Here is a 43,000-nt window from a genome sequence, read left to right as displayed (position 1 = left end):
GGCATGGCCCAGCCCTGCAGCTAGATGGGCCATGTACCCGTCAAACCGTGCTCCCATGTCCATACCCGAGCCTCCTGCGCGACTGGATAGGACAAATATAGATCAAATTATTGACACAGTAAGACTAAGGAATGCCCGTGAAGCGATTGTTCCCGGTCAACGAGGCGCTCACCGCCGAGCACGCCGCCACGCTGAAGATCATTGCGGCGGAGCTGGGTTGCTCGGTGGATGCCATTTATGTCGGCGACGGAGCGAGCGGCCCGGCCGTGTTCTACGAGCACCCGGCCGTCAACGCCGGCACCCGCTGCGCCTGCGATCTTGAAAGCTCGTACTGGCGGGAGTGCCAGGCACGCGCGGTCGTGGAGGCGCTGCTGGCGCGGCTGACGACTAACCCAGACCAAGGCCCTGGGTAAGCAGCAGACGGTTTTCCGCTCAGCACGCTCCCGGGCCAGACCTCATGCCGCGCTGCCAGCCCGAAATCGCCGAGGAGCGCACATGCTGGCGTCCGAGGGAAGGGCTGCCAAGTCTGCGACGGTTCAGCTACGGCAGAACAAGCGCGGCCGAAAACCGTCTTCACGCCCATCTACCCCGAACTGGCGCAGCCCACGGGAGAGCAGGTGCGCGAACTGCGGCTGCGCATGGGCTGGACGCTGGAGCTCACCGCCACCGTCGTCGGCCGGACGGATGCGCAGGCCGTGAGCGACATCGAGCGCAGCGGCACGCCGCACAAGCTCAGCTCCTGGCGCCGGGCGCTGATGCTGCTGGTCGCTGGTGGGCAACCGACGCTGCTGCTGGTGCCGCGCACGTCAAACGCAGGTGCAGCAGCCGTTCGTCTCAAGGCTGACTGTTGGTAGCCCCGTGTCTGGCAGACGAGTTCTCTCAAGGCGCCAGCCACGGCAGGCAGTCTTGTAATGGTTTCTCAGGTTTCTGCAGTTTCTGTGGTTAAATTTCCTTGAATTACAGGAGATCCCAGCCATGGCTGCTGCAACGCCAGGAACGAAGACCGGCCGGCGCATGCATGCGACCGCCTCTGCCGGGGCTGCCAAGCCGCAGCCCAAGCGCGCGCGGCAGGCAGCCGCCCCAGGCAAGGCCACCCCCGTTGAGCCAGTCGTGATCACGGAATTCTTCGAGACGCTGGACGTGCTGGAGCAGGCTGCAGCCAAGCTCCAGAAGATGCCGATGGGCACTGTCGTGCGACACCTGAAGACCCAGCCGGCCAAGCTGGCGCTGCAGCGCCAGCGCACCGCGCTGCGCCAAGCGCGCCGCATGGCTGCCGCGGCCAACGCCGTGCAGGCCCGGCTCGCCCAACCTGCCTCTGCCCTGGTCGAGGAGGCGTCCGCGCAGGAGGCCCAGGCGTTCGTGCAGGCAGCCGAGCAAGAAGCCGATGCCAGCCTGCGCCGCATGATCGACGGCGGCGAGCTCGTGAGCCGCGAGGAGCTCGCCAGGCGGCTGGGCTGCACCACGCAGGCCCTGAGCAAGGCACTGGGCGCCAAGCGCATGTTCTGCGTGGAGCACCAGCTCAAGCAGTACTTTCCGGCCTGGCTGGCAGATCCGCGCTTCGATCGCAGGCAGGTCGAGGCCGTTTCCAAGGCCCTGGGAGAGCTGCCGGGCGGAGCCAAGCTCGCCTTCTTCAGAACGCCGTTCATTTCGCTGGAAGGCAAGACCCCGCTGGAGGCCCTGGCTGGCGGGAGGCTGGAGATGGTGGTGCGCACGGCCAAGGGGTATGCCGAGGCATGACGCGGTCCGGTACCAGGCCTCCTGCGAGCGTTCTCCAAGCGCCATCGCCATCCTTCAGCGAGCTCGACATCAAGGCCCGGGAGGTGCGTCCCTCCGAGCTGCTGCGCAGCGGTCCCAAGGACTGCGGCGAGCCGCATTTCGGGAAGCTGGGCCTGCACCGCTTCGACGATCCGGGCTGCACCTACGGCACCTGCTACCTTGGCTTCGACCTCTCGACCGCGCTGGCCGAGACGCTGCTGCACGACCTCGCGGCGGTGAACGGCCAGTTCGTGGTGGAGCGCTCGCGGTTCAACGCGCGCTGGATCGTCCGCTTCGACGACGTGCCCGGCCAGGCGCTCAAGCTCGCCGACATGACGGGCGCGAGCCTGCTCAGGGCCGGCGGTGACGCCGCGCTTTCAGCCGTCTGGCCCTACGACGTCCCGCAACGCTGGAGCCAGCAGATCCACGCGCACCCGTACGGCTTCGACGGCATCTACTACATGTCCCGCAGGCTCAACACCCGGCGCGCGGTGGTGCTGTTCGACAAGCCCGCGACGCTCAAGAAGATCGGTCAGGCGCACTACACCCCGTTGCCCAAGGTGAAGGGAGCAGCCCAGGCGCGCAAGGCATTGGGTATCGTCCTGGCGCCTTGAAGCGGCGGCATCACCAGCAAAGGGGAGGGGACCATGGACTGGTTCGAGCGCGTCACCGAGTTTAGGGAAGACGACTACCAGCGCACGCAGCAGCGGCTGAAGGTCGAGGGCGACGCCTTGGTGAACGTTGCCACGGGACGGCGTTTCGCGATGGGCCGGCTGGAAGTCGTCTCGCTGGCAGAGCTGCGCCAGCGCGTTGCAGTGCAACCCAAAGGGCCGGCGCCCGTGCCCGGCGTGCTGCGCGGTGACATCCGCGCTCTGCATCGGGAACCCGAGCAACAGGGCGCCCTGATCCAAGTCGCTTCACAGTTCAACCTGCTGGAGATGGTAGCCCCCAACATCAGCCCCGAAGCCGGCGTGAGCCGCTATGCGGGCGATCCTACCCAGGGGCCGGCATGTGCAATGGCCGCCGGCGCCGGCACCATCTTCCGCAACTACTTGGTACCACTGGCTGACCGTCGGGGACAGGACGCCCGGCGCCAGATCGACACCCTGGCCGACCTGGGAGCCGCCCTTGGCCACGACGAGCAGCCGCTATGGGACTGGCGCAACGGATACGCGCTGTGCAGCGCCGAAGGGCTCGCGCGCGCCTCCAGGCAACTGGCGGCGGCCGACGCCGCGGAGCTCGACCGGCTGCGAGGCCTGCTGCGCATCGGAGTGCATTGGGACGTTGAGGTCACGGACACGCCGCACAGCCCGGGACCGCTCGTCACGCAGGTGTACTGCTCGGCGATGCCCGTGGCCTACGGCCGTCCCGCGGCGCAGGCGTGGGAGCCGCTGGCGCGGTTGGTGCTGGAAGCTGCTTACGAGGCCACGCTGCTCGCCGGCGTGCTCAACGCCCGCCGCGGTGCCTCGCGCCGCGTGCTACTCACGCGGCTGGGCGGCGGTGCCTTTGGCAACGACCCGGCCTGGATCGACGCGGCCATCGAGCGCGCGCTGGCGCGCGTGGCAGGGCAGGACCTCAACGTCCTGACGGTGCAGCGCTGAATACGCGAAACCACTATTTCAGGCAAGCCGCGTCGCTGGCGCTCAGGCCGCATGCGGCGTTATGTCTATTGGCGCTGAACGAATTTAAATCGGTACCGACACTGGAGTTCCTGTCGGACAACGGTGGGGCTTACATCGCGCACGACACGCGCAAGATTGCCCGCGTACTGGGGTTCACACCGACCCGTACACCGGTGTGCAGTCTTCAGAGCAGCGGCATCGCCAGAAACTTCGTCAGCACGTTTCGGCCTGACTACGTCAGCCGCATGGACCTCACCGACGCGGTGACCGCGGCGCGCGTCAACGTTGTTGTCACCTGACCTATGCAGCCAACGGCTGTTTATTTCGGGCCGGCACGTGCGCGGCGACGACGACATCGCGCTCGGGGTTGAGCGTCACGGCGCCGATCGGAGTCCAGTTGCGAGTGCCGCGTGACCAGCGACGTGGATGGCGGTCTCGGGCTTCGCAGTACAGCGCGTGACGGGCGGCCAGGATGCTCATGTCCTGACCCGCATGGCGCTGGGCCGGGCTGACATATCGGATCCCGCTGTGCCGATGCTCATGGTTGTACCAATGAACGAAGCGCGCGGCCCAGCTGCGGGCCTCGTCCAGGCCAGCGAAGCCTTCGCTGGGGAACTCCGGGCGGTACTTGGCGGTGCGGAACAGCGATTCAACGAAGGCGTTATCGTCGCTGACGCGCGGGCGCGAGTACGACGGTTTCACGCCCAGCCAATGCAGCATGGCCAGCACCGTGGTGGCCTTGAGCGTGGCGCCGTTGTCGCCATGCAGCACCGGTTTGTCTGCCATCGCGTGCAGCCCCTCGGCCAGCGCTGTGCGCTTGACCAGGTGCGCAGCGTGATCGGCGGCATCGGTGTCGTGGACCTCGAAGCCGACCACCTTGCGGCTGTACACGTCCAGGATGAGGTACAGGTAGAACCATCGCCCGGTGATGGTCGCGGGCAGGAAGGTCATATCCCAGCACCACAGCTGCCGCGTTGCCGTGGCCACGTGCGTGGTCGGCGGCCGGCTTGGCCGCGGCGCACTGGCTCGGCCCCGGTGACGGGTCTGTCCATGCGCGCGAAGCACACGATGGAAGCTGGACTCGCTGGCGATATAGACGCCCTCGTCGGCCAGCATCGGCACGATGCGCGCCGGAGGCATGTCAGCGAAGCGCGGCTCGTTGGCCACGCGAAGGATTTCGCCGCGCTCGGCCGGCGTGAGGGAATGAGCCGGGGTCGGGTGAATTGCAGCAGGCCGACCATCACCAGCCACAAGGCCGTGACCAGCCTTCCAGCGCTGCAACGTGCGCACGCTGATGCCTGCCGTCTCGCAGGCCTGCTCCAGCCGCGCGCCGGCCTCCTGCGCTTCGTTGATGTCCCGGGCCAGGGACTGGCGATCTTCGAGGCCGATCACTCATCCTCGCCCTTGTCCTTGTTGAAGATCGCCTGGACTTTTTTCGACAGGACCAGCAGAGTGCTGCTGCCTTGCGCCAGAGCCTTGTCCTTACGGCGCAACTCGCGCTCAAGCTCCTTGATACGCCGCTGATCCTGCTTGGTCTGCTGAGGCGTGGCGCGCTCCTCAGAAGGGCCCGCAAGAGCCTGCGTGGCGCTCTGACGCCAAGCGGTGAGCTCCTGTGGGTAGACGCCGTGCTTGCGGCACCAAGCGCTCTTGGATTCCTCATCCATTGCCGCGGTAGCCAGCACAGCCTCGAACCGGGCCGCGGCCGTCCACGTGCGCTGCTGCTGGGGCTGGGCCAAGGCCTCAGCGCGCCACCGCTCCAAAGTGCTTACGCTGATACCGATCTCGCGCGAGACCAGCTCAATTGCCGAACTCTCCGGCGGCAGCAATCTCGCCACCGCCTTGTCCTTGAACTCTTTGCCGTACCGGGCCACTTCCAACTCTTTCAACGCCCCCGGTTTTCATCGTTCTATCGGGGCGACAACTATTGTGGCGCGGGGGGACCGTGCTGGCTCAGCTGCCGGCGGCCTTCGAGCACTTCAACGAGGTGCTATCCCCACTACAGCCTGAAAATGCGTTCGCCGCGCGAGTTCAGGCGGCAACGAAGTCGGGCGTTAACCAACAAATAGGCCGCGTCCGGGGATACGGGGGCAAGGCCAGTCGGGCGATCTTGCTCATGGGTTCAAGCCCTGCCAAGAAGGGGTCAGCTGCAACGCTTGCAAAACTCTCATAAAACGAGCGCCAGAAGTGTGCGCTTCAGCGGTTCCCCTAAGGATCCAAGCCAAAAAATTTGATAATGGTGCGAACTTGAAGACCAATGCGGACCCGACCGCGATAGACCGGCACTTACTCTTGGATCCTCCAGCAAATGTTATGCCTCTTCCAAGTTCAACCCCTGGGGGTTGTGACTTAAGTCAGTCAGATTAACAGGCTATGCGCTTTAGGTATGGAGTTGCGTAACAGCTTGGCTTACAAGGGATTCCCTTTGCTTAGGAGTTGCCATGAAGTGTCGGCTAACCTTGGGCGTGGCTTTCTCTGTCGCGATCAATCTGGCGGGGTGTGCGATTGTCAGCAGTGAGCGCGTGCTTCCCGGTAGCCAGAGCATGGCCCAAGGCACGGTATATATGTTGCCGTTGGCACGCGTTCCTGTTGTGCTGTACGCCTACAAAGGGCAGATCTTCCTAGACATGTCAGAACCTTTTCTGAGCAGTGACCCTGACCATACTTATGTCGCCAGAAGGGTATCCAATCCTTTCAGTACGGACAATGTCAGCATCAATGTTGATCCCACTACAGGATTTCTCGTCTCAGTCAACGCGACAGCGAAGGACGAAACTTTACAGATATTGGAAAAACTACTGCTTCCCAAGGCGCCAGTACAAGAGAAAGCACTCGACTCTGAAGCGGTGGAAATTTTCAGTGCAGAACTGAATCCAGCCAATCCAGTGGAATTGCAGCGTGCCTCTCAGAGCATGACGAGCAACTTGCGGCAATTTTTGGAGTTTCAAAATTCAAGCTGTACGGAACCCGCTGCCGTTTGTGATGAGTACAAGTTGCTGGCGCGTGAGATGCCGACGGTTCAACTATCAGGTCATCCCGCAAGTGCCAGAAGTACGGAATTGGTCCCACCAATGAACGCATCTCCGGAGCCGATAGAAGTACCTCAGCCGAAATTTGATTGCAGCATTGGCCTGTGCTACCGCCAGCCTCAACCTTTCATGATGACCGCGATGCTTGCCGGCCGCAGCAAGTCTGTTGTGCTTGTCATTCCGAACGCCGCACCTGTGCTTGCATTGCCCATCGAACGCCACGCCTTTGTCACGACGGTTCATGACATCACGTTCGAGAACGGTGCATTGAAGACAGTGACTGTAGACAGGCCTAGCTCGGCATTGGCATTCGTAAGCAGTCCACTGGCCTTGGCAAGCGGTGTCATCAAAAGCGTTGTTGATCCGTTGACTGGACTTTTCAAAATTGACACCAGTGGTCAGTACGAGGCCGGTGCTAAGGAAAGGATTGCCAAGAATGCCAGCGCAACGGAGACCGCCAAGGAAGTCAACGAGGCTCGAAAGGAGGCAGGAACGGGCGAAGCAAAAATCTTGATTTCATTGAAGATTGGCACGCGCCGCGAGGAGGCGACTTCCGGCCTGTCGTCGCTTCAGGGCTCATCAAACACCACCGATACAAACCCAACAGGCAACTTGAATGACAGAAATGCCGCGGCTAGACGTTCCGGTGCCGGTGGCGCAAACAATCGCTTCAGTCCGGGCGCCAATACTGTTCGCCCGAGTTCGGATGGGTCACTCAATCGTTGAGACCGGAGGTTGCATGAACACCAAGAGATCTCTAGGCCTCAGAGGCAAGAAGGTTGACTCTCAGCGCGGTTCATCGACAACGACGATGCCAGCGCCGGAAGTTGAAAACGAAGTTCTAGAGTATTTCAGACCTTCCTTCATGGTTGAAACCAACAATGGTGGACGTATAGAAATGGTTGAAGGTTTCAATGCCAGCAGGGCCCTGGCGCAGGGATTCGAGGGCGGCCGGTTGCCGGAGCGACTGTCAAGCGAGCGCTTCGAGCGTGCCGCGAACCTAGAGTTCGCACTGCCTCAACTCGTATGCGGCGAGCATGACGATCGTGCCCCAGTTCCGAACACTGGAAACGTACCGTGGCGTTGCATCTGCCATTTGATAATGCAAGGTATGCATTCAGTGGATGTCTTTGGTACAGGGTGGCTGGCGGGTCCACGCACCATCATCACCGCAGGCCATAACCTCTTCAGTCATCAAACCAAGCGCGGACCTAAAAAAGTGGTCGCTGTACCTGGGCGCAACCGCAACCATGCGCCCTTCAGTTTTTTTGAGGCAGCCAGTATTGATGTGCATCCCCGCTGGAAGAAAACCGAGCAGCGTGAGTTTGACTTGGGGGTCATTTGGCTGAAGGAGCCTGTAGGTGAACGCATTGGCTGGTTTGGTACAGCAGTTTACGATGATCGGAAGCTACGGGAATTGGCTATTAACAATGCCGGATACCCCGGGGACAAACTGATGGGAACTCAATGGTTCAACGCCGGCCGACTCATTGAGGTGAACGCAAAAACATTAAGTTATGGCTTGGATACCGCTGAGGGCCAAAGTGGCAGTCCAATATTTCACTTCAACAATCAGAATCAGCGCGTTGTCATTGCAATCCACGCTTACGGAATGTGCCCAAAAAATTTCGGCATACGAATTACGCCTGAAGTATTCGCATTGCTGGAGTCATGGATTCAATGATTCGCTGCTCTTTGCAGTGCAAACTGACTTTCCGTGCAGATGAGCGCGCTCTGAATCCAAAGGGAAAGTCGCTCAAAAACTTGACGGGCAGCCGGGACTCTTGTCCCCCCGCGTCAGAATATTTGCCGCTTCTATATAAGCGCCTCCCTGGGACTCGCCTCAAACTTCTCTAAAATGAGCAAGACCTTACTCGATCAAACTCAAACTTCGGTGTTGCACTTCAAGGTTGAGTGCGCCTACTCACAAGTAAAGCGTAGGTCGACAGTACCCCCTTCAAAATGGCCATAGTCCTCTGCCGACGAAAGTACTTTCAACGTGCGCCCCTGCTTTGCACAATAGTCAGTGGCTTCTCTCAGTGCCATCTTCACAGCACCGATTCGACCTCCAAGCTCCCACGTTGCTCTGGTAGCGATGCGATAGGAATTACTCGAGTCTTGAAAAACGCCTGAACTACTAGCGCAGGCGGCCAAGATACCTGCCAAAAAAATATGCAAAAAAGCCTTAACGGCGCGGAGTTTCATTAAGTGACCTCCGTATACTCAGCGTTCAATGCTCGCATAGGCAGGCCCGCTTCGGGGAGCATTGCATGCTACGGAAGGTCCACTCATTGAAGGGGTGGTCATCATTAGGACCGCTGCGCGGCAGTGATGTCAACGAGACAGGGGTGCGCGTTGCCGAATTCCCGTTGTAAATATGCTTTGCTTGAAGCGGCATGCACTGACGACAGTTGTTGATTGTTTGTGGTCGATGTCATTACTTTATGAAAGCATCCGGCCTTACGTCAAATGGGCAGGAGGGCGGGGCGGGGCGAAGTGGCTTGCCAAGGAAGACAGGCCGGCCGCAACGTGACCGCGTTCAGCGTTTGGACACGACGTGCGGCGTGTCTCGGTCGTTGCAGTTGTGGGTGAAAACTCCTGCCCGCGCGGCCTGCCGCTTCCCGGGACGGTGACCTGTTTCACTTGCTCTCCGTGGCGTGCCGGCCAGAATGCCGGCTCGTCCTGACCGGGAGCCGGCGACGCCGGGGCTGCACCCATGCGTGTGTTCATCAGCCATTCGTCCAAGGACAAGCCGGCCGTGCTGGCGCTGGCCGCGGCCTTGCGCGAGCGCGGCTTCGACCCCTGGGTGGATAAGTACGAGATCGCCCCGGGAGAGAGCATCGTGTCCCGGATCAACGAGGGCCTGGAGCAGGCCGACGCCGGGCTGATCGTGTTTTCCGCGCATGCGCTGGAAAGCCGCTGGGTGCAGGCAGAGTGGGACGCGCTCATCTTCGCGCGCATCGAACGCGGCCAGGTGCTGATCCCGCTGCTGTGCGGCGATGGCGCCGTGGTGCCGCCCTTGATCGAGTCGCTGCTGCGCCGGCGCATCGACGAATACGACGCCATCGCCGACGCGCTGCGCACCCGCGGCCCGGGTCCACGCTCTGCGGCAGCGCCGGAGCTCGGCAGCGTACAGCGCGTGCTGATCCGGTTGAAGGGGCTTGACGCCGGCGGGGTGCAGGTCGATGTCCTGCACGCCGGCCAGTCGCTGGGCAGCGTGCTCCACGAGCAGCTCCCATCGGGGTTGCAGGCGGCGTGCACGGCCTTCGAGCGCGGGTTTGGCACGGCGTTGCAGCGCGACATCGCGGATGACCGCCGCATGGCGGCCCTGCGCAACGCCAACGAGGCGCAGATGGCCGAGCTCGGTAGCGCGATGACTGCCCTGTGCCTGCCGGGCGGCAGCGCCGCCGCCTTGCAAGGGCTCATCGATCAGGGCAGCCCGCTCGGGACGCGCATGGAGGTGTGCATCGAAGCCGACGGCCAGGCCCTGCTGGGGCTGCCGTTCGAGGCGATGCGCCTGCCCGATGGACGGCTGCTGGCCACCGTGGACGGCCTGGTGATGTGGCGGCGCCTGCTCGGCATGGCGGCCGCGCCGTTTGCACCGCTGGCCGGGCCGCTGAAGCTGCTCGTTGCCGTGGCAGCACCCGACGAGGGCACGACAGGTTCGGCCAGCCTGGACCAGGAGCGCGAGCTGCAGGGCATCCTCGACGCGGTCGAGACGCTGAGCCAGGACGGCAACGCCCAGGTGCGCATCCTGGAAGTGGGCCACCCCGCCCAGATCGCCGGGGCTTTCGCCAGCGATGCCTACCATGTCCTGCACCTGTCCTGCCACGGTGGTCCGGGCGTGCTGGAGCTCGAGGACGAAGAGGGCCGCGCCCTGCCCGTGGCGCCAGCCGAGTTGCTCAAGCCGCTCAAGCCGATCGGCCGGCCCTTGCCGCTGGTGCTGCTCAATGCCTGCCACGGCGGCGTGCCCGAGGGCAACGGGGAGCGCGGAGCCGCGAGCTTCGCGCTCGAACTGCTGCGCGCCGGGGTACCGGCCGTGGTGGCCATGCAGACGGCCGTCAGCGACGACTACGCCACCGCGCTGGCGCGGGCGTTCTACACCCACCTCACCACGGGCGAGCACCTGCGGCCCAGCCGGGCACTGGCGTTGGCCCGGCAGGAGCTCGAAGCCGCGCGGCAACAGGTGCTGCGCGCCGGCAGCGGCGCGGCCCCACCCGAATACGCCGTGGCGACGCTCTACGTGGCCGGCGAGGAGGCACCGCTGGCCGACTTCGGTGCCGCCCGGCAGCCGCTGCGCAAGCGCCCGGTCTACGACATGGTCAGCTCGGTGCCGCAGCTGCGCCTGGACGACCTGATCGGGCGCCGCCGCGAGCTGCGCGACGCCCTGCGCGCGCTGCGCCTGAAATCGCCGGGGGTCGCGGGAGTCGTCATCACCGGCATTGGCGGCATCGGCAAGAGCGCGCTGGCCGGGCGGGTCATGGTGCGCCAGGCCGAGCAGGGCGCGTTGGTCGCCGTGCATGCCGGTCGCTTCAGCCTGGCGGACGTGTTCACGGCCATCGGCGCGGCGCTGCGTGACGCACCAGGCAGCGATGCGCAGGCGCTGGGCCAGCGCTTCCTGGCCGGCAGCCTCAACGACGCGGAGCGCACCAGGCTCGTCCACAAGGCCCTGGCGGAGCAGCCGCTGCTGCTGGTACTCGACGACTTTGAGCGCAACCTGGGTCCAGGTGGAAGCGCCTTCCTGGATCCTGATGTCGAGGCCGCGCTGACCAAACTGGCGTCCAGTGCGCGGCGCGGCCGGCTGCTCGTCACCTGCCGCCATCCGGTCCCGGGCACCGAGCACTGGCTGCATCGCGTCACGCTGGGCCCGCTCAGCCCGGCCGAGGTGCGCAAGCTGGCGCTACGGCTGCCAGCCTTGCACGAGCTGGCATCGGAAGACTTGAGGCCCGTCCTGAAGCTCATCAATGGCCACCCGCGCATGCTCGAGTTTCTGGACGCACTGCTGCGCGGCGGCAAGACTTCGCCTGACACCGAAAGCGAGCGGCTGCACCGCGTCGCCCGCAAGCTCCAGGAGCAGCTCAGAGGCACGAACGTCGATCCTTCGCGCACGAAAGGGCACCTCGACGGCAGCCTGGAGGCGGCCCAGCTGCTGATCGCACGCAACGTGTTCCTGGAGGAATTGCTGGGACTGGCTCGGGCGGCCGGCGTCGACGAGGCGTTGCTGCAGTTGTCGGTGTCGAACCTGCCGGTTTCAGCAGAAGGGTTGGCGCGCATGCTGGCCGACGATCCCGCACAGCCCGGCGACGTCGCAGCAGCCCAACAGGCCATCGAGGCACTGGAAAACCTGTCGCTGCTCCACCGGCGGCCCGACGAGACGGCGGTGGTGCATCGATGGACGGCCCAGGGACTGGCGCAGGCGGATGTGCAAGCGCATCACGGCCGATGCATCCGGGCAGGCCGCTATCGATGGTGGCAAGTCGCCAACCAGACACCCGACTTCAGTGACGCGATCGAGGCGGTGCGCAACTTCCTGGCCGGGGAGGCATTCGATCAGGCCATTGAAATCGGCGACGCGTGTTTCGCCGCATTGCGCCGCGCCCAGCAATCCGTGGCCATCGCATCCCTCGCCGCCGAGATGCTTGAGGTGGTGCCGGAAGACCACCCCGGTTTTTCGTCCATCGCCGACACGGAGGCCCAGGCCCACCTGTCGCTCGGCGCCACGGCGCGAGCGCTGTCGCGATACGAGTCGTTGCTGCAGCGGCACCAGCGCTTGGCGCAGGCCGAGCCCGATCGGGCCGACTACCAGCGCGACCTCTCGGTGTCGTTCAACAAGATGGGCGACCTCTACCGCGCCCTGGGCCAGGGCGAGCGCGCCCGCGAAATGTATGAGCAGGACCTCGCCATCGCCCAGCGTCTGGCGCAGGCCGAGCCCGATCGGGCCGACTACCAGCGCGACCTCTCGGTGTCGTTCAACAAGATGGGCGACCTCTACCGTGCCCTGGGCCAGGGCGAGCGCGCCCGCGAGGCGTTTGCCAACGCGCTGGCCATCGCCCAGCGCCTGGCGCAGGCCGAGCCCGATCGGGCCGACTACCAGCGCGACCTCCTGGTGTCGCTGGTCAGGATGGGAACAGCTTCGACAACATCCGAAGCGGATCAACATCTCATGCATGCTGCAGCGGTGCTGCAGGCACTCAAGGCATCCGAACGCCTGGCTGCGGCGGATGAACCGATGGTGGAAGCCATAAAGGCCTTGCTTGCTGAGCGAGGCTTGTCGCTGACCTGAGAGGCCGGTGAGGGTGCGGACCGCACGCCGAGCACCAGCCGGCACAGAGCTGCCTCCCGTCGCGAGGTGAGTTGATGTGGCGCCCCGGCGGCCGGCCCGCCCTGTGCATCAGGCGCGGTGTGCAAGCCTTTGTGGCGCCATGCTTTTGCCTTACGTCGTTCACCGCAACGTCGAATTGCCACCGATTTTTCAAAGTGCTGATAATGTCAGTTATCAATAGCCGAACCGAATGGTGTGTTAAGTCATTGGTCTTGTCTGGTTTGCACTTGGGCATCATTCGAAGCTTTCCGCAGAGCTCATCGAGGAGGGCAGTCATGTCGCGTATTCCCTTGGACGGGCTGTCTCAGTTGCTGTGGCGGGGGGCTGCCGCAGCGGCCCTGGCTTTGGCCGCAGTACTGCCGGCACAGGCTGCTGGAGGCGTTGCAGGTAGCGGGGCCAAGCCCACCGTCTCGGCTAAGACCTACGACTACTACCTGAGCGGCAATGCCGCAGACATGCCGGCGCCGGTGCCGTCCTCGCAGCTGCTGGTGCTCATGGGTGGAGGCAGCGACGTGGACGAAGCCTTCCAGCAGATGATTGCCAAAGCGCGCGGCGCCCTGGGTGGCAAGGTCGATGTGGTGGTGCTGCGCACCTCGGGCGCCGATGGCTACAACCCGTACCTGGTTGCCATGGATGGCGTGGACTCCGTCGAGACGCTGGTACTCAACAAGCCGGAAGCCGCCAACGATCCTCAGGTCAACCGCATCGTGGCCGGTGCCGACGTGCTGTTCATTGCTGGCGGCGACCAGTCCACCTACATCGCTAACTGGACCGGCACGCAACTGCAGCGCACCATTGCCAGCCTGCTGGCGCGGCGGCAGGTTCCCTTCGGCGGCACGAGCGCCGGCTTGGCGGTGCTGGGTGACGTGGACTACACCGGCGAGAACGGCAGCGTGACCTCAGCCCAGGCCCTGTCCAACCCTTACGACCGCCGGGTGACGCTGAGCACCGCTTTCCTGACCGGGTTGCCGGGGCTACAGGCCACCGTGACCGACTCGCACGTGCGCACGCGCGACCGCATGGGCCGTCTGGTCACGTTCCTGGCGCGCATGGTGCGCGACGGCCTCACCACGCTGGCTGCCACGCGCGGCATCGGGGTGGACGAGGCGACCGCCGTGCTGGTGGACAGCGGCCGTGCCACCGTGGTGGGCGCCAATGCTGCGTACTTCCTGCGGCCAACCATCGCGCCGGCGGTCGTGGCGGCCCGTATGCCCTTGGACTTCCGCACCGTGCAGGTTTACAAGGTCCCTGCGGCGGTGATGGCGGCGCAGGCGGCCAAGTTCTTCGACCTGGGACAGTGGACACCCAGCGATCATGCCGCGCCCTACTACTACGATGCCTTGGGCGGCGCGCTGACATCGACCCAGGAAGGCGGCAGCGTGTATTGAGGCCGAAATACCAGGGCGACCCAGTCACACCTGGCTGTCGGACATGATGTTTTGCACGCCATCGATTGCCAGAGCCACAGCCGCTGCCGTGCTGGCCTTCTGCCCAGGTGGAGTTCCACCTCGCTGCTGTCACAGCTAGCCGGGACCGCAAGCAGCAAGCGCCGTCGTGCACAGGCACAATTCGCTCATGGCAGCCCAGGACTCCTCGATGAAACACCGTGCTCCCTTGAGCGAAGCGGCGATGCAGGACGCCGAGGCGCGCTTTCCCGAGCTGGCCGCCCAGGCGGGCCGCGCTGCACACCAGCGGGCTCTGCAGCGGCTGGGCAAGGTCGTGAAGGCGCAGGACGGCCAGTTGGTCGAGGCGCATGCCGACGGAACGGTGCAGGTGCTGCATGCCCTGCCTGCAGCCACCGTGGTGCAGCGCGGCACCGTGCTGCGCCGGCGCAGCGCCCGTTGAAGGGCCAGGCGCATCCGCGGCTGCGGGTCTTTGCCGGTCCCAACGGTTCGGGCAAGAGCACGATCCGCGAACTGCTGCGTGAGGAATGGATCGGCGTCTACGTCAATGCCGACGAGATCGAGAAACTGCTCAAGGCCGAGCGAGCCATTGACCTGTCTGACTTTGGGCTGAGCGACGGGCTGCAACAGCGGCTGCATGGTTTCCTGCAGGCGTCGGCACTGTGGCGGCGGGCAGGACTGGAAGATCGCATCGCCGAGCTGCGGCTCGACGGCACGAAGCTCACCCTGGGCGGCGTGAGCGTGAACTCCTATGTCGCAGCCGTGCTGGCGGACTTCATCAGGCGCGAGTTGTTGGCTGCAGGCGTCTCCTTCACGTTCGAGACGGTGATGTCGTCGCCGGACAAGGTGGCGTTCATGCGCGAAGCCCGGGCGCAGGGATTTCGCACCTACCTGTATTTCGTGGCCACGGCCGACCCGGACATCAACATCGCGCGCGTGCGGCAGCGCGTGGCCGAGGGCGGTCACGACGTGCCCAGCGACAAGATCGTCCAGCGGTATGGGCGCTCCATCGCCTTGCTGGCCCAGGCCTGCGATGCCTCGAACCGGGCCTACGTCTTCGACAACTCCGGCGAACAGCACGTCCTTATCGCCGAGGTCACCGAGGGCGAAACAATGACGCTGCATGCCGACGCGGTGCCGCAATGGTTCACTGCGACGTCGCTGTGGCAGTTGTTCCAGCCGGAAGGGCCCAATTCGTAGACGGCGACACGAGATTCGCGTGATGCCGCTGGTGGTAAGCAGGTTGCCCCGGAGGCTGACTTGCACGGTAGGTCGCCGGTCCAAGCGGGGCGCGCTCGGGCGCACGTCACCGCGCGGCAAGCGCTGCAACGCACCGAAGACTTGCTCGTGAGGTCCTCCTGGGTCCCACAGGGCCTACCTCCATCGAGCAAAAGCTCGCGAGGCGGCCCTGGGGTCAGGCCTCGATACGGCTTCAGCGGCGGACGCGGTGGTCAGGCCGGTATAGGCCAACTCCATTCGTCTTGGCCACCACCCGCTGCTGGCCGGATTACGCCGACTTCACCCTGGCCGGTGTATGCCACTCGCTGACACTACGCCGATCCGCTGAGCAGCATAGTGCTGCAGGCCCGAAGGGCCGTCTGCGCCGTCATGGTCGGCCATGACGACGCAGGGTTCGTATCCCCGGATCAGCCGCGGCTCGTCGCATGGCAGCTTTGGGCTTCGTTGCGGGAATGTTGCTCTTGCATTGCTGCATGATGTAATGCGAATTGTTCGCATTACAATTGTGATCGAGATGGTGGCGAACAGGCCTCTGCCAAGCCGGCGCACATCGTTGAACTGAAACCGCCGTCGCGGCCAGGCCCTCCCTGCAATCGAGCTCAAGAACCATTCATGAAGAAGAGGCAAGCGCAACTACAAACGCAACGGCACTTGCTGGCGCTGGCAGCCGCGGGGGCGCTGTCGGCACCTGCCGCCGTGTGGGCCGATGACGAAGCGCAGGCGCCCGAGCTGCCCGCCGTGGTGGTCAAGGGCGAAAAGATCGAGCGGCGTCTCAACGAGACGCTTTCAAGCGTCACGGTGCGCACGGCCCGTGATCTACGGGAGCGTGAAGACACCTCGCTGGCTGACGTGCTGTCACATACGCCGGGGGTGTACACCCAGGCCGACAACGAGAACTGGGGCATCCGCGGTGTTCCCGTGGCCGGCTTCGACGATCAGGGCCCGGCCACGCTCAACGGCGCGGTATCGGTCTACGTCGATGGCGCGCCCCAGTCCCACAGGCTGTTGACGCTGAGCCCCGGGCTGCTATGGGACGTCGAGCAGGTGGAGATCTTCCGCGGCGCGCAGTCGACAGTCCAGGGCAGGAACGCCCTGGCCGGCGCCGTCGTGGTCCAGACCCGCAATCCCAGCTACAAGCCGTCGCTGGCGCTGCAGGCCAATGCGGGCAGCGACCGTGAACGCGGCGTTGCCGTTGCCGGTGGCGGCGCCATCGTCGAGGGGCTGATGGCCGGCCGCATTGCCGCCGACTTCCGAGAAGATGACGGCTACATCCGCAACGAGACACTGGGCAGGAATGCCAACGCCCACCGCGCATCCAACGTGCGCGGCAAGCTGCTGATTCAGCCGAGCGACCAACTCGACATGCTCCTCACGCTGGCCCACACGGAAAGCCGCCAGGGTGCCAACGGCGTGGTGCTCGACGACGACGTTCCCCAGTACTACCGGCTGTTCCTCAACACCGACGCCTTTGACCGCATCAGGCAGGACACCGTTTCCCTCAAGCTCGACTACTACCTCAACGATACCTGGACGCTGACGAGCATCACCTCCAACACGCGTTCCGAGTATGACGCGCTGCTGGACTTCGACGAAGGCCCGGACGATCGCTGGGAAGTGGCTCGCAAGCACAAGAGCCGGCTCGTGAACCAGGAACTGCGCCTGGGCTACCGGTCTGCGACGGTACGCGGCCACGTGGGCCTTTATGCAGGTCGCGCCACCAACGACTTCAACGACCAGCTCGATGTCGACGGCAGCGCGTTCGGCGGCGTAGTCGGTGCCACGAAGGTCAACAGCCGGGCCGTTTTCGGCGAGGTGAACTGGCGCTTTCAGCCGCGCTGGGAGCTGATTGCCGGGCTGCGCTACGACCGTGAGCGCAACCAGACCAACGTGGTGCAGGATGACTTCTCGGCGCCCAACGCCGTTTCGAATTCGTTCAACGCGGCGCTGCCCAAAGTGGGCCTGAGCTACGAAGTGGCGGCGAACCAGCAAGTGGGCGCGCAGGTGCAAAAGGGCTACCGCAGCGGCGGCGTCAACGTCCGCGCCGGTTCGGGCCACGATCCTTACGATCCTGAGTACACGTTGACCTACGAGCTCTCCCATCGCGGCGCATGGCTCGACAAGCGGCTGCGCACGAGCACCAACGTCTACTACACCGACTGGAAGGACCAGCAGGTCAGCGTGCTCGACAGCACGGGCAGCTTCTTCGAGGTGCACAACGCCGCGCGCAGCCGCATGAAGGGCCTGGAGCTGGCCGCCGACTACGACGCCACGAAGGCACTGCGCCTGAGCGCGGGCATGTCGTACAACGATGCCCGCTACAAGGACTTCACCGACAGCGACGGCCGCCGCCTCGATGGCCAGCGCTTCCTGTACGCGCCGCGCGTGAAGGTGAGCCTGGGAGCCGGCTACCGCTTTGCCAACCGCCTGTTCGTCAATGCCGTGGTGGTACGCCAGGACAGCGCTCCTTCGCAGTACCTGTTCGATGCCGGTGGCAACGTCTCGGGCGTGCGCCGCAGCGACAGCCACACGCTGCTCAACCTCAACGCCGAGTACCGAATGACCAAGGGCGCGACGCTGAGCTTCTACGTCAAGAACCTCCTGGACGAGAAGTACGTCACCAACAACCGCAGCGGCGGTCCGGCTGACGTCGGCGCCCCGCGCAAGGTCGGTGTCGCGCTGCGCTACGACCTCTGAGCAATAGCGGCCGCTTCACCTTTCTTGCCGCGCGCAACCACGCTCTGCCCGCCTGGCACGGCTTCGCCCACGGCCGCGGTTGTCTTGGCCGCTGCACCACGCGTTCAACCACTTCAAGAAGAATCATGTTCATTCAGCTTCAACGCGCAGACGGCTTCAAGCTCGCCGTGCTTGCGCTGGCCTCGGTCCTTGCCATCGATGCCAGTGCGCAAGATCCTGCTGCCGACACGCCCGACGCGCAGCTGCAGTCCGTCGTGGTCCGGGCCGGCAAGGACACCGTGAGCCGCTACGTCGGCGCCTCCAGCACCGCGGCGGCCCGGTTGCCGGCCGACCCGATGGACCTGCCCGTGGCCGGCACCAGCATCCCCCGCGCAGTGATCGAGGACCAGGGCGTGCTGCGCCCGGCCGATGCGGTGCGCAACGTCAGCGCCGTCACGCGCAACCCCGCCTACCTCGGGCTGACGGACACCTACCGCATCCGCGGCTTCCAGGCCGACATGGGCCTGTGGAACGGTTTCCGGCGCAACTTCTACTCGTCGTTCACCGACACGGTACACATCGAGCGCATCGAGGTCATCAAGGGTGCCGCCTCCGTGACCTACGGCGACCTGGAGCCCGGCGGCGTGGTGAACTACGTGACCAAGCGGCCCACGCGCAAGCCCGTGTCGTCCGTGGCCATGACGGCTGGCTCGTACGGCCTGGTGCGGCCCGAGTTCGACCTGGGCTGGTCCAGCGCGGACGACGGCGCGCTGCGCATGCGGCTCACCGGCGCCCACGAGCAGGCCGACAGTTTTCGCGACCACGTCGATAGCAGGCACGACACGCTGGGCCTGGCGGTGGACTGGGACCTGACGCCGCGCACCCGCGTGGAGCTCTCGGCCTACCGGCTCGACAGCCGCAACACGCCCGACCGCGGCTTCTTCAACAGCATGGGACCGGTGGTGCTGAAGCTGCCCCGCGAGCGCTTCCTGGGCGAGCCGCGGGACCGCTACGACTTCGAGCAGACCGACCTGTCGGCGCTGGTGAGCCACCGGCTCACGGATGCCGTCACGCTGCGCGCAGGGGTCAACATCTACCGGGTCGATGACGTGCGCGACAACGTGCAGCACCGCAACCTGCAGCCCGACGGCCGCACGCTGCGGCGCCAGTACACGTTCGTGACCTCGGACTACAAGTACACCACCACGTTCGCCGAGGTGCGCGCCGATGCGGTCACCGGGGCGCTGCGCCACACGCTCGTGGCCGGCGCCGAGCGCATCGACCGCGACGAGGGCTACAACTTCCGCCGCGACCGCAGCTCCAGCTACGCCATCGACATCTACGCGCCGGTGTACGGCCAGTACGCTCGCCCCCTGGGCCCGAACGACCGCAACCGCACGGACGTGCGCAGCGACGGGCTGTACGTGCAGGACCTGGTCTCGATCGGCGAGCACTGGCGGCTGCTGGCGGGCCTGCGCCACTCCCGGTTCGAGCAGCGCGACGTGGCCATCGACGGCGAAACGGACACGCGCTTCAGCGAGTCCGAGACCACGCCGCGCCTGGGCGTGCTCTACCGCTGGACGCCGACCTCCTCGGTGTTCGCCAGCCTTGGCCGCAGCTTCGCGCCGCAGTCGGCCAACTACAGCTCGCTGGCGCCCGGGGTGTCGCCCGCGCCCGAGCGCGGCAAGCAGTGGGAACTGGGCTACAAGTACACGGCCGAGGACGACAGCGTGGTGGCCGGGGTGACGGCATTCGAGATCCGCAAGCAGAACGTCGCCGTCCCCGTCATCGTGGACGACACCGAAAAGAACCGGCTCAGTGGCGAGCAGACCGTGCGCGGCATCGAGTTCGACACCAGCTTCCGACTGGACAAGCAGACCAGCGTGATCGCCAGCTACGCGTGGCTGGACGCCTTCGTGTCGATCGGCGATGCGCCGTCGCAGGGTGACAGGCTGGTCAACACCCCGCGCCACCAGGGCAGCCTGTGGGTGCGCCACGACATCGCCGCGGTCCCCGGCCTGGGCTTGGGCGTGGGCGCCTTCGCCGTGGGCCGCCGCGAGGCGGAGCTGCCCAACAGCTGGACGCTGCCAAGCTACGTGCGCTTGGACGCCTCGGCCTACTGGAAGCCGCAGGGCGCCGCCTGGGACCTAGCGGTCCACGTCAAGAACGTGCTCGACAAGACTTACCACGACTCCCAGGGCAACCTGACCTATCCGGGTGCGCCGCGCTCGCTGCTGGCCACCGTGCGCTGGAAGTTCTGAGTCGGCGCCGGCTCGCCATGTATCGACTCGGCAAGGGCAGCCTGCGCCCCATGCGGCCGCTGGCGGTGCTGGTGCACCGCTGGGTCGGCCTGGCCCTGGCCGCCTTCCTGCTCATCGCGGGTGTGACCGGCGCGCTGCTGGCCTGGTATCACGAGCTCGACCGGGCCATCAGCCCCGAACTGCTGCAGGTCCATCCTCCGGCACCTCAGGCCCAGCCGCTTGATCCGCTGGTGCTGCGAGAGCGGCTGCAGGCCCGCTACACACCGGCTTTGGTGCATTACGTGCCGCTGAAGGTCGAGCAGGGCAGGGCGTTGCGTTTTCATCTGGATGGTCCGAGGGACGCCCGCACCGGCAAGGAAGCCGAGTTGCCCTTCGACGAGGTGTTCGTCAACCCTTACACCGGCGCCGTGTTGGGCGAGCGCAAATGGGGCGCCATCGAGCACGGGCTGGTGAACCTCATGCCCTTCATTTACCGGCTGCACTTCCAGCTGGCCCTGGGCACGGCCGGTGCCTACGTGATGGGCCTTGCTGCGCTGCTGTGGACGCTGGACTGCTTCGTCGGCATTTACCTCACCTTGCCCGCTCGCCGGACCCAGCGCGGCGGCAATCGCGGCTGGTGGGCGCGCTGGGCGTCGGCATGGCGGGTGCGCTGGAGTGGTGGCGCCTACAAGCTCAACCTGGACCTTCATCGGGCAGGGGGCCTGTGGCCCTGGATCATGCTGTTCGTCCTGGCATGGAGCAGCGTGTCGTTCAACCTCGGCGAGGTCTACCAGCCGGTGATGCGCTCCATTTTTGCGACGCAGCGTGCCGAACAGGTACGGGCACAGCACCAGCCAGCGCATGCCCAGCCTGCCATGGAATGGACCCAGGCACTCCAGACGGGCCGGCAGCACATGGCAGCGCTGGCCCGGAGCGAACGCTTTTCAGTGCACTTCGAGCGCAGCCTCGGCTATGACGCGCAACGCGGCGTGTTCCGCTACCGGGTAGGCAGCAGCCTCGACATCGCCTCCGAAGCTGTCCAGACCAGTGTGAGCTTCGACGCCACCGACGGCCGCCTGCTCGGCAGCCATCTGCCCACGGGCAAGGCTGCAGGGGACACCATCACCTCCTGGCTGCACGTGCTGCACATGGCCGGACTGGGCGGCGTGCCGATGAAGGTGTTCATCTCGCTGCTCGGCCTGGGCGTTGGGCTGCTCAGCGTCACCGGCGTCTATGTCTGGTGGAAGAAGCGCCGCGCGCGACTGTGGGTCGCTCCCATTCGCCGTCAAGGCATGGGCGCGAAACAGAAAAGCGGCCTGTGGACGCCATCTCCCGACTGAGCTATCGCGCCACTTCACCATGAAGGCGCGCATGCTCGCGCAAGCCTCAATGCAATGTCATCGGCAGCGGCTGCATGCCTGCAGCGGGCGCCAGCTGCGCAGCACAGTTCCACGCCTCATGCATGCCGCTCTCCATGTCCGCTCGCACGCCGTGCGACAGTTGAAAGCGCAACAGCGCAGCCGTGGTCCCGCGCAGATGGCGCAGCGCGCATAGTCGGGCGGGCGGTGTCAGCGTGGCGTCACGGCTGGCTTGCAGCAGCACGCCGTGCGCCTCGCAAAGCGCGCAGGCGGCATCGTCAATGCGCCATGCGCGCTCCAGTGCCTCGGAAAAGCCCAAGTGGCTCGCCACCACGGCAGCCAACGCATCGTCGATGTCATCCCAGCGGTCGGCCAGCGAACGCGCCAGGATGCAGGCCTGCTCGAAGCTGACCAGGGCACCCACCACGTCGTCATGTTCGAGCAGCACCGTACCCTGCTGCATGAGCTGGTGCCAGTACTGCTCGACGTCCACCATGCTCCCGGACTGCGCCTCAAACGCCATGGCCAGGCTCCCTGCCAGCCAGGGGCAGCTTGCATTGAACCGACGCGACGGCCTGTTCGATGGCGAGCAGCGTAGAAGGCGCATGCTGGCCCAGCAAGGTGCGCAACCGCCGCAGTGGATGGCTCACGCATTCGAGGCAGACGCTGCGCCAGAAGCAAGGCAGCTCCGGGTCACGGGCCGTCTGCAGCAGGATCTGCGTCATGTGCAGCTGCACGCCGACTTCGCCGAACACGCCCAGGCGCGCCAGCTTGCCGCCGCCGAGCAGGTAGTGGCGGATGCGCACGGGCTCGTCCGCATGCAGCGCGCAACGCACGTCGATCTGCAGCTGTTCCCAGCGCCGGCGCAGCAGCCACAAGGGGCGCGTCATGCAGGCCTGGGCCAGCTCGACCGCGAGGAGCCGCTGGTTCCGAGGCGCGCCATGCGGCAGGCCCGGCAGGGCATGCCCTTGCGCAGAAAACATGGCGCTCGAAGAGTCGGGGGCTGTCACGCGGCACGCTCCGGGTCGGCGGGGTTGCAGGAGAACGAGGCCAGGCGCCGGGCCAGGATGCGCAGCCGCGCGGCGCTGGCGTCGTCGCACACGAGCGCGCCCAGCGCGCTCATGGGCCGGCTGCACGCGTCCAGGCAGGTCATTCGCCAGACGATGGGCAGCAGGGTGTCGTAGGCCGTGGTCAGCAGCAGGCTGAGCATGCGGTCGTGCACCTGCCAGGGTGAGTGGCCGTGCCGCGCCACCAGGGCTTCACCGCAGGACAGGTAGCGCGCCACCAGGCGAGGGTCGTCCGCGTACAGCGCCAGGCGCAGCTGCATGCCCAGTCGATGCCACAGTTCGAGCGTGGCCGCGCTCTCAGGCGCCTGGGTACCGCCGCCTCTCATGCGGCCACCGGCACGAAGGCGTAGACGGCCGCCACGATGGCGGCCAGCAGCAGCCACTCCACCACGGCGCGGGAGCGCTCCCGTGCCACCCGGCGCACGCGCCCGGCGCGCCGCAGTGAAGAAGGCATCGGGACACTCGCAGCGCCCACGGCGCGTGCTGGTTCGGTCATGGCCGGACTCCGGTGAAAGGATGAATGCGGGTCAGTGCAGCGAATGCCCGGGCGTCAGCGCCCGTGGCGAGAGGGCCGGCATGCCGGCCTGCGCCGCGCAGGCCACGTCCTGCCAGGACCGGTGCACGTTGGCCACGATCTGGCGGAACTGCTCGCTCGCCTGCGGGTGGTGCTGCAGGAATAAGAGGTTGGAGACGATCTTGCGCGCCAGCAGGGAGCGGTGGCCGCAGGCAGCTTCGCCGCCCGTGGGCGTTGCGGCCTGGGCCCATCGCGTCATCAGCGCCAGCGTGGCGGCGAACAGCGCTTCCAGGCTGGGCGCGGCGTTGCAGGCGTGCGGCATGGCGCTCAGCGCTCCAGGGCCGATTCGACGCGTACCGGCCCGGCCGCGTCCCGAGCGGCCGGCACGACCCGAATGGCGCGCAGCTCCCGCGCCAGGCTGGCAGCGCTGGGCTTCTCGACGAACACGCACTGCTTGCCGTGGCGCTTGCAGTGGTCCTTGACGCGCCAGTAGGCGTCGTGGCTGATGCAACCGGTCTGGCAGATCACGAGGTCGGCCGCGGCCAGGTTGACGTCGAGCTGCGCGGAGCTGTCCTCCTCGCCGCCGTCGTGGTGCAGAAAGCGCCCGCCCGTGCGCTCGATGAGCCGGCGGTAGATCGGCACGCTGCCCGAGCGCCCGCCCACGCACAGCACGGATTTCTCGCGCAGCAGCTGCGCGGCCTCGATGTCCGCCTCGGCGCCCGGGGCGGGCGGCGTCCCGGCGGCCGTCCCCTGTGCCAGGCGCTCCTCCTGCGCCTGGCGCCACTGTTGCAGCTCGGCGGCGCGCTGCTGCCAATGGCTGGCCTGGCGTTCGAGCGTCTGGATGCGCGCGAGCTGGGCCGTGATCTGCGCGGCCTGCTCCACCCGCGTCCTGAGTCCCGGCACCGACGCCTCCAGCGCCTTGAACTGCTCGCACAGGCCGGCGATGACGGTGTCGCGGCCGATGAGCTCGGCGCGCAGCCGCACCAGCTCCGCCGCCTGGCGCTCGATCAAGGCCCTCTTGTCCGTCAGCGCCTGCGCGCAGCGCTCCTGGAGCAGGGCGCTCTCACGCTGCAGCGCGGCATGCTGTGCCTGCAGCTCGGCATGGCGGGCGAGGTCCACGCGCTGCGCGGCGCCCACCTGGTGCTGCAGCATGTGCACGTCGGCCAGGACGGCGTCCGCGCACGGCGTGTCGCAGCGCGGGTGGGTCAGCACCGCCCACAGCGCGCCGGGCAGCTGGTCGCCCGCGCGGCGCTGGAGCGCCCACCACTGCGCCAGCGCCTCGGTGCTCTTGCAGGCCGCGGCTTGGCGCACCGCCAGCGCGTAGCGCGCGTCGAGTTCCTTGTGCAGCCGCTCGGCCACCGGCGTGCGCTGCTTGCACTCGTTGATCGTGCAGCAGTGCAGCTCGTAGTCGCTGGCGGGCGCCGGCGCGCGCAGCACCTTCTCCACCAAGCTGCGCAGCGCGGCGATCGGCAGGCACACGCCGATGACGGGGCAGAAGGCCGTCGCGCCGAGCTCCCACAGCCGCTTGCGGCGTGAGCCCGAGATGCCGGCAACGCTCAGCGCTCCCGCCGGCTTCAGCACCGCGACGCCCTGCGACTGTTGATCCCTCTCGCACATGCCCGTGTCTTTCCCTGTGAAGTCCCTACCTGCGGATGACGCCGTCACGCCGGCCACCCGTTCCCAGTCAGGTTAATGCGAAGCATTCGCATTCGCAAGAGGTTGGGGACATTTTTCAAACGAGAATCATTCGCGAGTAAAATGATCCGGCCGTGCGCATCAGGCCACCGAGACCGCCCTGAGGGCACGGGACGCCTGGGCCTCTCGCAGGCAGCACTTGGAAGGAAGACCGATGAGCAAGCAACCGCCCGCGCCAGGCGAGGTGGACGATCTCAGGGGCAGCGGCCTCAAGGCCACGCTGCCGCGCATGCGGGTGCTCGACGTTTTCAAGCAGTCCAGCGCCCGCCATCTCAGCGCGGAGGACGTGTACCGGGAACTGATGGGCGCCGGCGCGGACATCGGCCTGGCCACCGTGTACCGCGTGCTGATGCAGTTCGAGCAGGCCGGGCTGCTTTCGCGCAGCAACTTCGACAACGGCAAGTCCGTGTTCGAACTGCGGCAGGGCAGTCACCACGATCACCTGGTGTGCGTGCGCTGCGGCCGCGTGGAGGAGTTCCACGACGCCGCGATCGAGGACCGCCAGCGCGCCGTGGCCGAGGCCATGGGCTTCGAGCTGCGCGAGCATGCGCTTACGCTGTACGGACTGTGCTCGGCTGCCACGTGCGGCGGCGCCGAAGCGGCCGGCAAGCACTGATGGACGCGCAGCGGGAACTGGCAGCGGCGGATCCCGCGCGTTGGCGTGCGTGTGCCCGGCGCGAGCCGCCGGCGTGCGAGGCGCAGGAGCCGGCGCGGCTGACGCTGCGCATTTCCGCCGACAAGGCGCGCCAGTTGCGCGAGGTGGCGCGCGAGCGCGGCGTGAGCGTCAACAGCCTGCTCGACGAGATGGCGTCGCTGGCGGTGTTCGAGTTCCAGCTGATGCGCGCCAGCCGCGGCGAGTGACGCAGCCGCAAGCGCCAACGCACAGTCGGCCTGCCGGAAAGCGCTCTTCACGGTCGGCCCGCACCGCGTGCCGTACCGCGCCTGTGATCGATGGGAACACCCGCGCCCCATCAGCGCTCCAGGGCCCAGCGCATGGCTGCGGTGACCCGGTAGTCGCTCGGCGCCTTCGTGGCGGCCGTCTGGGCTGGCCCGAAGTTCGTGCGGTCGATGGCGAGCCTGAATTCCTGTCCCCGGGCCAACGCCCACCGGGCCCGCAGGCCCAGCAGCGTTTGGCGTGAGACGTTGTCGTGCTGCAGCGACAGGCTTTGGGCACTGCGTGTACTTGGCGTGTGTTCCAGGCGCAAGGACACCGTGCGGGCGGTGAATGAGCGGTCCCCTGCCTGCAGCTGATGACATGCCCAGCCCGGGCCCACGCTCCAGCGCGGATGGGGCCGCCACGTGAGCTTGAGGGTCTGCTCGTTCAGCTGGCCGTCGTGGAAGCCGCCCGCGCGCAGTGAAGCTTCGCCCGACCAGGCGCGCGACGCCGAGGCGCCTGCCGACAGCACTGCGTAGCCGAAGCGGTGTTCGCCGGCCGCGAGCTGCACACCGGGCAATGCTTCGAAGGGCTTGGCCAGGCGGTCATGCTCCACGTAGAACTCGGGCAGCAGGTAGTCGCCCCGGGTGTTGAACCATTCGAGGCTCAGGCCCGCGTAACGGCCGCGCTCGGTGCCGTCGTGGCGCGTGCGGCCACCCGCATGCACGCTGGTGATGAGGCTGGCCCCGTGCGTGCCCAGGTGTCGCCAGCCGATGCTCGCATCGGTGATGCGCACGCCCGTCTCGCGCACGTAGCCCAGCGCCGGGCGAAACGCCTCGCCGATGTCGTACCAGTCCAGTTGCCCGGTGAGGCCCACGTTCGGGAATCGCAGGCTCGCACCATGGGCCGTGCCGCTGCCCTGCGCCTCATCGTCCGAGCGCTGCGTCCAGGCGTAGGCCTCCAGGGTGCGCTCGCCCGCGAAGCGCGTGCTGCGGAACTGGTAGTCCAAGCCATGCAGCCGGTTGCGGCCCAAGCCCTCGGGCGTGCCCTGGGTAGCGACCAGGCCCACGCGCTGGCTCTCGCCCAGCCCGATGGCCGCCCGCGCCACGGCCATGCGTGCCGAAGGACCGCCGCCTCGTCCGGGCACCTGCACCGCGAAGGCGCCCAGCTCTACGGGCCCGGCGGTGCCCGACAGCTTGAGCCCCGCATCGAGCGAGCTGCCCAGGCCGATGCGGCGCGAGAAAAACGGCACCAGCACCGGCTCCTCCACGTCCAGCCCGCCAAAGCCGAAGCGCCCCGCGTCCTGGGTGAAGAAACTGCGCTTTTCCGGCCTGAACAGCTCGAAGCGGGAGAGGCTGACCACGCGGTCGTCCAGGTCCGCGTCGGAGAAATCGCTGTTGATGGTCAGCGTGGCGCTCAGCGTGGGCGTGACGCCCAGGGTGGCGTCCAGCGAGGGTTCGAGCCGCCCCGCCGACCGGTGCCCCGCCGTGCGCCCGGTGGACCAGCGCACCGCCGGCCGCAGCCGCAGGCCCCAGCCCTGCCGGGCGGGCACGACGCCCGCGAGCCGGCCCGCATCGGTCAGCGAGTCCACCTCGCGCTCCGGCGTGGCACCGAACAGGCGCATGCGCTCACCGCTGGCCGCCACGTGGCGCTCCACGTTGAAGCCCCAGGCCCTGCCATCCGCGGGCGCGGCCAGAGCGGACAGGGGAATGGCGACCTCCACCGTCCAGCCTTGCGCGTCCATCTGCACCGCAGCGTCCCACAGCGTGTCCCAGTCGGCGCGGGTGACCGAGCCGTCCGCAATCAAGCCGTCGCGCTTGGCGCCCAGCGCGTTCACGCGGAACACGAAGCCATTGCGCCCGGTGCCCTGCGGGTCCAGCACGATGGCCACGTGGTCGTCGTTGTCGATGGTCTCGCCATCACGGCGCAGGGTGCGCGCCACCAAGGCGGCGGCAGTGGGCTCCTGCGCGCGCACGGCCACGTACAGCGTGGCGCCGTCGTGCGCCACGAAGAGCGTCGTCTGCCGGGTCGGCTCCGCGCCCGCCACGGGCGCGGCCTGCATGAATCGGCCCAACGGCGGCATGCCTTGCCAGAACGGCTCATCCAGCCGGCCGTCCACCACGGGCGCGGTTCCCGTCCAGGCTGCTACCTGCAGCGGCGAAGCGTGCACGGGGTGCAGGGCGAGCAGGCCAAGGGTCATCGCCAGCCATCTCATGGGCGCATTTGCGGCTGTCAAGGTAGAGCGCGAAGGGCGGTTGGGTGCTCACACCTCTGCAAGCGCACGACTGGCGCAAGACCCACAGGTCTGATCAGGCATTGCTTGCGGTCCGATCGCTACAACGCGCTGCCCCTGCCAGGACGGCTGTGGGACAGCGTCTGTTGCCGCCCGGCATTCGCAACCCGGGCCAGGCGCTTCTTCCACCAGACCACGACGCCCGTGACGCTGACCACTGCCACCAGCAGCCCCACGAGGGTCATGAAGATGCGAAACGGCAGTCCCCAGACATGCGCCATGTGCAAGGTGGTGATCCAGCTCGTGACGGTGTCGCCGGCGGCCTCGCCCGTGGGCAGGACGGTGCCGCTCAGCTTGCCGGTCCTCGCGTCCACGAAGAGGGCCGACTGGCCGCGGTGGTCACTGATATCCCGGTCGGTGCGCACGACATACCGCAGGTAGCCCTGCTTGGGGTCGTAGGACACGCGGTCCTCTTCCAGCACCGTGAAGCCCTTCAAGCGAGCTTGCAGCGCCATGTGCTCGCGCGCCAAGGCGATGGCAGCGGGCCAGCCGAGGGCCGGCTCGGGCTCTGGCTCGTCCAGGGCAGCCAGCGACTCCTTCGGGTCGGGCTGCAGCTGGAACACCGCGCCCATCAAGGGACGGTAGAGGGGTGCGTACAGGTTGAACGCCACGCTGCTCCAGGCCACCACGAGCAGCATGGCCCAGGGCCACAGCCCGCCGGCGCGGTGCAGGTCGAAGTTCAGCTTGTAGCTGCCCCCTCGCCAGCGCACGGCCCAGGCGGGTTGCCACCGCACCCACCAGCTCCTGTTCGCCCTGGTTCCCTTGCGCGGGCTAACGGGGAAGGTCAGCCATGCCCCGACGAAGCAGTCGATGGTCCAGAGCAGGGCCACGATGCCGAAGATCCAGGTGCCCACGGTGCCCAGGGCCAGCGAGTAGTGCAGTCGGTAGAGGAAGGGCATCAGGTTCGTGATGCCTTGCGTGATGTCGCCCCACTTGCGCGCACCGAGGATCTCGCCCGTGTACGGATTGACGAAGACCTCGTCCACGGCCAGTTCGGCGGACTGTTCCGAGGCAGCGGTTGCCGCTTCGACGTAGAAGAGCCTTGCGTCTTCAGGCCGGCCCTGATGGAAGGACAGGTAATTCACCTGCGCGCCCGGGTAGGCCTCCTGTACCTGCGCACGCAGCATGAGCGGATCGAGCAAGGGACCTGCAGATCCCCCGGGCGTCGCCCGCGGCGGCTCCACCCGGAACAGGGCAGGGTTGACCGCCGCATCCAGCTCGTGATACCAGACCAGCAGCGAGCCTGTCAGCCCGGCGATGAGCAGGAACCCTGCCATCACCAGGCCGACGTAGCGATGCACGATGACGGCGGCGGCGCGCATCGGCGGCTCAGAAGCTGAAGTTGGCGGACAGGCGCACCGTCCGTGGTGCGCCGAACTGCAGCGCGCCCCACGTGGTATTGGCCAGATAGCGCTTGTCGGTGAGGTTGTCGATGTTCAGGCGGTAGGTGACCTGCTGGTCGCCCGACAGCCTGTGCGTGTACTTCGCACCGGCATCCAGGCGCACATGGCTGTCCGCCATCCACAGGTTCGCGGCATCAACGGCCTTCCTGCCACCGAAGTACAGCCCGCCGTTGACGGACAGGCCGGGCAGCCACTGGTTCAAGGCGTAGTCGGCGAACAGGTTGGCTTGCCAGTCCGGCACCCCCTGCGGCTTCTTGCCGAGCAACGCGGCGTTGCTGGTTTTCTGGATTTCTGCATCCAGGAACGCCAGGCCCGCGATGAGCCGCAGCTCCGGCGTGATCCGGCCGCTGGCGGTGAGCTCGACGCCGCGATGCACCTGGCGGCCGTCCTGCACGCGGGTGCGGGTGCCGTTGCCGTTGTTGACGTCGATCTCCAGGCCCTTGTTGATTTCGAACAGGGCCGCCGTCACCAGGGCGTCACGGCCCAGCTCCCACTTGACGCCAGCCTCGTACTGCTTGCTCTTGAGCGGCGCGAGCTGCTGGTTGTTGTTGGTATAGGTGGGGCCGCTGACGACGCCGCCTTGCTCGATGCCCTCGGCGTAGCTGACGTACAGCGTTCCCGCCGGCACGGGCTTGTACACCACCCCCAGCGTCGGATTGACCGAGGACTTGTCGTAAGACTTGGCGGCGGGTGCTGTAGCCGAGCCTTCGAATTGCTGGATGCTGGTGTGCCGCAAGCCACCGAATACGCGCCACTGGCTGTTGATGACCAGGTTGTCGGTGACGAACCAGGCCTGCTGCCTGGTACGGCTTGCGAGGTAGGCCGGCCCCGCGTCGTTCGGCCCCAGCGGCGGCCTCGGCAGGCCTCTGGGGCTGAACAGGTTGTCGAAGCCGATGGACTGGTACACGGCCTCCGGGTAGATCATGTCCCGCTGCAGCCGGTCGTATCCGAACGCCAGCTCGTGCCGCATGGCCCCTTGCTGGACGTCGCCCTGGAACACCAGTTGGTAAGCGCGGTAGTTGCGCTCCTGGTTGGGGGCGTAGTAGATGTCCGCCTCGTATTCGCCGTCGGGCGCCACGGTGTTCCAGACGCTGGAGGCGTTCTGGTCACGCTTGAGGCTGCTGTCGTGGACGGCAAAGGTGGTCTTCCACGTGTCGCTGATTTGGTAGTGGGCGCGCGCCACCGCATAGGTCTGCCGGTTGGGTTCCCTGGCCCACGCCTGGGCAGCGTAAGTCTTGGGGCCCAGCCGCGGGTAGGCCGCCTGGGCGGCTGCGACGGCCGCGGCATCTTCGTCCCAGCCCCACCACCACAAGCTTGGCGTCCTCACGCTGATCTTGTTCAGGCGCTGATGCTCCAGGTCGAGTTCCAGCGACAGCTTGTCGCCGAGCTGCCAGTCGAAGAAGCCGCTGAAGAACTTCTTGTCGCCCTCGAAAGCATCGACATGGCTGCGCAACTCCTCTGCGGCCACGTTGATGCGGTAGCCGAACTGCCTTTGGTCGCCCAACCGCCCGCCGACGTCCGCGTGTGCGCCACGGCTGCCGTGGCCGTCCGCGGTCAGGGAGATGTTGCGCAGCGGCTCGCTGGTGGGTCGCTTGACAGCGTAGTTCACCGTGCCGCCCGGGGAGGTGGCGCCGTAGCGCAGCGCCGACAGGCCCTTGTTGATCTCGACCGCGGCCTTGTTCTCCAGCGCGATGGAGCCCTGGTCGTTGATGCTGAACCCGTCGCGGTACACCGCGTCCGTGCTCAGGTAGAAGCCGCGCACGTTGACCCGGTCGTACCACAGCGGGTCGTCGGCCGGACTGACCGAGGGGTCGTTCTTGATCACGTCTAACAACGACTTGGCCTGCTGGTCCCGGATCACTTCGGCGCTGATGGTGGTGGTCGAGAAGGGCGTGTCCAGCACTTCCTGTTCACGGAAGCCAGAGACGGAGGATCGCTTGTTTCGATAGCCTCGTTCCTGCCTGCTGGCCAGTGGCGTGTCCGCCGTGGCCGTGGCTCTCACGGCCGGCAGGACGGCTTCCGCGTCGGCCGACGCCGATGCCGATGGAGCTGCCGTGACCACCACCGCGGAGCCTTCCACCGATGCCGTCAACCCGCTGCCGGCCAGCAGCCGCTGCAGCGCCTGCTGCACCGTCAGGGGTCCCGACACTGCCGGCGCGAGCTTGCCCGCCACCAGTCCCGCCGCAAACGTCATCTGCAGGTTCGCCTGCCGCGCCAGCTCGTTGAGCGCCTGCCCCAGCGGCTGCGCCGGGATGTTGAGGGGGAGGGGCGCTGCCGCGCTGGCCGTGCCACCTTGGGCCTGGGCCAGCGGCGCGTGGCCGGCGGCCAGTGCCAGGGTCATGGCGGCCGCCAGGGCCAGGGGGGCGGGGGTGAAGCGCTTGCGCGGCGGCGTCGGTCGCATGGGTGGGAACTCCTCGGTCGGTCGTTGATGGCCGGGCCGGCGCACCCTGCGCCAGACCCTCTCTACTGAAGAAGACGCGCCACCCCCACACGATCCTCACGTCGCGAATGAGAATTCTTCAAAGAATCTTTCATTGCTCTGGGGCTTCGCCACCGACCCGGACCAGGCCTGCCCGCATGCCGGCTCAGAAGTTGTAGGTCGCCGATACGCGCACGTTGCGCCCGGGCTGCAAGTGGATGTTGTTGCCGTGGGTGTAATAGACGCGCTCTTCCGTGAGGTTGCCCAGGTTGGCCTGGTACGCCCAGGGGCCGGCGGCATAGCCAAGGGCCAGGTCATGACGCGTGTACGCCGGCAAGCGGAAATCGGCGTTGGCGGAGGAGGACCGCCGATCGCTGACCCGTGCCAGGCCGTATCCCACCCACCAGCCCTGCAGCGAGTTGTCGAGCCGGTACTTGGTCCACAGCGCCAGGTGATGGCGTGGTGCATCGACCAGCGGCACACCGACTTGGCTGGCGTTACTGTCACGCGTGGTACGCGCGTCGGTGTATGCGTAGCCGAGAGAAACGTCCCACCGGCGGTTCACGGCCCCGGCCAGTTCGAACTCGAACCCCTCGCTGCGCTGCTCCCCGGCCAGCACCGACCGATTGCCCGTCGGATCGCTGGGGTCGGGTGTCTGGACGTTGCGCTTGGTGATTGTGAACACCGACGCCGTGGCACGCAGTCGATCCGGAACAAGCTCGTGACGCACACCGATCTCGAACTGGCGGCTCTTTTCCGGCGTGTCGAACAGGTTGCCCGCGCTGTCTGCGAACAGGTTCGGCGAAAAGCCCGTGGACAGGTTGCCGAACACATCGGTCCGTGGCGCAGGCGTCCACACCACGCCCAGGCGCGGACTCACGCCGCGGCTGTCCGCTGCCCCGTAGTTCACGGATTTGTCCGTGGTCCTGTAATAGCCTTGCGTGCGGTCGAGGCGCAGCCCGAACATCGCCCGCCATTGTGGCGAGAAGGTGGTGTGCCAGTCTGCGTAGAGGGCCTGGAACCGGTTGCCGTAGGTCTCCGGCGGATAGCTGTCCTTCAGTTCCGTGCCGGAAGGGAACGCGTACCCACCGTACACGGGCCTGAAGACATTGAGTGCGGGCAGGTCGCGCGAAGGGTCGGCCACGCCTCGGAAACCGTACTCGCGGCCGCTGTGGCCCACCTCGAAGCCGAACAATGCCCGGTGTTGCAAACCGGCCATTTCGAAGGCTCCGTGCACCTCATGCTGCAGCACCCAGCTGTTCTCGCGTTGATTGGACGCGATGAAGTTGCGCGACAGATTGCCCGCACCATCGATGTCCCCCACACCCGAGTTGATCTCGAAGCTGTTGGAACGTGTGCGGTGGGCCCCCAGCCGCTGCCGCAGCGACCAGCGCCCATCGCCGAGGTTGTGCTGCAGCGCATAGAAAAGGTTCAGCGACTCGTTGTCCGACAGCGGCTGATTGGGCTCGCCGGTGGAGAAGTCGAAAGGCAGCCCGAGGATGAAGCTGCGTGGCGGCAGACCGCGGTTAAAGCGGTAGTCGTTGCGAAGGTAACCCACCTCAAGGTCGACGGTGGTGTGATCGCTGACCAGCCACGTGATGGCAGGCGCAATGGAGAAGCGGCGGTTGCGATCGAAATCCCGATGCGCATCGCTGTCCTCGGCACTCACGTTGAGTCGTGACAGCACCCGGCGCTCGTCGTCCACGGCACCGCCCAGGTCCATTTCGACGCGCTTGGTGTCGAAGCTGCCCAGAGTGACCTTGGCCGTGGCCAGCGGCTTCGCTACGGGTCGTTTCGTCACGATATTGAGCGCCCCGCCCGGTTCGCCTAGGCCGAACTGCACGCTGGCCGGTCCCTTGACCACCTCTACGCTGTCCACGTTGGCCGACTCGACGGGCACGCCGAATCCGGAGATCCGGATGCCGTTGATGTAGGTGTCGTAACTCTCGAAGCCGCGGGAGCGGATGCCCGCGCTGCGGCTGGAGTAGGCCGGCGAGACCGGCCTGACCCCGGCAATCGTCTCGACGGCTTCGTGGATGGACAGCACGCCCCGGTCTGCCAGTGATTCGCGCGGCACGATCTGGATGGTCTGTGCCTGTTCGCGCACTGTGACCGGCAGACGGCTCAGGCCTGCCGATGGCCTCACCGGCAGCAAGCCGACGCTCCTGGTCGATGAAGAATCGACAAAAGCACCTGCCGCAACGGTCACTGGCGGCAGCGTGGCCGCGCTCGAAGCAGCTGGAGTCGCGGTGATGACCACCGTTGCTGCGTCGATGCTGAACGTCAGGTCTTGCTGTGCGAGCAGTTGCTGCAGCGCTTCTCGCACGGTGAATCTGCCGACGATGGCCGGCGCGGTCTTCCCGGCCACCAGCGCCGCCGGGAACGTCATCTGCAGGTTCGCCTGCCGCGCCAGCTCGTTGAGCGCCTGCCCCAGCGGCTGTGCCGGGATGCTGATGGCGATGGGCGCTGCCGCGCTGGCCGTGCCGCCCTGGGTCTGGGCCTGGGCCTGGGCCTGCGGCGCGTGGCCGGCGGCCAGCGCCAGGGTCATGGCGGCTGCCAGGGCCAGGGGGGCGGGGGTGAAGCGCTTGCGCGGCGGCTTCGGTCGCATGGGTGGGAACTCCTCGGTCGGTCGTTGATGGCCAGGCCGGCGCACCCGGCGCCAGGCCCCTTCTACCGAGGAAGACGCACCACCCCCACCCGATCCTCACGTCGCGAATGAGAATTCTTCAAAGAATTTTCCGCTGCCCCCGACCGCGTCATCGCGCCACCACTTCTGTGACTTCGCCCCGCCGCACCAGCCGCACCGGCAGCACCTGCGGCAGCGTCTCGGCAAAGCGCTGCCATTGCCGGATGCTGTAGCTGCCACCCACCGGCAGCGCGCCCACGGCGGGGTCGCGCACCACCAGGCCGGTGCGGCCGTAGCGCTCGAACTCGGCTATGGCTTGCCCCAGCGGGGTCTGGTCGAAGCTCAGGCGCGTGTCGCGCCAGGCGGCGATGGCGCTGGGCGGCAGGCTGGCCACCGGGCCGATCACACCTTGGGCATCGGCCACCACGCTCTGGCCGGCCGTCAGTTCCACCGCCTGCGTGCCGCTGGCATGCCGCTCGGGCCCGGCCTGAGCGCCGTCGATGGGAGCCACACGCACGCGGCCTTCCTCCACCGAGACCACGGTCTGTCCGGCATCCAGGCCCGTGCCGGTGTGGCGCACCGAGAACCGGGTGCCCACCACGGTGATGCGCAGCGCGCCCGCGTAGACGTGGAAGGGCCGCTGCGCATCGGCCCGGACCGCGAACATGGCTTGCCCCTCCTGCAGCCGCACCTCGCGGTGGTCGCGGTACAGGCGCACTTCGGTGCGGGTGGCGGTGTCGAGCTGCAGCCTGCTGCCGCTGGAGCCGTTGGACCCATCACCATCGGGCAGGCCGGCAGTAAGCTGCTGCCCGCGCGCAGTGGCGTAAGCCTGCTCGAACACAGGCTGCCGGCGCCAATGCTCCCAGCCCATCCAGCCTGCGCCCACCATGGCGAAGGCCAGCCCCGCGGCGGTGGCTTGGGGCACGAGGGGGCGCAGGTTGCCCAGCACACCACCCAGCAGGCCCGTCAGCCAGGGCTGGCGGTCCGGCTTTTGCGACTGGGGAACGGGTGTGCTCCAGGGGCGGGCCGGCGCTTCGGCCGCCATCGTCGGCGGCGGAGCGGCAGCGGTGCGGTCGGCGTGCGGCAGGCCCGCCTTGAACTGCGCCACGTCGGCATCGGGCAACTGCTTCACGTCGCCAAAGGTGGCGTCCATGTCCTCGAAGGCTTCGGCGTGGCGGGGGTCGGCGTCCAGCCAGGCCTGCAGCCGGGCTTCACCCTGCTCGTCCAGCCCGTTGCGCTTGCGCGTGACCCAGGTCGCGGCCTCGATGTCCAGCGGATCCTGGGACTGGGCAAAGGCCTCGAACTCGCGCTCGTCGGCGTCCGCTGCGGTCGTGGACTCGGGCCGTCGGGGCAATGAAGGCAGGGTAGGAGGCATGTCGAGAGGCAATGGGCAGCTCTTGTCACTGTAGACGCGCGAGGAGGGGCCGATCCTCACGTCCGATCGGACCTGACGTGCCCGGGAAACACCCGGGCTACGCAGTGGGCGCCTGGGCTTTGTCCGCAGCGTTGCTCTGCCGCGCGTCGGCGCGCAACCGCCGTTCGCAGAGCTTGCAGGCCACCATGCCTCGCACGATGTGCTTCTCCACCATGCTGACGGTGATGCCCATGTGCTGGGCAACCTGCGCATGGCTCATTTCGTCGAAGACGTGCAGCACGAAGGCTTCGCGGCAGCGGGCAGGCAGGGCCTCGATGGTGGCGGCGTAGGCCCTGACGATCTGCTGCGAGGCCAGGGCTTCTTCGGGCTGCAGGTGCCGCGGCGCGCAGGGATGCTGCTCTTCGGGGAGGGCGTCGATGTCGTCGTGCCTGCGCACCTCGGCACGACGATGCTGATCGATGACCAGGTTGCGTGCGGTGCGGTAGAGCAGAGCTCGCACATCCAGCACGGCTTGGCCGGAAGCCTGGACGCTCAGCACACGCACGTAGCTGTCCTGAACCAGATCGGCCGCAGTGTCGCGGTCGCCGACTTGGCGGGTCAGAAAGTTCAGCAGTTCGCGGTCGTAGCGCTCCAGCACGGCAGAACCCACGTGTGGTTGACAGATACCGTGCACCAGGGGCGTGTGAAGCTTGGTAGCGGCTGCTCCACGGCACGTTACGGAATGAGAATCGTTCCCATTATTGCAGACTTGATGAACGTCGAACTGCTTGGCATGCGCCTTTACGGTGTCGGATTCAGGCAGGCACGACCTGCTGCAGTAAGGAAGCGAACCGCAACATCGGTTGAAGGGCTGGCAGTTGGAGTGAGAAGTACTCGGTTGCTCAGCAAGCGCCGCCGCAGGTCTAGATAGGTTGAGTAAGAAAGTGTTCGTCCACTCCCCCCAATCCGCCCACGAGTACGGCTGCTGGAACTGCCCAACGCTGTGGCACTGTCTGCTATCACTGGAATCCCGCGCTTTCTGATCGCCATCCATAACCCTGGGCTGCACTGACGCGGTGTCGATAGCCCCAACCAGACGCCAGGGCAATGCTGTCAAATCACGAAACTGCCGATGCAGACCGGCGCCTCAATCAGCAGTAGTTGTTGATAACGCACGCGATTTGAAGTTATCAACCACAAAGGCACTACTCTGATCTGTGATGCGAGGAGGTAAGTCTGAGCTGGCCTCGTGGATACCGAGAGGCGTCGCCGCTTCCAGCCGATTGCCCTTAGTTCTTCGGTATCAGCATGTATGCCTCAAACCAAATGCCAGGATAAACGTAGCTGCTGAGATACCGGCCCGTGCCGACCATCGCGCCTTCTTCATTGATTGCACAAGCCGACGACACCCGGTACCAGCCTTCTGCCGGGCCCCGCGGCCACCAGCCGGCATACGGCAAGACGGGTGTCTTGCCCTTGTCGAGCCACGCAATTGCGCCGTCGCGCGGGTCCGCATTTCCGTCGAAGCGGAAGCCGCCCATCACTCTTTGGTTGTTGATGCAAAGCCCGCCTGTAGGGAAGTACGCGCCGACTGCAGGCAACAGCGTGCACTTGTTGTCCGTGTATATGAACGCCCGGCGGCTCCACAGGTAGTCGTTGGTGTTGTACACGTAGCCGGTCACGTCGCCCCTGTTGTTGAGCGCGGTGGGCATCAGGCTGTCGTAGCCTGCCGGGATGGGAAGCAACTGCGGTTTCCGGCCAACGCTCAGCAGCACCCCCTGGCGCACGCCCACTCCATTGAGGACCATTTCCCTAAAGCCCAGGATGTCCCCGCGCTCATTGATGGCGGTGGCCTGCGCGGCATAGCCGCCCCAAGTTCCCAGGTCAGTCAGCTTGTCCCGCCACCAGTAGGTCGCGTGGCTTACGCCGGGCGCCGCTTCGGACCAGCCCACGACTTCCGAACGGTTGTTGATGCCCGTGGCGAAGCTGTTACCCCCGCCCAGCGAAGGTAGTGTGGTCAGTTGCCCGCGCCACCAGCGAAACGCCTGTGTGAAGCTGCCTTGCCTGAACCAGCCGACGGTCTCGGTCCGTGAATTGATGCCGGTAGCCTCGCCAGGGCCATCGGTGTAGATCGGCTTCGGTGCCTCGCCCAGCTGGAACAGCGCAGGGCGATAGCCGCCCTGGATGTTGAAGTACACGTAGCCCGCGGCTTCACGCTGGTTATTGAGCGCGAGGGCTCCGCTGCGGCCACCTTGGAACCGCCCCAGGCCCACGGCCTTGTAGAAGGGATTGTCAGGTTGAGATGCTGCCGGAGCGTCCTGGGCCAGCGCAGCCTTCGCATACATGCTGGGCACGAGACCGGCCACGGCCGCGTGCAAAGCAAAGTTCCTTCGCTTCATGCCCTCTCCTCGGAATAGCCGGTCGAGGGTAGCGAGAAGCCTTCTGCTTCCCATCCCCGAGGTAAGTCATTGGCTGGGTCAAACATGCCACCAAGCGGTGCTCTGCTGGTCTGCCTGCTTTCCTGCGCACTAGGAACCGATAGCGCGGCGGTTGCACCAAGTGCCGACCTGGAGCCTTGACGGCCGGCTAGGGGAACTCGTCCAACTCGGTCCTACCCTAGCGTGGAGTCTCACGATCACTTCCGATAAGTCCGCTTCCCGGAACCAAAACAGAGGGCTCCGCGCTATGCACGAGCACATCAGCAAGCCGTGGCGGCGCCCGTCACCAGAGCTGTTCTGAACGAAGGCACCGCCACGCGGCCAAGATAAGTTGACGCCGGCCACTCCAGCTGACACCGGTCGTGCACGTCGAGGTGGAAGGCTCCATCTCGGCGGCAGCGTCTGTGCACCCGACCAAGAACGAGATGGCCAATGCCCGCCAGCCTGACAAGGACTGGCGGTCTGACCTTTACGTCGTCAGCCGGATCGAGCTGGTTCAGGACGAGGCCGGCGCTTGGTCCGGCATCGGTGGCGTGGCCGATGTCCACGAGGACTGGTCGCCTGACGAAGATGACCTCACCGCGACGGAGTTCGTCTACAGGGTTCCCGAGCCCAGGCAGCCCTAACTATCACCATTCCTGTGTACAGCCTGGCGTGGTGATGCTGGTCTATCGGGTGCAACCGCTGCTCGGTTAGGGGGCCTTGCCGTGCCCGGGTACGCCGGGGGCCGGTGAGCGACCACCACCCGAAGGCACTCCAGGAACAGTGCTGGTTTTTCCACCCCATCCCTTGCCTGATCCCGTCCCGCCGCCACCTCCACCGTTGCCACCTTGCGAGCCTCCTGCCGTGCCGCTTCCAGTACCCTTTGCCATGAGAGTTCCCTTTGATGCGCCCCAAGCTCTCCGGATGGCGAGCGATCTTGTCGGGCGGCGAGGGCAATGTTCTTGGAACTGAGGATGGCTGACCGAGGAAACGTGGAAACGCTACAGGACAATACGGCTAGAACCCTGCAAGGCGCCTTGATCCAGCCGTTTGAGGAGCTGACGATCCAGCGCGCGATGACGCTGTTTCCAACGGCCCTTGGTCTGCTGCCGGGGTGCCAAGGTCTGCCGTCGGACGATTTCTTGGCAAATCTGCTCACGGGGCGCCGATCCTTCCTGGCCTACATCCGCAGAGGTTTTGGCCGGGACTTCAAGAACTTTGAGAACTACGCGCTGCAAAAGGTGCGCACCTCGCCGGCTGTTCGCGCGCGCTTGCTCAACGCCGTCGGCAGTGATGAGCAACTGCTGGAACTCTTGGCAGAGCTATTGCGAAACGGCGTCTTGGCCCAGCGGCTCGCGGGGCTGACCAGGGCGGGCGAAGGATTTCTCTACATGCTCATGCGGGCCTCCTCGTCCGGGTCCTGCAAGTGCTCGAACTGCGGGGCCGAGATGGTGTCCCAGTCAGCACCATGGTGGGCCGGCCAGCGCTGTGTGCTGGGCGAAGCAGAGTCCCGGTTTGTCGACCGCGTTCTCTACGACGTGCTGGCGGTGTCGCTGATTCCCCTGATGTTCGGCGGCGGCTGGTCTCGACGGATTCAGGCCGCAGACTCTCTCGCCAGCCTCTGTGATGCAGGCGCGCATCCTTTCCGTCACTGGCTTGCGCTGGTGCAGCGGGCCTACCGTGCGAAAGACTTGACCGCACTTGCCACTAGGGCCGGATTGGACAGCCAGTTTCCTGACAGCCACTTGCAGCGCTGCGGCCGAGGCGAGATGCTGACCGTTGACACCATCACGTCGGTCACAGCGCGACTGCGAGCGCCCGACACTTTGCGGACTCAGGGCATGCATGCGCGAGCGCTTGCCTTCACGATCGACTTCCTTGTTGCGGCTGACAGCAGTCAGGAACCCTTGACGTGGAGCGAAGCACAAGCTGTGGTCGCAGCCCGAGTTCGTCAACTCGCTACCGACCTGTGGCTCAGTATCTCCAAGAGCGTTCGGCCTGTACCTCCGCAGCACTTGGAGCCTGAGCCGTTGAAGTAGAGCGGCCGCCCTGGGCTTGTCTGAGGAGCCTGCGAACCTGGCTGCGTATTCCACTGATCGCGGACACCCATTCCAGGCTGATCGCGGGCAGCGTTTCGCATGATCGCGGACACCCCGGGAGGGGTGCCTGAGTGACGGGCGCAATGGTAGTGCAGCTGCCCGCCATCACCGTGGAACGCTGTCCGCCTTCGCGTGGAACGCGGGCGCTGCGCCATGTCGATGGCCGCGGGCAGCGTGCCGCGGATGCCGTCAGCCCTGCGGCGGGTCCCGGCGCAGCGACTCGCCCTTGAGTTCGATGATGTGGGCTCCGTGCAGCAGTCGGTCCATGATGGCGTCGGCGATGGTGGGCTCGGCCAACCACTGGTGCATGGCATCCGTGGGCAGCTGACTGGTGATGAGGGTGCTGCGGCTGCCGACCCGGTCATCCATGCAGCAGCTTCAGCAAGTCCTGGCGTTCCAGGGCAGTGATCGGAGCGATGGCCAGATCGTCGAGCACGAGCACGTCAAGCCGCGCCAGTTGCGCCAGCCGGCGGGTGAAGCTGCCGTCGCCGTGGGCCACCTGCAGCTCCTGCAGCAGCCTCGTGGCCCGGGTGTAGAGCACCGAGAAGCCCTGGCGGGCAGCCTGCTGCGCCAGGGCGCAAGCCAGCCAGGTCTTACCGCAACTGGTGGCTCCTGTGAGGATCAGGTTGCGGCCGTGGCGGATCCAGTCGCCCTGGGCCAGCGCGGTGACGAGGTGGCGGTCCAGGGCACGGCTGGCACGCCAGTCGATGTCCTCCACGCAGGCGCTGCTGACCTTGAGCTTGGCGCTCTTCAACAGCCGCGCCACGCGCTTGCCGTCGCGCCAGTCCAGTCGCGCTGCACGAGCATCACCAGGCGTTGTTCGAAGGCCAGCCCTTCAGCGGCGGCCTGGGTGGCGCTGTCGTTGAGCGCGGCAATCATGCCGTCCAGGCGCAGGCCGTGCAGTTGGTCCAGGGTGTGTTGGTGAAGCATGGGAAGGTCTTGTTGGAGGATGAAGGTCGGTCGGCGCATCAGTGGTGGCTGTAGTAGCCGGGCCCGCGCACGTTGTCGTGGACCGGCTGTTGAAGTCCAGCAATTCGAATAGCGAGGTCCAGTAATTCTGCGAATGAGCATGGCGTGTAAGTCCGCGTCCAGCATGAAGAAGTAGGCAGATTGCTGTGGTCTGAGTCCTGTTGCTGAGCCACCACGCCAGCTCTGGAAGCCGCCCACAGTTTTCACCAGCGCCTCCGCGCAGGTCCGCTAATTCCGCCAGCGTGTTCAGTCCGCCAAGCCGTAAAGTTGGGGCCTGTGCAGCAGGGCAGGGTGCCGAGAGCACACATTGCCTGTTGCTACAGTCGTCGGGAACGCCTTCGGCACCATGCGAAAAGGCCAAACGGGTAGGGTTGTTTTCGACAGCAGCAGCTCTGCAGCTGTCGAACGCTTTTGCCGACACGGCGCAGGAGGTTGGGGGCACAGCGTCCGAATTGAGTTCGGTCTTACCGGAGATCGATCCTGACGTAAGTTGTGCGGTCAACAAAATGGATGGCGCTCGCCGAATTACTGGACCTATTCGCGGAATTGCTGGACTTCAACAGGTGGAGTCACTAATGCTCTGGCAGCAGCGCGAAGGCAGTGCAGTTCTCAAGGGTACCGCGTGGTCAGCGAAATCCTTGAGCTTGCTCAAGGGCACAGCGCCGAACACTACGAATCTCACTGCCAGTGCCTTGGGGGGCACGGGCGTGAAATACAGTGTGCTCTACAACAGCGAACGACAGGAGGAATAAATGCCGACGCTCTTCAATGACGAAACCGAGGGGGCTGGTGTAGGCGAACGCGGGCCAGTCAGGGCACTGCAGGCTTGGCAGTATCTGATCGCCAGGGCGGCAAACCGACAGATCGTGCGGTACAAGGAACTGCGCGACCTCATGGACTACCCGAACGACAACCCGCTGGCGGGAATCCTGGGGTGCGTCGCGTACTACTGCATGCAGCACGACCTGCCTCCGTTGACCGTGATCGTGGTCAACAGGCATGGAGAGCCGGGAGGAGGCTTTCCGATTCCTGCTGGCGCGACCATAGGACAGCTGCGTGAAGACGTGTTCGAGTACCCGTGGTTCAAGCTGATGCCGCCGACCATTGACGAGTTCGCCGAGGCCAGGCGACTTGCCCGGGAGTAATGGCCGGAGCTCGAGAGCCCCGGCTGTTGACGCCGACGTCAGAATGAGCCGCCGTGCCAGGAGGGTACTGCGCCGCCTTGAATTGGAAAACTGCTTGCTTGATCAACGGCTTGTGCTATGGCGCCTAGCTCAGCAGGCGGTCGGCAAGTTGACAGAAGACGGCTCACTTCTGGCTCGGCGCCAACACTCAACGGCATCGACATGCTGAACTTCATGCGCTGGTACCCACGCCGCCGGAAACCAAGCTTTCCGGCCGCGCCCCAGGCCTCGTAGGGCGCTTGCCCCCGCTTTTAGCCGCTCCCGCTCATTTATTGTACACTTAGTTGCATTCTTTTTGGTTTATCGAGAATGAATTTATTAGGGAGGCTCTGCTTTAACCGGTTTTGACAATGGTAGGCGGGGCGTCAGCGAATCAGCAGCAACTCGGCCGAACAGCTTGGCCCCGAGTTCGCCAGCAAAGGCCATTGCGCAGCAGGAAGTTGAG

The 43,000-nt window shown here is 66.1% G+C and carries 32 protein-coding genes and 3 pseudogenes; 20 read left to right on the top strand and 15 right to left on the bottom strand.

What is annotated here, in order from left to right:
- The first annotated feature begins 137 nt into the window (after positions 1-137).
- The 6 genes and pseudogenes from FJ694_RS27430 to FJ694_RS27405 all read left to right on the top strand — a co-directional run.
- Positions 138-413, top strand: a complete 276-nt coding sequence (locus FJ694_RS27430) for a hypothetical protein (RefSeq protein WP_157270725.1) — start codon at positions 138-140, stop codon at positions 411-413.
- A 204-nt stretch (positions 414-617) separates the two neighbouring features.
- Entirely contained in the window at positions 618-854 is a 237-nt protein-coding gene (locus FJ694_RS27425; RefSeq protein ID WP_157270724.1) for a hypothetical protein, read from the top strand.
- 256 nt (positions 855-1,110) lie between these two features.
- Positions 1,111-1,737, top strand: coding sequence for a hypothetical protein (locus FJ694_RS27420; RefSeq protein WP_157270723.1), 627 nt, complete (start codon positions 1,111-1,113; stop codon positions 1,735-1,737).
- An 83-nt stretch (positions 1,738-1,820) separates the two neighbouring features.
- A complete protein-coding gene (locus FJ694_RS27415) occupies positions 1,821-2,369 on the top strand; it encodes an RES family NAD+ phosphorylase (protein WP_157270722.1) in 549 nt (182 codons plus the stop codon).
- A 33-nt stretch (positions 2,370-2,402) separates the two neighbouring features.
- The gene (locus tag FJ694_RS27410; protein WP_157270721.1) at positions 2,403-3,356 is read left to right on the top strand and encodes a hypothetical protein; all 954 of its coding nucleotides are present in this window, start codon (positions 2,403-2,405) and stop codon (positions 3,354-3,356) included.
- A gap of 101 nt (positions 3,357-3,457) precedes the next feature.
- Positions 3,458-3,646: pseudogene (locus FJ694_RS27405) on the top strand (IS3 family transposase); the annotation flags it as partial.
- A gap of 31 nt (positions 3,647-3,677) precedes the next feature.
- Here the strand turns inward: FJ694_RS27405 and FJ694_RS27400 are convergent.
- A pseudogene (locus FJ694_RS27400) lies at positions 3,678-5,248 on the bottom strand (IS3 family transposase).
- A 567-nt stretch (positions 5,249-5,815) separates the two neighbouring features.
- On the opposite strand from FJ694_RS27400, the gene FJ694_RS27395 reads away from it, so the two are divergent.
- The 9 genes from FJ694_RS27395 to FJ694_RS27355 all read left to right on the top strand — a co-directional run bounded on the left by FJ694_RS27395 (position 5,816) and on the right by FJ694_RS27355 (position 21,620).
- Positions 5,816-7,129 (top strand): hypothetical protein, encoded by a 1,314-nt coding sequence (locus FJ694_RS27395; protein WP_157270720.1) that lies wholly within the window; start codon positions 5,816-5,818, stop codon positions 7,127-7,129.
- 13 nt (positions 7,130-7,142) lie between these two features.
- The gene (locus FJ694_RS27390) at positions 7,143-8,087 is read left to right on the top strand and encodes a trypsin-like serine peptidase (RefSeq protein ID WP_157270719.1); all 945 of its coding nucleotides are present in this window, start codon (positions 7,143-7,145) and stop codon (positions 8,085-8,087) included.
- 1,032 nt (positions 8,088-9,119) lie between these two features.
- Positions 9,120-12,686, top strand: coding sequence for a TIR domain-containing protein (locus FJ694_RS27385; protein WP_157270718.1), 3,567 nt, complete (start codon positions 9,120-9,122; stop codon positions 12,684-12,686).
- Positions 12,687-13,000: 314 nt separating this feature from the next.
- The gene (locus FJ694_RS27380; protein ID WP_157270717.1) at positions 13,001-14,113 is read left to right on the top strand and encodes a cyanophycinase; all 1,113 of its coding nucleotides are present in this window, start codon (positions 13,001-13,003) and stop codon (positions 14,111-14,113) included.
- A gap of 208 nt (positions 14,114-14,321) precedes the next feature.
- Positions 14,322-14,570: a hypothetical protein gene (locus tag FJ694_RS27375; RefSeq protein ID WP_232540244.1), complete on the top strand. Its 249-nt coding sequence runs from the start codon at positions 14,322-14,324 to the stop codon at positions 14,568-14,570.
- Positions 14,567-15,328 carry an ATPase gene (locus tag FJ694_RS27370; protein WP_157270716.1) on the top strand — a complete coding sequence of 254 codons (762 nt, stop codon included), beginning with the start codon at positions 14,567-14,569 and terminating at the stop codon, positions 15,326-15,328. Before FJ694_RS27375 ends, FJ694_RS27370 begins: the two co-directional genes overlap by 4 nt.
- 651 nt (positions 15,329-15,979) lie before the next feature.
- The gene (locus FJ694_RS27365) at positions 15,980-18,061 is read left to right on the top strand and encodes a TonB-dependent receptor (RefSeq protein WP_157270715.1); all 2,082 of its coding nucleotides are present in this window, start codon (positions 15,980-15,982) and stop codon (positions 18,059-18,061) included.
- Between the two features lie 125 nt (positions 18,062-18,186).
- On the top strand, positions 18,187-20,301 hold the full coding sequence (locus FJ694_RS27360; protein ID WP_157270714.1) for a TonB-dependent siderophore receptor: 2,115 nt from the start codon (positions 18,187-18,189) through the stop codon (positions 20,299-20,301).
- A gap of 17 nt (positions 20,302-20,318) precedes the next feature.
- Positions 20,319-21,620, top strand: coding sequence for a PepSY-associated TM helix domain-containing protein (locus FJ694_RS27355; RefSeq protein WP_198321023.1), 1,302 nt, complete (start codon positions 20,319-20,321; stop codon positions 21,618-21,620).
- A gap of 46 nt (positions 21,621-21,666) precedes the next feature.
- On the opposite strand, the gene FJ694_RS27350 is transcribed toward FJ694_RS27355, so the two are convergent.
- The 6 genes from FJ694_RS27350 to FJ694_RS27325 form a co-directional block, all read right to left on the bottom strand.
- Positions 21,667-22,134 (bottom strand): DUF2753 family protein, encoded by a 468-nt coding sequence (locus FJ694_RS27350; RefSeq protein ID WP_157270713.1) that lies wholly within the window; start codon positions 22,132-22,134, stop codon positions 21,667-21,669.
- A 16-nt stretch (positions 22,135-22,150) separates the two neighbouring features.
- Positions 22,151-22,516: a hypothetical protein gene (locus tag FJ694_RS27345; protein ID WP_157270712.1), complete on the bottom strand. Its 366-nt coding sequence runs from the start codon at positions 22,514-22,516 to the stop codon at positions 22,151-22,153.
- A 128-nt stretch (positions 22,517-22,644) separates the two neighbouring features.
- Positions 22,645-23,031 (bottom strand): hypothetical protein, encoded by a 387-nt coding sequence (locus FJ694_RS27340; protein WP_157270711.1) that lies wholly within the window; start codon positions 23,029-23,031, stop codon positions 22,645-22,647.
- Complete coding sequence (locus tag FJ694_RS27335; RefSeq protein ID WP_157270710.1) at positions 23,028-23,201, bottom strand: hypothetical protein; 174 nt, start codon at positions 23,199-23,201, stop codon at positions 23,028-23,030. Before FJ694_RS27335 ends, FJ694_RS27340 begins: the two co-directional genes overlap by 4 nt.
- 31 nt (positions 23,202-23,232) lie before the next feature.
- Positions 23,233-23,541 carry a hypothetical protein gene (locus FJ694_RS27330; RefSeq protein WP_157270709.1) on the bottom strand — a complete coding sequence of 103 codons (309 nt, stop codon included), beginning with the start codon at positions 23,539-23,541 and terminating at the stop codon, positions 23,233-23,235.
- A 5-nt stretch (positions 23,542-23,546) separates the two neighbouring features.
- The gene (locus tag FJ694_RS27325) at positions 23,547-24,836 is read right to left on the bottom strand and encodes a DUF2325 domain-containing protein (protein ID WP_157270708.1); all 1,290 of its coding nucleotides are present in this window, start codon (positions 24,834-24,836) and stop codon (positions 23,547-23,549) included.
- A gap of 232 nt (positions 24,837-25,068) precedes the next feature.
- Here FJ694_RS27325 and fur point away from each other — a divergent pair, with 232 nt between their 5' ends.
- Together fur and FJ694_RS27315 are read left to right on the top strand one after the other, a co-directional pair.
- A complete protein-coding gene (gene fur, locus FJ694_RS27320; RefSeq protein ID WP_157270707.1) occupies positions 25,069-25,530 on the top strand; it encodes a ferric iron uptake transcriptional regulator in 462 nt (153 codons plus the stop codon).
- Positions 25,530-25,775 carry a hypothetical protein gene (locus FJ694_RS27315; protein WP_157270706.1) on the top strand — a complete coding sequence of 82 codons (246 nt, stop codon included), beginning with the start codon at positions 25,530-25,532 and terminating at the stop codon, positions 25,773-25,775. The genes fur and FJ694_RS27315 overlap by 1 nt, the downstream gene beginning before the upstream one ends.
- A gap of 110 nt (positions 25,776-25,885) precedes the next feature.
- Here FJ694_RS27315 and FJ694_RS27310 read toward each other — a convergent pair whose 3' ends face one another.
- The 7 genes from FJ694_RS27310 to FJ694_RS27280 form a co-directional block, all read right to left on the bottom strand.
- The gene (locus FJ694_RS27310; RefSeq protein ID WP_198321022.1) at positions 25,886-27,988 is read right to left on the bottom strand and encodes a carbohydrate binding family 9 domain-containing protein; all 2,103 of its coding nucleotides are present in this window, start codon (positions 27,986-27,988) and stop codon (positions 25,886-25,888) included.
- Positions 27,989-28,122: 134 nt separating this feature from the next.
- Complete coding sequence (locus FJ694_RS27305) at positions 28,123-29,403, bottom strand: PepSY-associated TM helix domain-containing protein (protein WP_157270704.1); 1,281 nt, start codon at positions 29,401-29,403, stop codon at positions 28,123-28,125.
- Between the two features lie 7 nt (positions 29,404-29,410).
- Positions 29,411-31,930, bottom strand: a complete 2,520-nt coding sequence (locus tag FJ694_RS27300; RefSeq protein WP_157270703.1) for a TonB-dependent siderophore receptor — start codon at positions 31,928-31,930, stop codon at positions 29,411-29,413.
- A gap of 139 nt (positions 31,931-32,069) precedes the next feature.
- Positions 32,070-34,511, bottom strand: a complete 2,442-nt coding sequence (locus FJ694_RS27295) for a TonB-dependent siderophore receptor (RefSeq protein WP_157270702.1) — start codon at positions 34,509-34,511, stop codon at positions 32,070-32,072.
- 148 nt (positions 34,512-34,659) lie between these two features.
- A complete protein-coding gene (locus tag FJ694_RS27290) occupies positions 34,660-35,904 on the bottom strand; it encodes a FecR family protein (protein WP_198321021.1) in 1,245 nt (414 codons plus the stop codon).
- 97 nt (positions 35,905-36,001) lie between these two features.
- The gene (locus FJ694_RS36815; RefSeq protein ID WP_198321020.1) at positions 36,002-36,541 is read right to left on the bottom strand and encodes a sigma-70 family RNA polymerase sigma factor; all 540 of its coding nucleotides are present in this window, start codon (positions 36,539-36,541) and stop codon (positions 36,002-36,004) included.
- A 631-nt stretch (positions 36,542-37,172) separates the two neighbouring features.
- Positions 37,173-38,282, bottom strand: a complete 1,110-nt coding sequence (locus FJ694_RS27280; RefSeq protein ID WP_157270699.1) for a hypothetical protein — start codon at positions 38,280-38,282, stop codon at positions 37,173-37,175.
- A 401-nt stretch (positions 38,283-38,683) separates the two neighbouring features.
- Between FJ694_RS27280 and FJ694_RS27275 the strand changes: the two genes are divergently transcribed.
- Complete coding sequence (locus FJ694_RS27275) at positions 38,684-38,947, top strand: hypothetical protein (RefSeq protein ID WP_157270698.1); 264 nt, start codon at positions 38,684-38,686, stop codon at positions 38,945-38,947.
- Between the two features lie 330 nt (positions 38,948-39,277).
- Positions 39,278-40,342: a hypothetical protein gene (locus FJ694_RS27270; RefSeq protein WP_198321019.1), complete on the top strand. Its 1,065-nt coding sequence runs from the start codon at positions 39,278-39,280 to the stop codon at positions 40,340-40,342.
- 249 nt (positions 40,343-40,591) lie between these two features.
- Here the strand turns inward: FJ694_RS27270 and istB are convergent.
- Positions 40,592-41,332: pseudogene (istB, locus tag FJ694_RS27265) on the bottom strand (IS21-like element helper ATPase IstB).
- A 791-nt stretch (positions 41,333-42,123) separates the two neighbouring features.
- Here istB and FJ694_RS27260 point away from each other — a divergent pair.
- Positions 42,124-42,516 carry a hypothetical protein gene (locus tag FJ694_RS27260; protein ID WP_157270696.1) on the top strand — a complete coding sequence of 131 codons (393 nt, stop codon included), beginning with the start codon at positions 42,124-42,126 and terminating at the stop codon, positions 42,514-42,516.
- Positions 42,517-43,000: the final 484 nt, after the last annotated feature.

Source organism: Azohydromonas aeria, assembly GCF_009760915.1.
GTDB lineage: Bacteria > Pseudomonadota > Gammaproteobacteria > Burkholderiales > Burkholderiaceae_C > Azohydromonas > Azohydromonas aeria.
The sequence above is the reverse complement of the archived record's forward strand: the minus strand, read 5'-3'. Positions and strand labels throughout refer to the sequence as shown.

Excerpts from the sequence above, each read along its gene's own strand:
- FJ694_RS27385 (WP_157270718.1), top strand. The coding sequence starts at position 9,120 with ATGCGTGTGTTCATCAGCCATTCGTCCAAGGACAAGCCGGCCGTGCTG.
- FJ694_RS27360 (WP_157270714.1), top strand. The coding sequence starts at position 18,187 with ATGTTCATTCAGCTTCAACGCGCAGACGGCTTCAAGCTCGCCGTGCTT.
- FJ694_RS27325 (WP_157270708.1), bottom strand. The coding sequence starts at position 24,836 with ATGTGCGAGAGGGATCAACAGTCGCAGGGCGTCGCGGTGCTGAAGCCG.
- FJ694_RS27305 (WP_157270704.1), bottom strand. The coding sequence starts at position 29,403 with ATGCGCGCCGCCGCCGTCATCGTGCATCGCTACGTCGGCCTGGTGATG.
- FJ694_RS27270 (WP_198321019.1), top strand. The coding sequence starts at position 39,278 with ATGGCTGACCGAGGAAACGTGGAAACGCTACAGGACAATACGGCTAGA.
- FJ694_RS27380 (WP_157270717.1), top strand. The coding sequence starts at position 13,001 with ATGTCGCGTATTCCCTTGGACGGGCTGTCTCAGTTGCTGTGGCGGGGG.
- FJ694_RS27375 (WP_232540244.1), top strand. The coding sequence starts at position 14,322 with ATGAAACACCGTGCTCCCTTGAGCGAAGCGGCGATGCAGGACGCCGAG.
- FJ694_RS27410 (WP_157270721.1), top strand. The coding sequence starts at position 2,403 with ATGGACTGGTTCGAGCGCGTCACCGAGTTTAGGGAAGACGACTACCAG.
- FJ694_RS27390 (WP_157270719.1), top strand. The coding sequence starts at position 7,143 with ATGAACACCAAGAGATCTCTAGGCCTCAGAGGCAAGAAGGTTGACTCT.
- FJ694_RS27340 (WP_157270711.1), bottom strand. The coding sequence starts at position 23,031 with ATGAGAGGCGGCGGTACCCAGGCGCCTGAGAGCGCGGCCACGCTCGAA.
- FJ694_RS27295 (WP_157270702.1), bottom strand. The coding sequence starts at position 34,511 with ATGCGACCGAAGCCGCCGCGCAAGCGCTTCACCCCCGCCCCCCTGGCC.
- FJ694_RS27365 (WP_157270715.1), top strand. The coding sequence starts at position 15,980 with ATGAAGAAGAGGCAAGCGCAACTACAAACGCAACGGCACTTGCTGGCG.
- FJ694_RS27330 (WP_157270709.1), bottom strand. The coding sequence starts at position 23,541 with ATGCCGCACGCCTGCAACGCCGCGCCCAGCCTGGAAGCGCTGTTCGCC.
- fur (WP_157270707.1), top strand. The coding sequence starts at position 25,069 with ATGAGCAAGCAACCGCCCGCGCCAGGCGAGGTGGACGATCTCAGGGGC.
- FJ694_RS27395 (WP_157270720.1), top strand. The coding sequence starts at position 5,816 with ATGAAGTGTCGGCTAACCTTGGGCGTGGCTTTCTCTGTCGCGATCAAT.
- FJ694_RS27310 (WP_198321022.1), bottom strand. The coding sequence starts at position 27,988 with ATGACCCTTGGCCTGCTCGCCCTGCACCCCGTGCACGCTTCGCCGCTG.
- FJ694_RS27355 (WP_198321023.1), top strand. The coding sequence starts at position 20,319 with ATGTATCGACTCGGCAAGGGCAGCCTGCGCCCCATGCGGCCGCTGGCG.
- FJ694_RS27335 (WP_157270710.1), bottom strand. The coding sequence starts at position 23,201 with ATGACCGAACCAGCACGCGCCGTGGGCGCTGCGAGTGTCCCGATGCCT.
- FJ694_RS27315 (WP_157270706.1), top strand. The coding sequence starts at position 25,530 with ATGGACGCGCAGCGGGAACTGGCAGCGGCGGATCCCGCGCGTTGGCGT.
- FJ694_RS27290 (WP_198321021.1), bottom strand. The coding sequence starts at position 35,904 with ATGCCTCCTACCCTGCCTTCATTGCCCCGACGGCCCGAGTCCACGACC.
- FJ694_RS27350 (WP_157270713.1), bottom strand. The coding sequence starts at position 22,134 with ATGGTGGACGTCGAGCAGTACTGGCACCAGCTCATGCAGCAGGGTACG.
- FJ694_RS27280 (WP_157270699.1), bottom strand. The coding sequence starts at position 38,282 with ATGAAGCGAAGGAACTTTGCTTTGCACGCGGCCGTGGCCGGTCTCGTG.
- FJ694_RS27260 (WP_157270696.1), top strand. The coding sequence starts at position 42,124 with ATGCCGACGCTCTTCAATGACGAAACCGAGGGGGCTGGTGTAGGCGAA.